General features: G+C 55.5%; 41 protein-coding genes and 4 tRNA genes. 30 read left to right on the top strand and 15 right to left on the bottom strand.

Annotated features, from left to right (window positions below; genetic code table 11):
- From JRF57_04210 to JRF57_04195, 4 genes are all read left to right on the top strand, one after another.
- Nucleotides 1-319: ABC transporter permease (locus JRF57_04210; protein ID MBW2302898.1), on the top strand; the 319-nt coding region annotated here is incomplete at its 5' end.
- 1,076 nt (nucleotides 320-1,395) lie between these two features.
- Nucleotides 1,396-1,989, top strand: coding sequence for an undecaprenyl-diphosphatase (locus JRF57_04205; protein ID MBW2302897.1), 594 nt, complete (start codon nucleotides 1,396-1,398; stop codon nucleotides 1,987-1,989).
- A gap of 5 nt (nucleotides 1,990-1,994) precedes the next feature.
- A complete protein-coding gene (locus JRF57_04200) occupies nucleotides 1,995-4,043 on the top strand; it encodes a VTT domain-containing protein (GenBank protein ID MBW2302896.1) in 2,049 nt (682 codons plus the stop codon).
- Nucleotides 4,044-4,493: 450 nt separating this feature from the next.
- Complete coding sequence (locus JRF57_04195; GenBank protein MBW2302895.1) at nucleotides 4,494-6,710, top strand: tetratricopeptide repeat protein; 2,217 nt, start codon at nucleotides 4,494-4,496, stop codon at nucleotides 6,708-6,710.
- A gap of 127 nt (nucleotides 6,711-6,837) precedes the next feature.
- On the opposite strand, the gene JRF57_04190 is transcribed toward JRF57_04195, so the two are convergent.
- Nucleotides 6,838-6,914 (bottom strand) — tRNA-Pro (locus JRF57_04190).
- 188 nt (nucleotides 6,915-7,102) lie between these two features.
- Here JRF57_04190 and JRF57_04185 point away from each other — a divergent pair.
- Both JRF57_04185 and JRF57_04180 read left to right on the top strand, forming a co-directional pair.
- Nucleotides 7,103-7,873, top strand: coding sequence for a GTP cyclohydrolase I FolE2 (locus tag JRF57_04185; protein MBW2302894.1), 771 nt, complete (start codon nucleotides 7,103-7,105; stop codon nucleotides 7,871-7,873).
- Nucleotides 7,874-7,936: 63 nt separating this feature from the next.
- A complete protein-coding gene (locus JRF57_04180) occupies nucleotides 7,937-9,232 on the top strand; it encodes an IMP cyclohydrolase (protein MBW2302893.1) in 1,296 nt (431 codons plus the stop codon).
- A gap of 439 nt (nucleotides 9,233-9,671) precedes the next feature.
- Here JRF57_04180 and JRF57_04175 read toward each other — a convergent pair whose 3' ends face one another.
- The 4 genes from JRF57_04175 to JRF57_04160 form a co-directional block, all read right to left on the bottom strand.
- Complete coding sequence (locus tag JRF57_04175; protein ID MBW2302892.1) at nucleotides 9,672-10,097, bottom strand: DUF2335 domain-containing protein; 426 nt, start codon at nucleotides 10,095-10,097, stop codon at nucleotides 9,672-9,674.
- 467 nt (nucleotides 10,098-10,564) lie between these two features.
- Nucleotides 10,565-10,640, bottom strand: a tRNA-Glu gene (locus JRF57_04170).
- 281 nt (nucleotides 10,641-10,921) lie between these two features.
- A tRNA-Gln gene (locus JRF57_04165) sits at nucleotides 10,922-10,995 on the bottom strand.
- Between the two features lie 230 nt (nucleotides 10,996-11,225).
- Nucleotides 11,226-11,301, bottom strand: a tRNA-His gene (locus JRF57_04160).
- An 83-nt stretch (nucleotides 11,302-11,384) separates the two neighbouring features.
- Between JRF57_04160 and JRF57_04155 the strand changes: the two genes are divergently transcribed.
- The 7 genes from JRF57_04155 (at nucleotide 11,385) to uvrB (ending at nucleotide 19,169) form a co-directional block, all read left to right on the top strand.
- Nucleotides 11,385-12,803: an L-seryl-tRNA(Sec) selenium transferase gene (locus JRF57_04155; GenBank protein MBW2302891.1), complete on the top strand. Its 1,419-nt coding sequence runs from the start codon at nucleotides 11,385-11,387 to the stop codon at nucleotides 12,801-12,803.
- A 175-nt stretch (nucleotides 12,804-12,978) separates the two neighbouring features.
- A complete protein-coding gene (locus tag JRF57_04150; GenBank protein ID MBW2302890.1) occupies nucleotides 12,979-13,566 on the top strand; it encodes a D-sedoheptulose 7-phosphate isomerase in 588 nt (195 codons plus the stop codon).
- Between the two features lie 87 nt (nucleotides 13,567-13,653).
- A complete protein-coding gene (locus JRF57_04145; protein MBW2302889.1) occupies nucleotides 13,654-14,616 on the top strand; it encodes a hypothetical protein in 963 nt (320 codons plus the stop codon).
- 77 nt (nucleotides 14,617-14,693) lie between these two features.
- Nucleotides 14,694-14,912 (top strand): zinc ribbon domain-containing protein, encoded by a 219-nt coding sequence (locus tag JRF57_04140; protein MBW2302888.1) that lies wholly within the window; start codon nucleotides 14,694-14,696, stop codon nucleotides 14,910-14,912.
- Nucleotides 14,913-14,988: 76 nt separating this feature from the next.
- Complete coding sequence (locus JRF57_04135) at nucleotides 14,989-15,495, top strand: 2-C-methyl-D-erythritol 2,4-cyclodiphosphate synthase (protein ID MBW2302887.1); 507 nt, start codon at nucleotides 14,989-14,991, stop codon at nucleotides 15,493-15,495.
- A gap of 153 nt (nucleotides 15,496-15,648) precedes the next feature.
- Nucleotides 15,649-17,109, top strand: a complete 1,461-nt coding sequence (locus JRF57_04130) for a cysteine--tRNA ligase (protein MBW2302886.1) — start codon at nucleotides 15,649-15,651, stop codon at nucleotides 17,107-17,109.
- Nucleotides 17,110-17,165: 56 nt separating this feature from the next.
- A complete protein-coding gene (gene uvrB / locus JRF57_04125) occupies nucleotides 17,166-19,169 on the top strand; it encodes an excinuclease ABC subunit UvrB (protein MBW2302885.1) in 2,004 nt (667 codons plus the stop codon).
- 81 nt (nucleotides 19,170-19,250) lie between these two features.
- Here the strand turns inward: uvrB and JRF57_04120 are convergent, their stop codons facing one another.
- Complete coding sequence (locus tag JRF57_04120; protein ID MBW2302884.1) at nucleotides 19,251-19,403, bottom strand: hypothetical protein; 153 nt, start codon at nucleotides 19,401-19,403, stop codon at nucleotides 19,251-19,253.
- Between the two features lie 18 nt (nucleotides 19,404-19,421).
- Nucleotides 19,422-19,724, bottom strand: a complete 303-nt coding sequence (locus JRF57_04115; protein MBW2302883.1) for a VanZ family protein — start codon at nucleotides 19,722-19,724, stop codon at nucleotides 19,422-19,424.
- A 282-nt stretch (nucleotides 19,725-20,006) separates the two neighbouring features.
- On the opposite strand from JRF57_04115, the gene JRF57_04110 reads away from it, so the two are divergent.
- Complete coding sequence (locus JRF57_04110; GenBank protein MBW2302882.1) at nucleotides 20,007-20,678, top strand: DUF4412 domain-containing protein; 672 nt, start codon at nucleotides 20,007-20,009, stop codon at nucleotides 20,676-20,678.
- Nucleotides 20,679-20,840: 162 nt separating this feature from the next.
- A complete protein-coding gene (locus JRF57_04105; GenBank protein ID MBW2302881.1) occupies nucleotides 20,841-22,922 on the top strand; it encodes a molybdopterin-dependent oxidoreductase in 2,082 nt (693 codons plus the stop codon).
- A gap of 33 nt (nucleotides 22,923-22,955) precedes the next feature.
- Here JRF57_04105 and JRF57_04100 read toward each other — a convergent pair whose 3' ends face one another.
- Complete coding sequence (locus JRF57_04100) at nucleotides 22,956-24,044, bottom strand: hypothetical protein (protein MBW2302880.1); 1,089 nt, start codon at nucleotides 24,042-24,044, stop codon at nucleotides 22,956-22,958.
- Between the two features lie 544 nt (nucleotides 24,045-24,588).
- Between JRF57_04100 and lysS the strand changes: the two genes are divergently transcribed.
- From lysS to JRF57_04040, 12 genes are all read left to right on the top strand, one after another.
- Nucleotides 24,589-26,067 carry a lysine--tRNA ligase gene (lysS, locus tag JRF57_04095; GenBank protein ID MBW2302879.1) on the top strand — a complete coding sequence of 493 codons (1,479 nt, stop codon included), beginning with the start codon at nucleotides 24,589-24,591 and terminating at the stop codon, nucleotides 26,065-26,067.
- A gap of 104 nt (nucleotides 26,068-26,171) precedes the next feature.
- On the top strand, nucleotides 26,172-27,398 hold the full coding sequence (locus JRF57_04090; protein MBW2302878.1) for a lipoprotein-releasing ABC transporter permease subunit: 1,227 nt from the start codon (nucleotides 26,172-26,174) through the stop codon (nucleotides 27,396-27,398).
- Nucleotides 27,355-28,095: an ABC transporter ATP-binding protein gene (locus JRF57_04085; protein MBW2302877.1), complete on the top strand. Its 741-nt coding sequence runs from the start codon at nucleotides 27,355-27,357 to the stop codon at nucleotides 28,093-28,095. Before JRF57_04090 ends, JRF57_04085 begins: the two co-directional genes overlap by 44 nt.
- Nucleotides 28,079-30,859: an outer membrane protein assembly factor BamA gene (gene bamA / locus JRF57_04080; GenBank protein ID MBW2302876.1), complete on the top strand. Its 2,781-nt coding sequence runs from the start codon at nucleotides 28,079-28,081 to the stop codon at nucleotides 30,857-30,859. Before JRF57_04085 ends, bamA begins: the two co-directional genes overlap by 17 nt.
- Nucleotides 30,860-30,927: 68 nt before the next feature.
- On the top strand, nucleotides 30,928-31,449 hold the full coding sequence (locus tag JRF57_04075; GenBank protein MBW2302875.1) for an OmpH family outer membrane protein: 522 nt from the start codon (nucleotides 30,928-30,930) through the stop codon (nucleotides 31,447-31,449).
- Between the two features lie 83 nt (nucleotides 31,450-31,532).
- Nucleotides 31,533-32,567, top strand: coding sequence for a UDP-3-O-(3-hydroxymyristoyl)glucosamine N-acyltransferase (gene lpxD / locus JRF57_04070; GenBank protein ID MBW2302874.1), 1,035 nt, complete (start codon nucleotides 31,533-31,535; stop codon nucleotides 32,565-32,567).
- 278 nt (nucleotides 32,568-32,845) lie between these two features.
- Nucleotides 32,846-33,292: a 3-hydroxyacyl-ACP dehydratase FabZ gene (fabZ, locus tag JRF57_04065; GenBank protein ID MBW2302873.1), complete on the top strand. Its 447-nt coding sequence runs from the start codon at nucleotides 32,846-32,848 to the stop codon at nucleotides 33,290-33,292.
- A gap of 23 nt (nucleotides 33,293-33,315) precedes the next feature.
- Nucleotides 33,316-34,089 (top strand): acyl-ACP--UDP-N-acetylglucosamine O-acyltransferase, encoded by a 774-nt coding sequence (gene lpxA, locus JRF57_04060; protein ID MBW2302872.1) that lies wholly within the window; start codon nucleotides 33,316-33,318, stop codon nucleotides 34,087-34,089.
- Between the two features lie 83 nt (nucleotides 34,090-34,172).
- Nucleotides 34,173-34,985, top strand: a complete 813-nt coding sequence (lpxI, locus tag JRF57_04055) for a UDP-2,3-diacylglucosamine diphosphatase LpxI (GenBank protein MBW2302871.1) — start codon at nucleotides 34,173-34,175, stop codon at nucleotides 34,983-34,985.
- A 103-nt stretch (nucleotides 34,986-35,088) separates the two neighbouring features.
- Complete coding sequence (locus JRF57_04050; GenBank protein MBW2302870.1) at nucleotides 35,089-36,087, top strand: Gfo/Idh/MocA family oxidoreductase; 999 nt, start codon at nucleotides 35,089-35,091, stop codon at nucleotides 36,085-36,087.
- Nucleotides 36,041-37,228 carry a lipid-A-disaccharide synthase gene (lpxB, locus tag JRF57_04045; protein ID MBW2302869.1) on the top strand — a complete coding sequence of 396 codons (1,188 nt, stop codon included), beginning with the start codon at nucleotides 36,041-36,043 and terminating at the stop codon, nucleotides 37,226-37,228. The genes JRF57_04050 and lpxB overlap by 47 nt, the downstream gene beginning before the upstream one ends.
- Nucleotides 37,229-37,250: 22 nt before the next feature.
- Nucleotides 37,251-38,621 (top strand): sigma-54-dependent Fis family transcriptional regulator, encoded by a 1,371-nt coding sequence (locus tag JRF57_04040; GenBank protein ID MBW2302868.1) that lies wholly within the window; start codon nucleotides 37,251-37,253, stop codon nucleotides 38,619-38,621.
- Here JRF57_04040 and JRF57_04035 read toward each other — a convergent pair.
- From JRF57_04035 to JRF57_04005, 7 genes are all read right to left on the bottom strand, one after another.
- On the bottom strand, nucleotides 38,584-39,186 hold the full coding sequence (locus JRF57_04035) for a YihA family ribosome biogenesis GTP-binding protein (protein ID MBW2302867.1): 603 nt from the start codon (nucleotides 39,184-39,186) through the stop codon (nucleotides 38,584-38,586). The two genes, JRF57_04040 and JRF57_04035, sit on opposite strands and share 38 nt — an antisense overlap.
- Nucleotides 39,187-40,332, bottom strand: a complete 1,146-nt coding sequence (locus tag JRF57_04030) for a pyridoxal phosphate-dependent aminotransferase (protein ID MBW2302866.1) — start codon at nucleotides 40,330-40,332, stop codon at nucleotides 39,187-39,189.
- Between the two features lie 25 nt (nucleotides 40,333-40,357).
- Nucleotides 40,358-41,161, bottom strand: a complete 804-nt coding sequence (locus JRF57_04025; protein MBW2302865.1) for a tetratricopeptide repeat protein — start codon at nucleotides 41,159-41,161, stop codon at nucleotides 40,358-40,360.
- A 4-nt stretch (nucleotides 41,162-41,165) separates the two neighbouring features.
- On the bottom strand, nucleotides 41,166-42,038 hold the full coding sequence (locus JRF57_04020; protein ID MBW2302864.1) for an ATP phosphoribosyltransferase: 873 nt from the start codon (nucleotides 42,036-42,038) through the stop codon (nucleotides 41,166-41,168).
- A complete protein-coding gene (gene hisI, locus JRF57_04015; GenBank protein MBW2302863.1) occupies nucleotides 42,035-42,415 on the bottom strand; it encodes a phosphoribosyl-AMP cyclohydrolase in 381 nt (126 codons plus the stop codon). Before hisI ends, JRF57_04020 begins: the two co-directional genes overlap by 4 nt.
- A gap of 152 nt (nucleotides 42,416-42,567) precedes the next feature.
- A complete protein-coding gene (rlmN, locus tag JRF57_04010) occupies nucleotides 42,568-43,617 on the bottom strand; it encodes a 23S rRNA (adenine(2503)-C(2))-methyltransferase RlmN (GenBank protein MBW2302862.1) in 1,050 nt (349 codons plus the stop codon).
- 64 nt (nucleotides 43,618-43,681) lie between these two features.
- A complete protein-coding gene (locus tag JRF57_04005) occupies nucleotides 43,682-44,374 on the bottom strand; it encodes a thymidylate synthase (protein MBW2302861.1) in 693 nt (230 codons plus the stop codon).
- Nucleotides 44,375-44,944: 570 nt separating this feature from the next.
- Here JRF57_04005 and JRF57_04000 point away from each other — a divergent pair.
- The 3 genes from JRF57_04000 (at nucleotide 44,945) to JRF57_03990 (ending at nucleotide 48,685) form a co-directional block, all read left to right on the top strand.
- On the top strand, nucleotides 44,945-45,874 hold the full coding sequence (locus JRF57_04000) for a DUF169 domain-containing protein (protein ID MBW2302860.1): 930 nt from the start codon (nucleotides 44,945-44,947) through the stop codon (nucleotides 45,872-45,874).
- Nucleotides 45,875-46,127: 253 nt separating this feature from the next.
- Nucleotides 46,128-47,417: a glycosyltransferase family 4 protein gene (locus tag JRF57_03995; GenBank protein MBW2302859.1), complete on the top strand. Its 1,290-nt coding sequence runs from the start codon at nucleotides 46,128-46,130 to the stop codon at nucleotides 47,415-47,417.
- Nucleotides 47,414-48,685 carry a glycosyltransferase family 4 protein gene (locus JRF57_03990; protein MBW2302858.1) on the top strand — a complete coding sequence of 424 codons (1,272 nt, stop codon included), beginning with the start codon at nucleotides 47,414-47,416 and terminating at the stop codon, nucleotides 48,683-48,685. The genes JRF57_03995 and JRF57_03990 overlap by 4 nt, the downstream gene beginning before the upstream one ends.
- The last annotated feature ends 52 nt before the right edge of the window (nucleotides 48,686-48,737 follow it).

Raw genomic sequence — 48,737 nt, 5'->3', positions numbered from 1 at the left:
CTTATTGAACAGCTTTGTTTTTGCCTCATTGGCAGTATGTCTTGCCATGCTGGTCAAATCCCATGCCGATCAGGCCATGCTCAACAGCTTCGTCATTACGCCCATGGCGTTCCTAGGGGGCACGTTCTTTCCCATCGAGCACCTTCCGGCGTGGGCCCAAAAGATACTTTGTCTGCTGCCTTTAACCCATGCCGCAGAAGCAATCCGGACTTCAGCGTTCGGTGCTACGCCGAAACTTCTAGGCTATTTAATTCTTGTCAGCATTGGCAGTTGTACTTTTCTTTTTGCTGGTTTGACTGTTAGCCGTGCCCGGGATTAATCTCATCCATATTAAGGGCGGTAAAATCCGGCGAAAAAGCAATCGTGGCAATGATCCATTCCCGCCCAAGGAAGGGATGAACCACGGCCGGAGACGTAGGGTACGGTATCGTCCTTTGATATGGCGGTGGGACTATGGCGGGACAACTCGAACCCACGCTGATTAATATACAGCTGGGGCCTGCCACGCCGTAGCCGCTTGTGAGGGCATAGCCGAAGGCGGGCCCATTCTCTGTTTGGGAAAATGTGGAGAAAAAGGGACTTCACGCATCGGGATGGGGAAAACGGCACGTTCATCCTTATATAAGGCATCGGCGTTGAAGAGACCGGATTTCCGGAAAGCGGTCCTCCCTTTGATCATCCGTTGAGCTAACATAACCGGGTCCTAATCCAAAAATCCTGGAAATTGGGGTACGCACTTAATTCCGATTTCCTCAAATCCTGCTCAATCGGAGAATACAGAAATCTTTGAAATATTGAATTTTCAACAGGTCGCATGGTTGAACCTTTCGAACTTTTCAGAAAAAGGCCCAAAAAGGATACAGATTTTCTTTAGATTTTCCCTCCTGGAGAAAACGCTATTTTCGAAGAATCTATACAGGACCCGGAGAAAAGGAGGTTATGGCACGCTTCATATCAGACGTGGTTTTAGAAGCCGAAACATGGTAAACCCGGATGTCATCTTGAACGCTCGTCAGGGGAAATGTATGGGAACCGGGATTTACCTGTTTCCCTATGTAACCTATTTTAGCAAAACGGGTAAACGTAAAACGTGATGGATCGCTAACTAAAGTACGTCTCCGCGCAATCCCTTGATTTGTCCGCGCTTTGCTTGGACCCCCCGCCATTCGGGCGGGTCCCCGGTTTCCTTGATCTTGTATCTCTGAAGCTGGGAACCCGCTGCGGTGCAGTGGGACTGAGCACCCGACGGGTGCGAAGAACTGGAAACTCGCCAGTGCCCAAAATACATTTGTGGATGGGCACCAACTGGATGCGGTATCCTGATAACCTTCTACTGGCGCAGACGAAAAGACGGTTCATCTCATACGAAATGGGGCATAAGAGATAGTGCCGGGATTGGATATAGAAATCTTTCAGTGGCTGCATTCCGGGGCCGGGCATCGGCCGATCGTGGACGGGCTTGCCGTTTTTTTTGCCGAGACCGGGCCATATCTGATGCTTGCTCTGTTTGTTGCGCTGTGGTTCTTTGTGAGTAAGGAGAAAAAGAACGCCCTCCTGGAAGCGACTGAGGCCGCCGTCGTCGGCCTGATCATGAACCAGTTGGTCGGCCTGTTCTATTTTCACCCCCGGCCTTACATGATCGGCCTTTGCACACCTCTTCTTCCCCACGGCCCGGAGACGTCCTTTCCTAGTGATCATGCGACGTTGCTGTTTGCCGCGACTTTTTATCTGCTCATGGGCCGACGCTGGGTCAATTGCGGCGTTACGGTTTTGGTCATTGCATGCCTAACCGCCTGGGGACGGGTGGACAGCGGCATCCATTTTCCTTTTGACATGGCTGGCAGCCTGGTTGTCGGGCTGATTAGCACCGGGTTGATTCGCTGGTTTGCGGAACGCCTTGCCCCTTTAAACATAAAACTGATCCGGGTCAGCGATCAATTGATGGACCATGTAGTTCGGCCGCGGCACCGCGGCACGAGGAGACATTAACCCTTATGCTTTACATAAAGGCATTGCTGGCCTTTATCACCCATCACTCCGCACTGGCCTACGGGGCGATTTTCCTGATTTCCCTTTCTGAATCCCTGGCGCTGGTCGGTCTGATTGTTCCCGGCACGGTGATTATGTTCGGCGTCGGCGCTGTCGTGGCCACGGGCAGCCTGGAGCTGAAACCTGTGTTGATGCTGGCCGCTGCAGGGGCTATAGCCGGAGACGGCATCAGCTACTGGCTGGGACATTACTACCACGAAAGATTGAAGCGGATCTGGCCGTTTTCCCGCTATCCCGGCATGTTAAAGAATGGGGAGATCTTTTTTCACAGGCACGGCGGAAAAAGCGTCTTGTTCGGCCGTTTTGTCGGTCCGGTACGTCCGATCATCCCGGTTGTGGCCGGTATACTCGGAATGCGTCCGTTACACTTTGGCGTCGTCAATGTGCTTTCGGCTATAGGTTGGGCCTTCGTTTATATTCTACCGGGCGTCTTTTTCGGGACCTCACTGGCTTTAGCCGAATCTGTCAGTACACGACTGGCCGTGCTCATCTTCGTTATCATCACCGCCATTTGGGTTTTCGTCTGGCTTAGCCGCAAACTGGTTTTCCTGATCGGACATCGGGGGCCTCTGTGGCTTGCCTCCCTGGAGGATTGGACTGCCACTGATACCCCTGCCCATGGGGTGATTATTCCCTTAAAGCGATTCCTCTCTTTTTTCCTCTTACGTCAAAAGGGGGAGGAATTGTTCCTGGTCTTTCTCGTCCTGGTGCTCTTATCCGCAGGATGGGGATTTCTTGGTGTCCTGCAGGACGTTCTTGTCGGAGACCCGCTGGTGATTGCGGATCAGGCCGTTTATCACTTTTTTCAATCCCTGCGAACCCCCTGGGCGGACCACATCCTGGTGGCGGTCACGGAACTTGGGGATTCACTACTGAACCTTTGTATCGCCGGCGCGGTTTTGCTCGTGCTTCTTCTTAGACGGTGTCACCGCACCGCGGGATATTGGGTATTGACCATACTCGGTGGTTTATCGGGCGTTCAACTGCTGAAATGGATGCTCCATCTGCCAAGGCCGGTGGCGTTATATCATGGTGCATCGGCATATGGATTCCCCAGCGGCCACACATCCATGAGTGTTATTCTCTATGGTTTTCTCGCCATTTTGCTTGCCAAGGGCCTTTCCATCACTCTGCGCTGGGGATTTTTTGTTTCCGTCTTTCTGATCTCCTTTATCATCGCGATTTCGCGTCTGTACCTTGGTGCCCATTGGCTTTCCGATGTCCTGGGGGGTTTTCTGATAGGCACGAGCTGGACGGCCCTGGTCGGAATCGTCTACCTGAAGGGTTCTGCTGAAGTGGTTCCTCGACGATTACTGGGGCTCGTCACCGTGCTCGTGATCTTTATTGCGGGGGCCTGGCATGTGGCCCAACGCCACGAAAAGGATCTTGCCTTTTACGCCCCCCAACATGTCGTGAAATCGATGCCGCTGCAAAAATGGATAGCGGTCGACTGGCGGAAACTCCCCGCCTGGCGGATTGATCTTGCAGGGGAGCGGGAACAACCCCTCACCGTCCAGTGGGCAGAGACTTCCGAAGACATGGCTAAATATCTTTTAGCAATGGGCTGGTGCCGCCCTCCGTTGTTGAATCTGAAAAACCTCCTGGGGATGTTTTCCTCTGAAACGCCGATTGAGCAATTTCCTCTCTTGCCGCGTCTTCACGATGGGCGAGTTGACAGTTTGCGTCTTGTTCGCCAAGTCGACCGTCAACGCTGGGTGCTGCGGCTTTGGCCCACAGATGTGAGGATCCAGGGAAATGACACCCCCCTTTTCGTGGGAACGATAGAGGTCCAAAATCGCCGCCACATGGCCGGACTGATCATCGCGGCGAGAGACACGTATAACGGTCCTTTGGAAGCGTTGGCACGTACCTTCAAAAGGCGCTTTGCCCTAAAATCAGTTTTTAGGACAAGTGATTGCCTGCCAGGCAGCCGCGAGCATAGCTGGTTGCACTGGAGGGGCAAGGTACTGCTGGTATGGCAAAAAGCAGACTGATAATGAAAGTGTTTAGCCCCATATTATATTCGGGCTGGCGGTTCTGCTTGCCCTGTTTTTCTGGCGGCCGGAGTGCGGCTGTATTGCGTGATCCAAGCGATGAAGTTTCACATGCCCCTATAATGTGTAATTAAAAACTATTTTGTTTTTTTAATACAAAGAAGCATAAAGCTAGTGCAGCTTAAACGAATATGTCACCGAATATACTAAGATTGCAATAAGAATTTTACTAATCGATGATGAGTCTTCCTTGGTGGACCAACTTCAGCGGGCCCTAAAAGAGCACTGCTATATAGTTGAAACGGTAATGGAAGGTAGGGAGTTTCAATAGTGATGGTTTTGCTATAGAATCGGCCTATTGATCGTGGTCCTGGGGAGACTTTCACTAGGTCCTTTGCATTCTGTTTCGCCATTTGAGCATCTTGTAGCTCTCTCTTTTAAGGTCTTCGTGTGACGGAATCCAAAGAAAAGCAGGGGTGGTTCAAAAAGGGACTGGAGCACCATCTTCAGGGTCGGCTGGAGGAGGCCCTGTCCGCTTACTCCAGGGTGCCCGAGGGGGACCCTTTTTATGTCGATGCCCTCAGGAACATGGGCGCCCTGTATCTTGCCCGGGGCGAATTGAACCACGCCTCGGAAACATTGACAAGGGCACTTACCATCGAACCCGACCATCCCGGCACACTCAATAACCTTGCCACGACATTGAAGGCTCAAGGCCGACTCCCGGATGCCCTCGCCCTCTTTAAAAAACTTCTGGACCTCACCCCTGACTTTCTGGAGGCCTGGCACAACCTGGGTCAACTCTACCTGGAACTGGGACGCTACCCGGAAGGGGTGGAGGCCTTCAGCAAGGTCCTTGCCAAGAATCCATTTGACCATGAAACTTGGAACAGCCTCGGGACCGCTTACTCCCGTCAAGGACGCTCCTGGGAAGCGAGGGAGGCCTACGAAAGATCTTTGTCCATCAAGCCGGACCAAGCCCGCCCCCACTACAACCTGGGGCTCCTCTTCCTCAATCAGGGGGAACTGGAATTGGCTGCGTCCCACTTCGAGACGACACTCCGAATTGCCCCCTATTTCCCGGAAGCCCGCCTGAACCTCGGAATAGCCCTGTTCAGTCTGGGCAGAAAAAAGGAGGCAATCCTGCATTTCCGCAAAGCCCTCGATGAAGCCCCCCATTTGGCGGACGGGTATTACAATCTTGGGCTGGCACTGGAGCGGGAAGGAGACTTTGATAGCGCCCTCCACGTGCAGGAACAGGCTTTGGCCCGTTGCCCCGAGTCCATCCAGTCATGGGTGGGGGCCGCCCGGTTGTTGATGAAGATTGCCGACTGGGGACGAGTCGATGCCCTGACATCAAAAATTATGGACTATTCGTTTTCAGAGGCTGATGCACCCCTTCTCTCCAGCTCCCTCTTTCTTTTCCAGCACCTCCCCATGAAGGAAGAGACCCTCTCCGGGAAACACCTCGAGTGGGGTGACCTCGTCGAGAAAAGACTTGCCAAGCATTCTTCTCATTCCGCCCCGCCAAAGGTCCGGAAATCCCTCTCGGTGTCCAAGTTGCGGGTAGGCTACGTCTCTCCTGATTTCCGGAGGCATTCCGTCGGGTGGTTTTTCAGACACATCATCGCTCACCATGACAGGGACCGCTTTTCCATTTACTGTTACGCCACCACCCCGGGAAAAGATGACCTGACCAGAGAGATTGCCGGAGCGGCATCATTTTTCAGGGAAGTCCATACCCTGAACACCTTTCAGTTCGCTGAACTCATCCAGCGTGACGGGATCCATGTCCTCGTGGACCTGGCCGGGCACACCCAGGGAAACAGGCTGGACGTCTTCGCCCTTCGTCCTGCACCGATCCAGGTAACCTTCCTAGGGTATCCTTACGGCACCGGGCTCCGCACCATGGATTACAGAATCACCGACCGCCATTCAGAATCCCCCTATTCGGCCTCCCTTTACCGGGAAAGGCTCGTTTTCATGTCCCAGGGTTTCCTTCCCATGGGTCCCATCGAGGCGGCCGATATTCCATTGGAACGCCGATCCTTCGGGCTCCCCGAAGACGGGCCCGTGTGTGTCTCCTTCAACAGCGCTGAGAAGCTCCGCCCCGAAGTCCTCTCCCTTTGGGACCGACTACTCTCCCTCTCCAGGGACGCCCTCCTGGTTATCTCGTGCCCTCACGTAGGAAGGACGGATCTGAGAGCCAACATTCTTGCCCACTTCTCCCAAGAAAACCAAAAGCGGGTCTTTTTCCTGGGCAGAGCCGGTTCCGAGGAGCTTCACAGGGCCAGATACGGCCTGGCTGATATCGCCCTGGATCCCTTTCCGTACGCAGGAACCACCACGAGTTACGAGGCCCTCTCCATGGGGGTTCCCGTGGTTACTCTGGTAGGGGATCGCCATGCCCAGAGGACGACTTTCAGCCTACTCAAGGCCATTGGGGTGGAAGATACCATTGCCCGATCGGAGAAGGAATATCTCGACATCGCGAGGGGACTCCTCGCGGACCCCGCAAGGCTTGAAGATACAAAGTCCAGGATTTCCTTCCTCATTAGAGAGAAACAAAGGAAACATCCTAGGGCTTACACGAAGGAATTGGAAGAGAGGTTCCTGTCCATGTGGGACCGCTATTTCGCCGGGAAAGCCCCCCGGAGCATGGGTTGAGGAGAGGTGAGCCGAAAAATGGACGGGAAGGTCCTTCATTTGAATAAGAGAAAATGTTAGCCCTAAACATTATCCTCTCAAAACAAAAAGGCCGGTTTCTTGCAATCGGCCTTTTTATTAAGATTTCTGGTCGGGGCGAGAGGATTTGAACCTCCGACACCCTGCTCCCAAAGCAGGTGCGCTACCAGACTGCGCCACGCCCCGATTTTGAGGATGCCGGAAAAATATCTCTTTCATCCATCAAAATCAAGCCGGAAATGCGCCGGACACGTTCAAAAACGGGAAAGATCAACAGGCTTCCTGACACTTTCAGGGGGTGAGATTTTCCATTGACTTTGATTTTGATGATGACACATAATGCCTCGCAAAAAATCAACCTTTCCGAGGAAACCATGGAAGACGTCCAAAATCATAAGGATCACAGGAACATAGATATCGATCAAGTCGGGGTCAAAGGGATACGATATCCAATCACGGTCCTGGATAAGAACATGGGCGAACAACAGACCGTGGCCAAGATCAACATGTATGTCAACCTTCCCCGTTATTACAAGGGCACTCATATGAGCCGCTTCGTGGAGATCCTGAACAGACACAGCCGCAGGATTTCCCTCCAGAACTTTACCGAGATCCTGGAGGAGATGAAAGAGAAGCTGAATGCCGAAAGTGCCCACATGGAAATCACATTCCCTTACTTCATTAACAAGATGGCCCCGGTCTCGGGGAGCCAGGGACTCCTTGAATACAAGTGTACCTTTAAAGGGTCTCTGAACGTACGGAGCGACATGGTGATCATCATTCAGGTCCCAATCTCCACCCTGTGTCCCTGCTCCAAGGAAATCAGCGATTTCGGGGCCCACAACCAGAGGGGAAAAGTCCGGCTTCACCTGCGTTTCAAGAAGTTCGTATGGATAGAAGACCTGATCCAGATGGTGGAAGAATCGGCCAGCAGCGAGGTGTACTCGGTCCTCAAACGGGAGGACGAGAAGTACGTTACGGAACGGGCTTACAACAATCCCAAGTTCGTCGAGGATATAGTTCGGGATATCGCATTGAAACTTAACGAGGATCCCAATATCACCTGGTTTGCCGTGGAATCGGAGAACTACGAGTCCATTCACAACCACAACGCCTATGCATATATCGAAAAACACAAGCTTTGAGGGTCCCATGGAAAAACCGGCACAGGGGATCACCCAACCAATTGCGAATACCGGAGGATCAAAATGAGCAATAACCTGAAAGAGATGTACCGCACGGTAATGGACGATCACTTCCCACCCAGTATGACCATTTCCTTCGGGGAACAGACCCTGGTTTACAGGAAGCGCACCTGGAAAATCCGTGACGAGAAGACCGGGGAACTCATCGAGAAAGGACTTCGTTATGGGGAGAACCCCGGGCAGGAAGCAGCCCTTTACGAACTGGTCAACGGGAACCTCGTGCTGGGGGACTGCCGCTTCATAGATCCGGGCAAGGGCCTGGTCTCTTCCATCGGAGACGACGACCTGATTCAGAGCGGAAAGCACCCGGGAAAGACCAATCTGACCGACCTGGACAACGCCCTCAATATCCTGAGATACCTGACGGAAAGGCCTACTGCGGTCATTGTCAAGCACAACAACCCCTGCGGCGTGGCCTGTGGGGAGAACCTATCCACGGCCTACGACAAGGCCAACATGGCGGACCGGATTGCCGCCTTTGGCGGGTGCGCCGTATTCAACCGGCCCGTGGACAAGGCCACCGCGGAAATGATCTCGGAAAATTACCTCGAGGTAGTGGGCGCCCCGGACTACGAGGAAGGGACTCTCCCGATCCTCGGCCGCCGGGCCAACCTGAGAATCGTGCGAATCAACCGGATCGACCGATTGGGGAAATATGCAGGAGAACGGTTTGTGGACTTCAAGAGCCTGATCGACGGCGGGATCATCGTGCAGCAGTCCCCCCTGAATCGCATTCGAAGCGTGGAGGACTTTACCCTGGCCTCCTGCGAGTACAAGGGGAAACGGTATACTATCGAACGGAAACCGACAGAGGCTGAATACCAGGACATGCTCTTCGGATGGCAGGTTGAGCAGGGAATCACCTCCAATTCCGTGATCTATGTGAAGGACGGCGTGACCGTGGGTATAGGGACAGGGGAACAGGACCGGGTCGGTGTAGCCGAAATCGCCATCTTCAAGGCCTATACCAAGTTTGCGGACGCCCTTTGCTTTAAAAGGTACGGTCTCCCTTACAAGGAACTGGAGTTGAAAATCAAGGAAGGTGAAAAGGAAAAGGCCCTTCTTGACGAAATCGACAAGGAAACCAGGGAGGCGAAGGGTGGCCTCATAGGGGCCACTATGGTCTCCGACGCCTTCTTTCCGTTCAGGGACGGGGTGGATGTCGCCATCAAGGAGGGAATTCGGGCCATCGTCCATCCCGGCGGTTCCATGCGGGACTTCGAGTCCATCCAAGCTTGCAACGAGGCCGACCCCCAGGTGACCATGGTGTTCACCGGGCAGAGGGCCTTCAAGCACTAGCAGGCTGTTGAAAACCTACTGCGCTTGCTGGTACTGCGTTAAAATGAGGCTCAAAATGCTCATTTACTAGATGTAAACTCCGCTTTCTCGCCTCATTTTGCCTTGTCTCATCTGCGCTCGTTACGTTTTTCAACAGCCTCTGCAAGTGGTCGGGAACCCGGTCAAGCGTTGATTGAGGCAGTAGACGACAAAGCGAGAAAAACCGGAGAAGAAGAACGCAAAACCCCCTGACTCCATTAAGGAAATCAGGGGGTTATCTATTTCCTGGCAGTCCCAACGGGAATCGAACCCGTGTCTCCGGCGTGAGAGGCCTATCGAATATTTAGTTCAATAAGTTAAGCTAGTTAGCTTATTAACTTGTGCCGAAATTGAGCGTTTTAGAAGGCGATTTTGCACCCCATACGCACCCTGTTTTAGCACTGTGACAAGGGTAAAATCTTTACTCTTTTTTAGGCTTCTCAGCTCCATACTTTCGCCCGGTAACGAAGACAGTAACCAGGCCCACTATTGTTGTTCCGCCTATGGTCATTGCGGCTTTTTCTAAGCCCAAAAAAAGGGCAACAGTAGCCACAATAAAAGCCGCAATTGCAACCCCAAAACCAGATACCTGTCCCCGCTTTACCTCTTTAGCCGAAAGTTCCAATGTTAACTGATTCATCCGGTGTGCATGGGCTGCCTCTTCTTCTGCCATTCTCAAAATGCGTTCAGCAGCCCCAGGGATGATATCGTCGTATCCCTTTAATAGGTCTGGTGGGGGAATAGGACCCGCAAAGCGAGTTCCAGATATTTGTGCTATCTGTGCGCCTTGAGTGTTGGGGGTTGGAACAGGGGTATTAACGGCGTCCCGTTTTTTCTTTTTGCTCATGGGCGAACGTATCAATTGCGTGCCTTATGTGCCGCCCCACATTGTTCCAATGGCTGGCCATGCACGCCGCTGGGTCTTTTGAGATAATTATCGCCCGGCGATCTGTTCGGGGGGATAGGTCCAAGATACTGCCCATGCCCCTCAGGACCCGGACAGTTTTAGGTTTCATTTCTAGTTCCCTCCTTTCGTAACTTACTAACTATAGCTTATATTCGGACAGAAAGTCAAAGGACTTAACAATGCTTGAATTGGGTAGATGAAATACACACCTTAGCCGGTGTAATAATGGCATCGGAATACCGGGGCGCAATAAGTGTGAAGTGGATGGCCTGGATGATATGGTGCCGGGTGCTGGTGAGATGAGGGATAAGCTGTGAACCCAAAAAATTTTTTCGCCAAAACGCACCCTATACACACTCTGGGACAAAAAAGGATTAGCCGATATTAGCTAACCCCTTGATTTTACCTGGTAGTCCCAACGGGAATCGAACCCGTGTCTCCGGCGTGAGAGGCCGGTATCCTAGACCGCTAGACGATGGGACCCTTTTCTGAGACCTTTGCAAAACGCCTGACTTTCAAACACAAACGGGAAACCCGCCCAAAGGGTGAGGAGTCGTCGCCACGCGCGGACAAATTCAATCCTCGAAATATTTTACTGTATAAATGCCTGTACCGCGTGGCATCCCTCACGAGGTGGCGGAAATCTTCGTCTTCCCCTCCGGGGCGTAGGCCTTACGGGCCGGAGGCTTGACCTTGAACAAAATCGAACGTTTTTCAAAGATCTCTCTATATCTTTACCGTGTTCACTGAACCCGGAATTTTTCTGGCTGGGGGACAAGGATTCGAACCTTGGTTAACGGGGCCAGAACCCGTCGTCCTGCCGCTGAACGATCCCCCAAAACCGATATTTAAGATTTACGAATTTAGCAATTTCCCCTAAAAAGTCAAGGAGAAAACGATACGGTGTGCTTGGGGTCTCTGAATATCAAGGAACGAAACAGGATCGGCAACCAGATCGACCCGGAAAACACTTTCCGGGCTATTGACTGCAACGAAGCCCGGATGATACTAAGGAATTTTAAAAAAAGAGGGAGCCTTTGAACGCTCCCTCCATCAAGGTTGCTTTCATGGGGTGAGTGATGGGATTCGAACCCACGGCCGCTGGGGCCACAACCCAGTGCTCTACCAGTTGAGCTACACCCACCATCGAGAGTGATTATACTTACCACATTTTCCCGGTTTTGCAATAAAAAGTTTTCCGGTCGTTTATGAACGAGGAACTGAAAAGTGGGAACACAAGATAAAGGCGCGCTCTTAAGGCGGATCCCCTCCGTGGACCGGATCCTGAACGACCCTGATTTCGTCCTACTATTGGAGCGATATCCGCGGGCTCTGATCCTTGAGGCTATTCACCAGGTCCTGGACGACATCCGAGAGCGGATCCTTATAAATGGGAAAAGGCCGCTGGATCAGGCGGACCTCAACTTCCAAAGGGTCTCTGAAAGGATCAAGGAGCACTTCGAGAGGATCCTCCGCCCCAGTCTGAGACCGGTCGTCAACGCAACCGGCGTAATCATCCATACCAATCTGGGCCGTTCCCCCCTTGCCCGAAGGATCATTGATCGTTTCAGGCCCATTGCCGGAGGTTACAGTAATCTCGAATACGACCTGGAGGCCGGAAGGAGGGGCAGTCGATATGTTCACGTGGAAGGGATCCTCCGTGAACTCACCGGGGCAGAGGGGGCCATGGTGGTCAACAACAACGCGGCCGCCGTGCTCATCGCCCTGGAGACCCTGGCAAAGGGTCGGGAAGTTGTCATTTCTCGGGGTCAACTCGTGGAAATCGGAGGTTCCTTCCGAATCCCCGACGTCATGAAAAAGAGCGGCGCCCGAATGGTGGAAGTGGGGACCACCAACAAGACCCACCTCAGGGATTACGAAGAGGTCATCGGCCCGGACACCGCCCTCCTCCTGAAGGTCCACCAGAGTAACTTCCAGATTGTGGGATTCACCGAGCAGGTGGCCACCGATCGACTGGTCAGCCTGGCCCGCAAGTACGGGGTCCCCGTCATGGAGGACCTGGGGAGCGGCTGTCTGGTCGATTTCTCTGCTTACGGCCTCCTCAAGGAACCGACAGTGCAGGAAGTCCTGTCCGCCGGGGTGGATCTCGTAACTTTCAGCGGCGACAAGCTCCTGGGGGGACCCCAGGCCGGGATCATCCTTGGAAGACGAGACCTCGTGGAGGCCATCAAGAGGAATCCTCTGAACCGGGCTGTGCGAATCGACAAGCTCACCCTCATGGCCCTTGAAGAGACCCTGAGGCTTTATCGTGATGAAAAGAAGGCTATCGAGGAAATCCCCACCCTGAAGATGATCTGCCTGGGCCAAGATACCCTGAAGAGCAGGATGCGAAGGCTCAGGAGGATGATCGGGAGATTGGATTCACCGAACTTTACCCTTGAATCCGCTGGAGGGGAATCCAAGGTGGGAGGAGGGGCCTTGCCCCTTTTTGTTCTCCCCACTTTGTTGCTGTCTCTCGTGCCCGGAAGACTTCCGGCCCACGAGATGGAGGAACGGTTGCGGGCCCATGATCCCCCTATCATCGTCCGGGTGGAAAGGAATCGTGTCCTCATGGATGTCCGGACCATCCACGATGGGGAACTCGCTGTCGTGGCCCAGGCCGTCCGCAACCTGGCCGCCCTGTAAGCCTTCGGTACAGGAAGGGCCGCAGGAAAAGAGAAAACGGAGAAACGGTACCCCTGGGAAAGAGCCTGACGGAAGGTTTGTTGACATACTGGTCATCAGATCCTATTTTGAATGATACTTGGGAGGTACTCCCGGCCAGGGGCGGACTGAATGCTCCCGGGGCACGAAAAGCGTGATGGAAAAGCTCATTGAAAAGGCACTCACCGACAGCGTCCAAACCAAGGAGGCATTCACCAGGGCGAACGCCCGGGGCCTTGTAAGCCTCGCGGAGAAGATCGCCGATGCCTTCACGTCTGATCGCAAACTCATGATCTGCGGCAATGGGGGAAGTGCCGCCGACGCCCAGCACATCGCGGCCGAGTTCGTGAACCGCTTTATCCTTGAACGCCCTCCCCTCCCCGCCATAGCCCTCAGCACGGATACCTCGATCCTGACGAGCATCGGGAACGATTACTCCTTCGAGGAGATTTTTTCCAAGCAGATCAAGGCGATCGGCATGGAAGGCGACATACTCCTGGCCCTGAGCACAAGCGGGAATTCCCCCAATATTCTATCCGCTGTCAAGACCGCCAGGAAACGGGGCATCTTCACCGCGGCACTTACGGGTGGTGATGGCAGAAAACTCGGGAGCCTGGCCGACATGGCGCTTGTGGTCAAAAGCAAGGAGACCCCCAGAATTCAGGAAACCCATATATTTGCCGGTCACATGATCTGCCAACTAGTGGACTATTTGCTGTTCCAGCAAAGCATCCAAGAGGCTTAGGGCAAGGGATCAATCCATTTTCCGGTCTCGGTGACAAGAAGCCCGATGGGCGGAACTGACCGGGCGAACATCTGAGGAATTTTGTCGTTGGATAAGTGGAAACCCATAGACCTTGGCGACGTCACCTGTTATCCCCTTGCGGAAAGGACCAGCAAGGTCCGCACCGAGGACCAGGCAAGACCCTGGATGCCGGGGGGGAGCCTGGGCCAATGGCTCCAGCGCCTGCCCCGAATCCTGGCCGCCGCGGATTTCATCCGAATCGTCGAGAACACCGTTCAAGCCGTCCGGTCCGGGAAAATGGTCCTCCTGGCCATGGGCGCCCATGCCATCAAGGTGGGCCTCAACCCTGTGATCCTGGACCTCATGGATCGGGGCATCATCAAAGGCGTGGCCATGAACGGGGCGGGTGTTATCCATGATTTTGAACTCGCCATGGCCGGGCACACTTCCGAGGACGTGGCGGCTCATCTCGGTGAGGGCCGATTCGGCATGGCAGAGGAGACCGGGCGATGGATCAACAGCGCCATAAGGGAAGGCGCCGAAAAGGGAGTTGGCCTGGGGAAGGCCGTGGGTGCCATGATTTTCAGGGAAAAACTCCCTTACGCCCGGCACAGTCTCCTGGCCGGCGCCTATGAGCGGGACATCCCCGTCACGGTCCACGTGGCCATCGGGACCGACATCATCCACTTTCACCCGAGCGTGAATGGGGCCGACATCGGCAAGACGTCCCATTTGGACTTTCGGTTGTTTTCGACCCTGGTCTCCCGGCTCGAAGGGGGAGTATATATCAACCTGGGATCGGCCGTCATCCTGCCTGAGGTCTTTTTAAAGGCCCTGTCCCTGGTCAGGAACCTCGGGCACGAGGTCAAGAAGTTTACGGCCGTCAACATGGACTTCATACGCCATTACCGGCCCATGACCAACGTGGTCGAACGGCCCACCCTGGAAGGAGGAGAAGGTTACTCCCTGGTGGGCCATCATGAAATCATGTTTCCCCTCCTGGCCGCTGCGGTCATCGAGGGCTTGGAGTCCGCCCCGCCCCCTCCATAGTAAGGTAATTGTCTGCAGATCCGTCAAGAGCAACGGGTAACCCGGGGGAACGGGGCTTATCTGGAGGAATTTCAAACATGCCAATCTATGAATTCAAGTGCATGAAATGCGACAAGGAATTCGAATGCATTGTGTTCGGAGACGAGAGCGACGTCACCTGTCCCGACTGTGAAGCGCGGGATGTGCGCCGCCTCATGTCCGCCTGCAGTTTCAAGAGCGACGGGAACTTCTCTTCCTCGAGCGGATCCTCGGGATGCTCGGGTTGCTCGAGCACGAACTGCAGTTCCTGTCATTAGGAGTACGATAGGGAACCGGTCTCTTCTCGGGCCGGCGGGAAAAGCGATTCAGAAAAAAGAAGAAAAGGAGAAGATCTTGATCCTTGTGGGCTTCGGGTATGACGTTCATCGTCTGGTCGAAGGCAGGCCTCTCATCCTGGGAGGCTGTCGGATTCCACATACCCGTGGCCTCCATGGACACTCCGATGCCGATGTGCTTACCCATGCGGTTATGGACGCCATCTTGGGAGCCCTGGGTAAGGGAGATATCGGACGTCACTTTCCCGACAAGGACCCATCCTACGAGGGGGCCGACAGCCTGCACCTCTTGGCCCGCGTTATGGAATGGGTAGGGGCGGATCGATACCGGATCAACAACTTGGACACCACCATCGTTGCCCAAGCGCCAAGGCTCATGTCCTATATTCCCGCCATGGAGGAAAATCTCGCGCGGGTTCTCCGCATTCCGGCCGAGCGGATCAATGTCAAGGCCACGACTACCGAAGGTCTCGGTTTCGCGGGCCGTGGAGAAGGAATTGCGGCTTACGCAATGGTCACCCTCACAGCTGAATCGCCGAAGGCTGATCAGGGGCCGGGGAATTGATGAACGGCATCTCCTTTCCCGGTCGAATGAGACCAAAATATCACCCGGGTCGACCCTCTTCAATAGACGGCGACCCCCCGGTCCTGTTCCTCCGTGGTTCCCATTGTTTCCCGGAAAACAACAGAGGACAAAACCTTACCAGGAGAAGAATCCATGGCCTTGACCCTTTATGATTCCGCCACCCGCAGGAAACGGGAATTCATACCCCTTCAGGACAAGAAAGTGGGCATGTACGTGTGTGGGGTCACGGTGTATGATCTCTGCCACATCGGGCACGCCCGTTCCGCCATCGTATTCGATGTTCTGTCCAGGTACCTGCGGGCCAGGGGATTCCAAGTCATCTATGTCCGAAATTTCACAGACGTGGACGACAAGATCATCGACCGGGCCAACCAACTCGGGAAGGACACCCGGGAACTTGCCCGGGAATACATCGACGCCTTTCACGAGGACATGGAAAGGCTCAAGGTTCTCCCCGCGGACAAGGAACCCCGGGCCACGGAGCATATTGACGGCATGATCGAAATGATCAACACCCTTATCCAAAAGGGCCATGCTTATGTGGAGGGCCGGGACGTCTTCTTTTCCGTGGAATCTTTCAGGGGATACGGGGCCCTTTCCGGGAGGCGGCTGGAAGATATGCAGGCGGGAAGTCGGGTCGCAGTGGATGAACGTAAGCACCACCCCATGGATTTCGTGCTGTGGAAAGGGGCGAAGCCCGGTGAGCCCCAGTGGGAAAGTCCCTGGGGACCCGGGAGACCGGGTTGGCACATGGAATGTTCGGTCATGAGCCACCATTTCCTCGGGAAGACTTTCGACATCCACGGGGGAGGCAAGGACTTGATCTTTCCCCACCATGAAAACGAGAGGGCCCAGTCCATTGCAGCTTGCGGAGGCGAATTCGCCCGCTACTGGGTCCACAACGGTTTCGTGACGGTGGAATCCGAAAAAATGTCCAAGTCCTTGGGCAACTTCCTCACTATCCGGGATGCCTTAAAGGAATACCACCCCGAGGTCCTCCGCTTCTTTCTCCTGTCCAAGCACTACAGGAGCCCCCTCGATTTTTCCCGAAGCGCTGTGAACCACGTCCAATCGGGGGTGGTCCGGATCTACCGGACCTTCCAGAGACTGAATGAAATGCTCGGCCCCATCGAGCCACCGAAGGGAGTGCAAGGGATCATTCCTGCCGGGGAAGAAATAGAGGAAGGGTTTCTAAAACAATTCGTCGCAGTCATGGATGATGACCTGAACACGGCGGGCGCCATCGGGCTGATTTTCGAAAAGATCCGGGATCTCAACCGTCGCCTGGACTCCGGTTCCCTCTCCACAGATCCCGCCTTGAGAGACGATTTAGAGAGGGACCGACGCAATCTCCTCCTTGCCGGCAGTATCCTGGGAATCCTCGACGAGGACCCGGAAGCCTTTTTCAAGGACCTCTCCGGCGGGCCGAAACAAATCGACCCGGTGGAAATCGAGCGGATGATCGAAGAGAGGGCCAGGGCGAGGGCCAGAAAGGACTGGACAGCAGCGGACGCCATCCGCGACAGGCTCCGGGAGAAGGGTGTCATCCTGGAGGACGGGCCAAAAGGCACCACCTGGCGTATCGATTTGTAAGGGGCTGGTGGGATTTTCGAGCACCCGGTTTCTGAAGAGGTAGATGGTGAGGCGAGATGTTCCGTCTTGAAACTGACCTGGAACCTTGCGGCGACCAGCCCAGGGCCATTGAGTCACTGGCGGACGGGGTCATGAAAGGCCTCAGGCACCAGGTCCTCCTGGGAGTCACCGGGTCCGGAAAGACCTTCACCATGGCCCACCTGATCGCCAGGGTGCAGCGGCCGACCCTGATCATCGCGCCCAACAAGACCCTCGCGGCCCAACTCTACGGGGAGTTCAAGAAGCTTTTCCCCCACAACGCGGTCGAGTACTTCGTAAGCTATTACGACTACTACCAGCCGGAAGCCTACATTCCCCAGTCCGACACTTACATCCAAAAAGATGCCCATATCAACGAGCAAATAGACAAGATGCGCCACTCCGCCACCCGGTCTCTCCTGGACCGGGACGACGTGATCATCGTGGCGAGCGTTTCCTGCATATACGGGCTGGGCTCTCCCGAGGCCTATCACGGCATGCTCCTTTACGTTGAACGAGACATGAACCTGGCCAGGGAAGAGGCCATCCGGAAGCTCGTTGAGATCCACTTCGAGCGGGGAGACTACGATTTCACCCGGGGGAGTTTCCGAGTCCGTGGAGACGTACTTGACATCTATCCGGCCCACGAGGAGGACCGCGCCGTCCGGATCCACTTCTTCGGGGACCTTGTGGAGGCCATCCAGGAGATCGACCCTCTGAGTGGGAAGGTTATCGGTGAGTTGAACCGGGTCACCATCTACCCTGCCTCCCATTATGTCACCACGGTCGAAATCCGTGAGAGGGCCATCGTCGGGATCAAGGCAGAACTCAAGGAAAGGATCGAATACTTCCGGTCCCGGAACAAGTTGCTGGAGGCCCAAAGAATCGAGGAACGGACCCTCTTCGACCTGGAGATGATGATGGAGATGGGTTACTGCCACGGGATCGAGAATTACTCCCGGCACCTGACCGGCCGCGCGCCGGGAGAGCCGCCTCCCACCCTCCTTGATTATTTTCCCAGGGACTTCCTTGTCATCATCGACGAAAGTCACATCACTGTGCCTCAGCTCAACGGCATGTATAACGGGGACCGGTCCCGGAAGACGACCCTCGTGGAATACGGTTTCCGCCTCCCATCTGCTTTGGACAACCGCCCTCTCAAGTTCGAGGAGTTCGAAGAGAGGGTTCCCCAGGCCATCTATGTCTCCGCCACACCGGGTCCTTACGAACTGGAACGGGCGGAGCGCATTGCGGAGCAGATCATTCGTCCAACGGGCCTCATAGACCCGGAAATCATCGTGCGCCCCGCCCGCAACCAGGTGGACGATCTCCTGGCCCGGATCCGGGAGCGGGTTCAAGTGAACGAACGGGTGCTCGTCACTACCCTCACCAAAAACATGGCGGAGGACCTGACCGAGTATTACACTGAACTGGGTGTGAAGGTGCGGTACCTCCACTCGGACATCAAGACGATCGAACGGATGGAAATCGTCAGGGAACTGCGCAGGGGAGACTTTGATGTCCTGGTGGGGATCAATCTTCTCAGGGAGGGACTGGACCTGCCGGAGGTCTCGCTGGTGGCGGTGCTCGATGCGGACAAGGAAGGTTTCCTCCGCTCGGAACGTTCCCTGATCCAGACCGCCGGCAGGGCGGCGAGGAACCTTCATGGGACGGTGATCCTCTATGCCGACCGGGTAACCGATTCCATGGCCCGGGCCATCGAGGAAAGCAACCGCCGCCGCCGGCTCCAGCTTGCTTACAACAAGGCCAATAATATCACCCCGGCGACCATCGAAAAATCCATTGAAGATATCCTCGGATCCCCTTACGAGGCCGATTATTTTCCGGTTCCCGGGATCGGAGAAGAAAAGGGACCCTACCCCGTCACCCCCGAAGAAATACAGGCCAGGATCGAAGATTTACGGAAAAAGATGCTGGAGGCCGCCGGGAACCTGGAGTTCGAAGAAGCAGCACGCCTCCGGGACGAGATCAAGGCCCTGCAAGAAAGAGAGCTTGAAACCAGGGAAGCGGCTGGCATCTGATCGGGTCGATCAAATCCCCTTTACCTGGATCTTACAAGCGTCAAGGTTTGTCGAAGATGCAAGACATCGGCCACACTGCCTTTACGAGTCCACCATGCCCATGATCCGCCAAAAAACCACCATACCAATGATCGTTCTCGGGGCGGGAATGTTTTTCGCGCTCTTTTTCTCCGCCATTCCCCGGGCCCCTGCAAAGGCCAGCCCCGACGAGGCGTCGGCCACGGGAGACCTCAATCCGAATCATGGTCCTCCCTAGGATCCCGAGTGTCCTCCCCGGAACTTCATTAATCCCCATTTCCCTGCAAACTGGGAGAGGAGCACCCCGAAGGAATCGGCGGCGAGGTCGCTCAGAGCACAGGTCCTGTTGGGGACAAAGGCCTGGTGGATCTCGTCTGAAACCCCATAGAGGATACCGATGACAACGAGCAAAATATGGATTCTGCGGGGAAATCCGCCCTCCGGGTACCAGGGATAGGCGGCGATGATCAGGGTGATCCCGAACAGGAAATAGGCGGCGGCGTGAAAAAGGAGGTCATTGAAGGAGATCCCGCTCAAAGGAAGATCAACCTTTTCAAGGGAGGAAACATAGAAAATGCCCCCCGCCATGAGCAAGGAGGGCAGCAGGAAAAAAATCTTTCTTGCAGCGTCTTTTCCCCTTTCCAGGATGAAGCCTCCTTTCAGATCACCCTTAAGTCGGGACGATCGATTTTTCAGGGAATATAACCCTGGAGCGGGCGAAAAGACAATTCCATTGACATCTTCCGCGCCTTTCCGATATGTATTTTCGGTAGCTCGTCGTTAATCCTGAAACAAAAGGGCGAGCCTTGGAGGTTAAAAATGGAAAAAAGGATTTCCTGCAAGACGGTCAAGATAGTCCTGTTCACATTGCTCTGTACGTGCTTCGTGCCGGTCTTGGCCTGGGCCGGGAGCGATTTTACGGCCGATTTCATTTCGAAATCCAAGGACCCGGCCGACATGCCCGGAAAAGGCAAAATATACGTGAAGGACCGCATGATGCGTTTTGTATTGGAAGGAAACGTGATGATCTTCCGACCTGATAAAGGAGTGATGTGGGTCCTCATAGAGGAAGAAAAAATGTACATGGAGCGTCCCATCCAGATCCAGGGAAGGATGGCGAGCTGGACACCTGCAATTGCCCGGAAGGCCAGGAAGGTGGGTAAGGAGACCGTCTCGGGCCTTTCATGCACTAAATATGAGATTCTGTCAGAGGGAAAAAAGACCTACTACTGGATATCTAAGAAGATTGACTTTCCGATCAAGATTCAAGATGTTAACGGTTCCATGATGCTGAAAGACATCCAGATCGGGAATCTCCCCAAACGCCTCTTCGAACTACCCACAGGGTACCAAAAATTCAACATGCCGACCATGCCCGGGATGATGCAGGGCGGCGGAATGCCGGGAGGGACGGGAGGCATGCCTGGCGGAATGCCTGGAATGCCCCAGATACCCGGGATGCCCGGCGGGGGGAATAACACCGGAGAGTAAGGGCAATTCGTTGAAAAGAATGGAATTTTGCAGTCTCCTTCAGGCCGGGCGGGGATATCCCATCCGGCCTTTCTGGTTCGGGCATGCCCCAGGCAGTGATCTTTCAGGGGTGACTTTCAAAAAATGAACGGCCGCGGCAAGGAATCGCGGCGGGGGGAAGAAATGAGTGATGACATTCGCTGGGTTAAAACCCATTGCTCCAGAATGGACCACGGGGGATGCGCTCTCCGGGTCGGGGTGAAAAACAACGCCATCGTCAAGATCAAGGGAGACCTTGAGGGATTTCTTAACAAGGGTTATGTGTGCTCCAAGGGTCTTGCGGCGGCCAAACGGCTGGACCACCCCGCCCGCCTCAAACATCCTTTGAAGAGGGCCGGCCGAAGGGGTGAAGGCAAGTGGCGGGAGATCTCCTGGCCTGAGGCCATCGAAGAAATAACCAATAACCTCTCTCGGATCAGGGAGGAACACGGGGCACGGTCCGTTATCTTCGGCCAGGGCATGCCCAAAGGCCTGGAACTCTTCGTCCTGAACCGTTTGGCCACCCTGTTCGGCTCCCCGAACATGTTCGGGATGGCGGACCTCTGTCACTTACCCCGGGAGCTTTCAGGGATTTACACCTGCGGATTTTACCCCGTGGCCGATCTTCACCGTCCCACCAAGCTGGTGGTCCTCTGGGGAAGCAACATCACCAGCACCAATGAGGAAGGTCAGGTATGCAGACTCCTCCTGGAGCGGCTCAGGGGGGGCGCCGAACTGATCATCGTGGATCCCCGCAGGACCGAGCTTGCCTCCAGGGCTCGGCTCTGCCTCCAATTGCGACCGGGATCGGATGCGGCCCTGGCCCTGGCCTTCCTGCACGTCATCATCCGTGAAGGGATCCATGACCGGGAATTCGTCTCGAAATGGACCCACGGCTTCGATGAGCTGGCCCGAGAGATTGAGAAATACCCACCGGAAAGAATGGCCGAAGTCACCTGGGTTCCGGCTGACACTATCCGGGAGGCCGCCCGGCTTTATGCCGGGGCCCGGCCCGCGGCGATCCAGTGGGGAAACGCCATCGAGCAAAACATCCATACCTTTGATTCCGTAAGGGCACTCCTCTGCCTCATGGCCATCTCCGGAAACCTGGACGTGCCCGGGGGCAACATCCAGGCCAATGAGCCCAAGACCCTTCGTCTTGGAAAATTCGTCCACTCCGAACAACTCCCTAATAAGCGCTCCGAGATGCTGCATGCCCGGCAGGGCACCCTTCCCAGGCTTATAACCGTCCCTCCCACCCTTTTCAGGCGAGCGGTCATCGAAGGAAGGCCCTATCCGGTCAAGGGGGCCTATATGCAGTGCACCAACCCCCTCCTGGCCTTCGCCGACAGCCCCATGACTTACGAGGCCTTGATGAAACTGGACTTCTTCGCGGTTTCCGATATCGTCATGACCCCCACGGCGAACCTGGCCGACGTGGTCCTTCCAGCCGCCACCACCTTTGAATTCAACGACATCGGCCATTACGGCCTCGGACACGGTCTCCTGTTTGCCCGTCCCAAGGTGGTCGACCCGCCTGAGGACTGCTGGCCTGATTGCAAGATCCTCAATGAGCTGGGGAAGACCCTGACGCCCCCCGAATTCTGGTACGATGACTGGGAGAAACTGCTGGAGGAAGTCCTGGAGCCCGCGGGCATGAGCTACCGGGAATTCGTGGAGAAGGGGGTTTTGAAGGGACCGGAGCGGTTCAGGAAATACGAGGAGACCGGGTTCCGGACCCCGACAGGCAAGGTTGAACTGGCCCTGTCCAAGGCCGGGGAACTCGGCGTCTCCCCTCTTCCACGGTTCTCAGGCCTGCCCGAGGAGGAGGACCCGGAGTATCCCCTGGTGCTCACAAGCTGCAAGAGCCGTTACTATCTCCACTCCTCCTACCGATGGCTCGAACCGCTCCGGCGAAAACGGCCCCGCCCCAAGGTGGAAATTCATCCGCGGACGGCGGAAACCTTAGGCATCCGCCACGGGGATCCCGTGATCATCGAGACACGATGGGGCGCCATCACCCAGTTCGCCCATCTGACGGACAGGATTCATCCCAGGGTGGTGAATGCAGCTTACGGGTGGTGGTTCGGTGAGGAGGATACCGGCGGTGGTTTTGACTGGAAAAGCGCCAACTACAATATGCTGACTTCGGCGGGGAAGATCGGGAAGGAACTTGGGACCCCCAATCTGAAGGGAATCGGCTGCAGGCTCAAGAAAAAATCGTGAAGGGCTGCCTTTGGTGGATCTTCCCCCATTCGTTCACTGTTTCCTCTCCACCAAAGCGATGAACCTTCCATCAAGAGGTCTCAAGGCCCCTCCGCCCGGGGACTCTTTGTCAAAGAGATTAATGGCCGCCACCCGGCACTCCAGGACTCCCCGCGCAGAGGGAACGTATTGATCCCTTTCTATCTCTGCAGCCAGCCTCCTGAGACCTTCCATCCTTTCCTGGGTTGTGAGTTTCGGTCCCATGAACAAGGATCGCAGATTCCGACGGATTGACGGGAGTGGGCCTTCCTCTGCGATAGGGGCATTCCCGGGTTCCTCCCCCAGCGGGGAAGCGGGAAGCCTGAAACATACAGGCTCCTCCGGCAGGGCGATCTCCTTCGATGCTCCCTCCTCCATCAAAGCAAAGATGTGATCCCATGCCCGGCGATCAAAAGTTACCAGGACCTCTCGATCCTGGAGCTGCCCTCTGAAAAGGCCGAGCCACGCCTCGATCAGCCTGGCCCAATGGGATGGCCCAAGGGAAGGCTCGCTTCGAAATTCCGGGAGGTCATCAAAGACACTCGCCGCATCTTCACCTTCAAGCTCCAGGACATCCTGGAGTGGGGAGCGTCTTTCCTTGAGCTCCTTGAGTACCCGGTCGGCTTCAAGGCTCTCGGCCTCCATTTCCCGGGCCATGTGAAGCAACAGGTGCCATAGGAGGCCGGGGTCACCGGCCTCTTGAGGCCCTTCCTCCCCGCCCATCCGGCGAAGAATATCCCGTATCCCCCAGATCGTATCCTCGGAACGGTCCCGACCCTGCTGGACCTGCAGGAACACCGTATAACCCCTGTCCGGGTTTTCCCGGCACCAGGTTTTGTAAGCCTCGAACAGCCTGTGGAAGTCATCCCGGGGTTTCATTTCTTCAGGAGGATGGAGGATTCGGAGAATCCCCGCCTCCCTGTATTTTTCAAGCGCTTTCGGCTCGTCCATGTACCAGGGAAGAAAAAGGGTAAGGGGACGAAAAAGGGTAAGGATGGCCCCCACGGTCTCTTCCGGCAAGAAAACATGGGGGAACAGGACGGCAGGCAGGTCTGAGCGATTATTAGATTCGATGGCGACGTTCCTCCTTTTAACACGAGACATTTTTTTCGAGACCTTTCAACTACCCTTTTTCAACCTGAATCTTATAAGCGTCGAGTTTGCCGAAGATGCAAGGCATATAGACTGCACAGCTGTAATCGCCTACCGCAAGCGTTCGATAACGAAGCAGATTCGGTAAAATCGACACTCCCTAAGGGTAAACAATCTTGAAATATTACTCTTCATTTTGTTCTCACCCATAGGGCTGAACTTCCACCTTGCCCGGTTATAACCTAAGAGAGGGAATTTCAATGAATTTTTTAACGGATTCAAGATTGTTTATGCAAGATTCAGGTTCAAAGGTTTCTTCTTTACCGTGAAATCAGCCGGCGATACCTCCATTGGGAAACCGGGCGATCTTTCGTCAAGATTTTTTATAACACTGATTCCCCTCGTGATCAAAGGAATTGAAGGACTTTCTCCGGGGATCTTTTGCCTTGACTATCGGAGGCGTTTGGATTACAAGCAAGCGTTCAACCTATAAAAATAATTAAACAAGTCCGATTTCAAGCCACGGACCTCACTTATTGTTCATGTTATTCATCCCATGGGAAAAACAAGCTCAGTAATCGAGGACAGAAAGAAAAAGGCCGACACCCTGAAGGCTATGGGTGTGCATCTTTACCCCGCAGGGTACACCTGCGACCTGACCGTGTCGGAGTTCATCGACCGTTTCGGGGAAAAAGACGCTGAAACCCTGGAGAAACAGGAGGAAGCTTTCTCCCTGGCGGGACGAATTATGTCCATCCGTAATTTCGGCAAAGCCGCCTTCATTCATTTCAAGGACCGGACGGGGCGCCTCCAGGCTTATATACGGAAGGACAAGGTGGGTGAAGAAGCCTACAAGATTTTTAAGCTCATGGACGTCGGAGATTTCATCGGGATCAGGGGAAGGCCCTTTCGGACCCGCACCGGCGAACTGAGCATCCTCGCGGAAAAGATCCGCCTCCTCTCGAAATCCATGAGGCCTCTTCCCGAAAAATGGCACGGGCTGGCCGACGTGGAGACCAGATACCGGCAGCGGTACCTGGACCTCATCGTGAACGACTCGGTCAAGGAGGTGTTCGTCACCCGCAGCAAAATCATCCAGGCCATCCGGAAATTCTTCCTCGAAAGGGGGTTTCTGGAGGTGGAAACGCCCATGATGCATCCTATAGCCGGGGGGGCCACGGCCCGGCCCTTCAAGACTTACCATAACGCCTTGGGCATGAATCTTTACCTGCGGGTGGCACCGGAACTTTACCTGAAGAGGCTGGTGGTGGGAGGCCTGGAGAGGGTCTTCGAGATCAACCGCAATTTCCGGAACGAAGGGATCTCGATAAAACACAACCCCGAGTTCACGATGCTGGAATTCTACATGGCCTATGCTACTTACGAAGACCTCATGCGTTTGACCGAGGAATTGTTCCTCCAGGTGGTTCAGGAAGTTCTCGGGGAAACCACCGTGCAGTACCAGGGCGAAACCATTGATTTCTCTCCTCCCTGGCCCAGGATACCCATGTTCCAGGCCCTGAAGGAAATCGGCGGAGTGGACGAGGAAGTCCTCACCAACATGGACGCCGCCCTTGCCTTTGCCGAATCCAGGGACATCCTGATCTCGAAACTCGACAGCCTGGGCAACGTCCTGGCCAAGATCTTCGACCAGGTGGTGGAGCCCAGACTGGTTCAGCCGACCTTCATATACGGATATCCCACGGAAATATCGCCCCTTTCGCGGCGGAACGACGATAATCCGGACATCACGGACCGCTTCGAACTCTTCATCGCAGGCAAGGAAATCGCCAACGCCTTCACGGAGCTCAACGATCCGGTGGACCAGAGGGAAAGATTCGAGCGCCAGGCCGCCATGCGGGAGGCGGGGGACGACGAGGCGCAGTTCATGGATGAGGACTACCTCACAGCCATGGAATACGGGCTTCCTCCCACCGCAGGAGAAGGCGTAGGAATCGATCGGGTCGTCATGCTCCTCACGGATTCTCCTTCCATCAGAGACGTCATCTTCTTCCCCCACATGAGGTCCAAATGATCGTCCGCCGCACCGCTAACCGGATCCGCCGCCTGACGACGACCGGTCGGCGGGCCGCACCTTTCCGGGAACCTGAACCATCGAACCACGAGAATTAGGATCACATGCTTTTCGAATTCTTTTTGGGACTCAGATACCTGAAGGCCAAGCGCCGGCAGACCTTCATATCGGTGATCACGGTGATCTCGATCGCCGGAGTGATGGTGGGGGTGATGGCCTTGATCGTGGTCCTCTCGGTCATGAACGGATTCACGGCCGATCTCATGTCCAAGATCCTGGGGGTGAATTCCCATCTCCTGGTCCGCAGTTACGGCGGTGCCTTCGGCGGTTATCAAGCCGTCTCGAAAAAGGTCTCGGGGGTCAAGGGGGTTTTGGCGACGACCCCTTTCATCTACAGCCAGGTTATGATAAACAGTATGGGATACGCCTCAGGCGCTGTGCTCAGGGGCCTGGATACCCGAACAGCGGGAGATGTCATCGCCATCGGCTCCATGATCAGGGAAGGGAGCCTTTCCTCGCTGGACATGGTCCATGGTGGACTTCCGGGGATCATCCTGGGGAAAGAGTTGGCCAAGCAATTGGGTGTCGGTCCGGGGGATACGGTCACCATGCTCGCCCCCCAGGGCAAATTGACACCCCTTGGGAGAGTGCCAAACAGCCGAAAATACATGGTCACCGCCCTCTTCGATTCAGGCATGTATGAATACGATGCCACCATGGCCTACACTTCCCTGAGAGAGGCCCAGGATTTCCTTGGGCTGGACAACCGGGTCACGGGTATCGAGGTCAAGGTGGTCGATGTGGAGAGAGCGGATCGGATCGGGGCCTCCATCGCCGCGAAACTCGGATATCCTTACTGGACCCAGGACTGGAAACAAATGAACAAGGCCCTGGTTTCCGCACTCAAGCTGGAAAAGATCGTCATGTTCGTGATCCTGATCATGATCGTTCTGGTGGGGGCCCTCAATATCATCAGCACACTGGTAATGGTGGTGATGGAAAAGACCCGTGACGTGGCGATCCTCAGGGCCATGGGAGCTTCCCCCCGGAGCATCATGACCATCTTCGTGTTTCAGGGACTCTTGGTGGGCATCGTTGGAACCGTGGTGGGATTGCTGGCAGGATTGGGGCTCTGCCGCCTCCTGGCCAAGTATAAATTTATCCACCTGCCGGCGGACGTCTATTACATCTCCACCCTTCCCGTGAAAGTGGAAACCTGGGATGTCCTTTTCGTGACCTTGTCCGCGCTGATTATTTCATTCCTGGCCACCCTCTACCCTGCGTGGCATGCCTCACGGCTCAATCCGGCCGAGGCGCTGCGCTACGAGTAGGCCCGAAAGAAGAAAGCGCCGGGAGGACACCCTATTGCTTGAGCTTAAAAACATCTTTAAGTCCTTCAGGCACGATGGAAACGTGATCGAGGTACTTAAGGGCATTGACCTGGTGGTCGGAGAGGGGGAAAGCCTGGCCATCACAGGGGCATCCGGCGTGGGGAAATCCACCCTGCTCAACGTCATGGGCACGCTGGAACCGCCGACCCGTGGGGAAATCCTGTTTCGGGGTCGAAACGTAAGCGAACTGGACAACGTTGAGCTTTGCCGCTTAAGGAACCGGGACATCGGTTTCGTGTTCCAGTTCCATCATCTGCTGCCCGAACTCAATGCCCTGGAAAACACCGCCATGCCGGCCATGATCGCCCGGATCAGCCGGAAAGAGGCCAGAGAAATGGCCGAGAGAATCCTAAAAAGGGTGGGCCTGGGCCACCGCCTGAGCCACCGTGTGGGTGAGCTTTCCGGCGGCGAACAGCAACGGGTGGCCATTGCCCGGGCCCTGGTTATGAGACCGAAAATCCTTTTGGCGGACGAACCCACGGGAAACCTGGACAAGGCAACTGGAGAAGGAATCATTGACCTCTTGCTTCAGCTGAACAGGGATGAGAACCTGGCCCTCATCGTGGCCACCCATAACACCCTGTTTGCGGCGAAATTGTCACGACACATGGAGATGACGGATGGTCGAATTCAATGATGCGGTGTGTTATCACGGCACAGGCCCAGGAAATCGCAATGGCAGGGCCCGGCACTTTTTTAACAGGCGGTTGAAAAACGTAGCAAGCGCAGCAGTTTTTCAACCGCCTGTGAGAACTGTAGTGCTTCTTCTCCTCCTGCTGACCTTAATTTTTTTGGCTCCGGGCACGATCCAGGCCAAGGCCAAGGAGAAGATTGCGGTTCTTCCGTTCAAGATCCATTCCCTCGAACCTCTCGATCATCTCAAAAAGGGGCTCCAGGAAATGTTGTCTTCCCGGCTGGCGGAGAAGGGGTACGAACTCGTGGACCCCGGCCAAATCAATAGACACCCTATGGTCTTTCTTGAAACCCTCAAGAAGGCGGACCTCATAAGGATCGGCCGGGACCTGGGGGCCGAACTCGTTGTTTCGGGGAGTCTCACCCAGATCGGGAGAAAGATCAGCCTGGACTTGAAGGCGGTGGATGTGACCGGCCGTCGTGCCCCATTCACGGTCTTCGTGGTCGAAGATGACGTAGAGAAGCTGGCAGACGCTGCGGATAAGGCCACAAAGAGCCTCTATACCCAGATCGCAGGACTTGAACCCATCGATTCCCTGGAAGTTACGGGAAACCGCCGGGTGGAAAGCGAGGCCATCCTCTCCGTGGTTGAGAGCAAGAAGGGGGAGGCCCTGGACTATGATCAGCTCGACAAGGACCTTCGGGCCATTTACGCCATGGGATATTTCAAGGACGTCAAGATCGAAACCAAAGACGGTCCCAAGGGAAAAATCGTTATCTTCGTGGTGAGCGAAAAACCCTCCATCGGGAGCATTTCCTTCAAGGGTAACCGTAAAGTCAAGGACAAGGTCCTAAAACAGGAAATCGGCATCAAACGCTATTCCATCCTGAACCTCAGCGACATCAAGCAGAGCATCAACCGCCTCCGGGAGTTCTACCGCAAGAAAGGATATTATAATGTTCGCATCAAGGAGAAGATTGAGGACCTTCCCCAGAACGAGGTTGCCCTGACTTACGAAATCGACGAGGGAGAAAAGGTATTCATCCGTCACATCGAATTCGTGGGCAACAAGGCCTTTGATGACGGCGACCTGAAGGATCTAATGGAGACGAGTGAAAAGGGATGGTTTTCCTGGTTCACCAAGTCGGGTCTCCTTGACAGGAAAAAGTTGGAGTTCGATCTCCAGAAAATCACCGCCTTTTATCACAACCATGGATACATTAAGGCCAAGACGGGAGATCCGGAGATCACCGTGGAAAAAGGCGACGGCCTTACCATCACTATTCAGGTCATTGAGGGTCCCCAGTATAAGGTCGACCGTGTATCGGTCACAGGCGACATGATCAAGCCCGAGGAGGAATTGCTGAAGCAGGTTCACATCACCAAAGAGAAATATTTCAAGCGGGAGACCGTGCGAAGAGACGTAATGTCCTTGAGAGAAATCTATGCGGACGAGGGATACGCTTACGTTGAGGTGGTGCCCTATACCAAGGAAAACGACGAAAAACACCTCGTGGACATCACTTACAAGGTCTCAAAGGGCCCCAAGGTCCGTATAGAAAGAATCAACATCACGGGCAACACCTATACCCGCGACAAGGTCATCCGAAGGGAACTGGAGCTCATAGAAGGAGATTATTTCAGCGGTAGAGGGTTGAAAAAGAGCACAGCCAACATCAACCGGCTGGGTTATTTTGAAAACGTGGAAGTCCAGCCCAAAAAGGGTTCGGCCGAGGATCTGATGATCGTCGACATCAATGTAAAGGAACGGGCCACGGGCTCTTTCAGTCTCGGGGCGGGATACAGTTCCTTTGAGAAGACCGTCGGTTCATTCAATATTTCCGAGAGGAACCTCTTTGGGAAAGGGCTGAAGCTGTCGGGATCGGCCCGGCTGGGGTCCCGAACCACCGAGTTCGATATCAAGTTCGTGGAACCCTGGCTCTTCGACAGGCGCCTCAGCATGGGTATAGATGCATTCAACTGGAAACGGGAGTACCGCGACTACACCAAGGACAGCACCGGTGGGGCACTGCAATTCAAGTTTCCTCTGGGGCTTGACGAGTACACGACAGGGCTTGTCAGGTACTCTTACGACAATGCGGATATTTCAGACGTAGCCGACACGGCCGCCCTTGCCATCCGTGAGATGGTGGGCAACCATGTCACGAGTTCCATTCGGCTTGGGATCATACGGGACTCTACAGACAGGCCCTGGAACACGACATCCGGGTCCAAAAACTCCCTTTACTTCGAGTATGCCGGCGGGATCCTGGGAGGAGATGTCTACTTTAACCGTTACGAATTCAAGACCGAATGGTACTTCCCCCTCCCCTGGGAGACCGTTTTCATGGCCCGGGGGCGGTGGGGCTATATTCAGAGCAGATCCGGGGGGATACTTCCCATCTACCAGAAGTACTTTATCGGGGGGATCAACACTGTCAGGGGGTTCGATTATCAAAACATCTCTCCCAAGGACCCGGCCACCGGGGATCGCATCGGGGGAGAGAAGATGATGGTTTACAACTTTGAGTACCGCTTTCCCGTGGCCAAGAAGCAGGGGGTCGTTGGACTTGTCTTTGTGGATGCAGGAAACGTCTTCGGTTCAGGGGAAGGATTCTCCTTCGGCGGTCTAAAAAAATCCTTCGGGACCGGGATCCGCTGGTATTCGCCTGTTGGGCCGATCCGCATCGAATACGGATGGGTCATCGGGCCTAAGAAGGACGAGCCCACGGGCAACCTGGAGTTCATGATCGGGGGGCTCTTCTGATGATTTTCCCGCAATCAGCACCGATCGGGAAAAGCTCTGAAAAAGATTCAGCATGAAAAGGAGGGCATATGAAACTCAGCGGCAGGTGGATTTTGATTTTCGCCATTTTTTTGTTCTTCTCAACGAACGCCTTGGCGGCCGGCACCAAGATAGCCGTCATTGACATGGACGTCTTCAAGCGAAAATCCGTTTCTTTCCAGAAGATACGCTCGGCAATGCAAAAAAAGCACAATGCAATGCAGGCCAAGCTGGACCAGGAACAAAAGGCCCTAAAGAAGCTTGAACAGGAATTTGAGAAGCAGAAACTCATGCTGAGCTTGGACGCCCAGGAAGACAAGAGGCTTGAACTGGACAAGAAGAGGCGTTACGTGAAATACCTTTATGAGGATTTCACCATGGAGATGAAGGTCCTGGATAGGGAGGCCACAAAAAAGGTCATGCGAAACCTCGAAAAAATCGTAAAAAGAATCGGGAAAAACGGAGGATACTCCCTGATCATCGAAAAGCGGACTCCAGGACTGATGTATTTCGACCAGGCCCTTGACATAACGGACCAAGTCGTGAAGATCTACGATAGGGAAAATCCCTGAAGGTGTCTCAAAGCAGAAGACGAGAAACTGAGTTCCCGGATCTTCCGTCCCATTGAGTAGTCCCGGGGCCTGGAGGAAACGTTTTGGGTTACACACTCGAAAACATCGCCGCCCTCATTGGAGGGCGGCTTATCGGTGAAGGGCGTATCGTCATTGAGGGCGTAAATTCCCTTGAGCGGGCGACCGGGAAAGACATCGCCTTTTTCGTCGATCCCAGGTACAGGTCGGCCCTTGAAAAAACCTCGGCCGGGGCCCTGCTGGTAAACCAGGAAAACGAACAATTCAAGGGTCCCCAAATCCTGGTTCCCAATCCCGTCCTGGCCTTTGCAAGGGTGGCGGCACTCTTCGCCCCTTCTCCTTTCTCACGGCAGGCCGGCATCAGCAGGGAAGCCTTTGTCCATAAAAGCTGCCGGATTGGGAAAGACGTCCGCATCTACCCCCAGGTTTACGTGGGGAAGGAGAGCGAAATCGGCGATGAGGCCGTTCTTTTTCCCGGAGTATTTGTGGGTGATCGCGTCCGGATCGGAGACAGGAGTTTACTTTACCCCAATGTATCGGTTTTGAACGATTGCAGGATCGGGAAAAACGTGATCATCCATGCCGGGACGGTGATCGGCAGTGATGGTTTCGGTTACGTGCGTGACGAATCCGTCCACGTCAAAATTCCCCAACTCGGCATCGTGCAGATCGATGACGATGTGGAAATCGGGGCCAACAACACCATCGACCGGGCGGCCCTGGGAAAAACCTGGATCCAACGGGGAGTCAAGACGGACAATCTCGTTCATATCGCCCACAATGTGGTCATAGGTGAAGATACGATCATTGTGGCCCAAACGGGCGTATCCGGCAGTGTCCGAATCGGCAGACAGGTGATCATAGCTGGCCAGGTTGGAATCGGTGATCACCTTGAAATAGGCGACCGGGCTGTTATCGGGCCCCAATCCGGGGTCGCCAAGTCCGTTCCAGAGGGGAAAATCGTCACGGGCACTCCCACCATGCCCCACAAATTGTGGTTGAAAACCAGGGGCCTGATTACCCGCCTACCTGAACTCCAGGAGCGGGTCAGGGCCATGGAAAAAAAGATCCAGGACCTAGAAAGGCGTTTAGCTGGATAATTGTATCAAGGTCCCTTCACAACCCGAACCGGGGGAACAATCCCGCCCCCCTCAGGATGGGAAGCGGGACAGGCATCCATACATTGCAGTATTTCGAGGACTGGAATTTGCCCGCGCGAGGCGACTACTCCCATCTTTCGGGCGGGTCTTTGGTTTGAGTCTGACCAGTTTGCGCCTGCCTGCACATAGAATGCAGACCGATTCATCGCACAGGCAGGCCCTGGAGTTAGGCAAAGTTTGGTGTTTTGTAAAGATTTCGGTAAGAGACGGAGAACCCGATGGAACTTCCATTGCAATATGAAGACATCGTGAAAATTCTGCCCCACCGCTACCCCTTTCTTCTGGTGGACCGGATCACCGAATTGGAACCGGGGAAGAGAGTCGTGGGGATCAAGAACGTCACAGCCAACGAACCATTTTTCCAGGGACATTTTCCCGGCAAACCCATCATGCCCGGCGTGCTTATCATCGAGGCCATGGCCCAGGTAGGAGGAGTACTTGCCCGCCTCACCGTACGGGACACTGTTGAGATGGACGGATGGGATGCCATCTACTTCATGTCCCTTGACAAAGTCAAATTCCGAAGGCCCGTGGTCCCGGGCGATCAGATCGTTTTCGAGCTGATCGCCCTCAGGACCGGATCCCGGGTCTGGAAGATGAGCGGTAAGGCCTTGGTGGACGGCAAACTGGCCGCGGAGGCCCAACTCGTAGCCACCATCGGATAACTATCCTTCAGGAGATCAACATCATGAATATTCACCCTTCGGCCGTGGTCAGTCCGCGGGCCGAACTATCAGAAGGGGTCGAAGTCGGCCCTTACAGTATTATAGGTGACAACGTGACCATCGGCCGGGACACGGTGATCGGTCCCCATGTTTCCATTGAGGGTCACACTACCATAGGGGAACGAAACCGAATCTACCCCTTTGTCTCCATCGGGTCTCCCCCCCAGGACATAGGGTACAAGGGGGAGGCGACCCGGCTGATCATCGGAAACGATAACATCATCCGTGAATACACGACCATCAACAGGGCCACCACGAAGCAGAACTGGGAAACGGTGATCGGGAACCAAAACTACATCATGGCCTATGCCCACATCGCCCATGACTGTGTCCTTGGGAACCGTATAATCATGTCCAATGTGGCCACCCTAGGGGGGCACATCACGGTGGGGGATCATGCAATCCTGGGAGGACTCGTGGCGGTTCACCAGTTCGTCAGGATCGGGGAATACGCCTTCCTGGGGGCCAAATCGGGCGTGGACCGGGACGTGCCGCCCTTCATGATGACTGCCGGTCCCAGGGCCAAGCTCTATGGTATCAATCGAAGAGGTCTGGCCCGCCAAGGCTTTCCTGAGGAGGTCATTGACGGACTTAAAAAGGCTTACAGGATCATCTGGCGGGACAACAGGCGGTTCAGCGAGGGAATCAACCAGGTCAAACGGGAAATCGAACCCTTCCCTGAACTCGAAACCCTGCTGGCCTTCTTCAACGGATCCAAACGGGGCATACTCAGGTAGTTGGTCCCTCCCGGACCCCGACTATGCCAATGATGCCAACCGGCGCCCTGACAACGGGGCAAGGAGGCCCCTGACATCGCCGTATGGATGAAGGAAAAGAAAGCATCGGACTCATTGCCGGGGGCGGCAAGTTCCCCCGGATGATCGCAGAGGCCGCCAAGGCCCAAGGGTACCGGGTCGTTGCCGTGGCGCACCTTGATGAGACCGATCCCGCCCTTGAAGAGAAGGTGGACGCCATCTCCTGGATTCAACTGGGGCAACTGGGCCGCCTGATCAAGGAGTTGAAAAAGCAGGGGGTCCGGAAGGTTCTTATGGCCGGCACCATCACCAAGCGACGGATGTTCAGCGGCATCCGACCAGACCTGAAGGGTCTGGCCCTCATGTCCCGGTTGGCCGTCTTTCACGATGACGGCATCCTTCGGGCAGTGGCGGATGAACTCGCCTCCCAGGGAATCGAGGTCCTCCCTTCCACCTTTTGTCTCCCTGACCTCCTGGCCCCCCAGGGCTGCCTTACCAGGAGGAAACCCTCCAGGAAGGAAAAGGAAGACGTCGAATTCGGATGGCGGATCGCCAAGGAACTCGGACGGCTGGACATCGGCCAGTGTGTTGTGGTGAAAGACAGGACCGTCCTGGCCCTGGAGGCCCTGGAAGGAACGAATGAAACCATCCGCCGGGGTGGAAGAATAGCACGGGAAGGCGCGGTGGTGGTAAAGGCCAGCAAGCCGAATCAGGACCTGAGATTCGACGTGCCCAGCGTGGGATTGGAGACCCTGAAAACCATGGCGGAAGTACGGGCATCTGTCCTCGCCGTGGAGGCAGGAAAGACCCTGCTCTTCGACAAGCAGGAGGCCGTGGCATTTGCGGAGGAGAATGGGATTTCAATCATCTCCCGGTGATTTCTCCCCATCTCCTCTCCGGGCCTGGGTATTCCCTGTGCCGGATATTTCATCCTATCCCCGGTTACTTTCCGGGGGCTTTTAGAAGCAATCTTTCTCGAGCATGAAACAGGATACCGATTCATTGAATTCCAAGCAAAAAATACGGGCCGGCGTGATCGGTGTGGGTCACCTGGGGCAGTATCATGTCCAGAAATACGAAGCCATGCCCGAGGTGGATCTGGTGGGCGTGATGGACATCGACCGGGAACGGGCGGAGAGCATCGCACGCCGTTACGGAACCCGAACCTTCGAAAGGCACGATGATCTACTGGAAATGGTCGATTGCGTGAGTCTTGCCGTGCCCACGGAGGACCACTATGCTCTTTCAATGGACATCCTTTCCCGGGGCGTCCACCTTCTCGTGGAAAAACCCATCACCTGCCTTTCCGACCAGGCGCGGCGTCTTATCGCCTTGGCCTCGGAAAAAGGCCTTGTCCTCCAGGTGGGGCATGTGGAGAGATTCAACCCGGCCGTCCGAAGGATGGAAACCCTGCTCAACCGGCCTGTTTTCATCGAATCTCACCGGCTGAGCCCTTTCACGAGCAGGGGAACCGACGTCGACGTGGTCCTCGATCTCATGATCCACGACCTGGACATCATCTTCCACTCCGTGGGCTCCGAGATCAGGGAGCTCCATGCCGTAGGGATGACGGTCTTGACCGAAAAGACTGACATCGCCAATGTACGGATTATCTTTGAAAACGGAACTGCCGCCAACCTTACCGCCAGCAGGGTTTCCAACAAGGCATTGAGAAAGATACGGATCTTTCAGCCCGACACCTATCTGTCTGTGGATTGCCTGAAGCGGGAACTCAGCATGACTCGGCTGGACGGGAACACCGTGGGGGAGGACCCGTGCCCTCCACGGATCTCCACGGAAAAATGGCGGTACCCCGAAAGCGACCCCCTTGCCGACCAGATCCGTGCCTTTGTGGATGCCGTGGCCCGAGGGACACCCCCCGTGGTTTCCGGCAGAGACGGTCTCAGGGCCCTGGACGCCGCGCTTGCCATCAATGAACAGATCGAAAGAGGATCCAAAAACTTCCAGGCCCTGGGCTGAGCCCGGGGATTCGAGACTCGTCTTGATCGTAGCGGGGGAGGCCTCGGCGGATCTTCACGGGGCCAACTTGGTGCGGGCCATGAGTTCCGCCGATCCCAGCCTCTGTTTCTGGGGGATCGGCGGCAGGGAAATGGCCCGGGCAGGGGTTCGAATTCTCTTTTCATCCTCTGAGATGGCCGTCGTGGGGATCACGGAGGTCTTCAGCCGGGCCCGGCTCATCTACAAGGCCTCCAGGGTCTTGAAGTCTATTCTGAAGCGCCGCAAACCCAACCTCCTTATCCTCATAGATTACCCGGACTTCAACATCAACCTGGCCCGCACGGCGAAGCGGGTGGGGGTCCCGGTCCTTTACTATATCAGCCCCCAGATCTGGGCCTGGAGAAGCGGCCGCGTTCGAAAAATAGCCCGAAGGGTGGATCGGATGGCGGTGATTCTTCCCTTCGAGGAAGACTTTTACCGGAAAAGAGGTGTCCGGGTGGAATACGTCGGGCATCCCCTCCTGGACGCTGTGCCGGAAAAAATGGAAAAGGAATCGGTGCGACGGGAGTTGGGCCTGGAAGGGGCCGATCCTGTGCTGGGGCTCCTGCCCGGAAGCAGGAGCGAAGAGGTCATGAACCTCTTTCCCCCCATGGCAGGGGCGGCCCGGATCCTCTCCGGCCTCTATCCCCGCCTGAAATGCCTTCTCCCCGTGGCCTCAACGGTCTCCTTCGACCGGCTCCGGGACATGGCCCAGACGGCTTCCCTGGACATCCGTCTCCTCCGGGGCCAGGCCTATCGTGTGCTGGCGGCCAGCGATCTGGCCCTGGTGGCCTCAGGGACGGCCACCCTGGAGGCAGGCCTTCTCGGGGTTCCCATGATCATTGTCTACCGAGTTTCCCCCTTGAGTTTCCGGCTTGCCAAGCGGGTGGTCCGGGTGTCCCACGTGGGTCTGGTGAACCTCGTGGCCGACGCCCCCTTTGTCCCGGAACTCCTCCAAGGTGAAGTCACGCCCCACAACCTCGCCCGCGCAGCATTACCCCTCCTCGAACATGGCGAGGCCAGGAAAAATATGATAAAAGAATTACAGGCCCTCCGCCAGAAACTCGGCAGAGGCTCTCCTTCCCGGAGAACCGCTGAAATCGCCTTTGAAATGATGGGATGAAAGACAATCGCGGGTATCTCTTATGGCGCGAACCATCCTGATCGTTGATGATGAAGAGAGTATCCTCCAGTCCCTCGAGGGCATCCTGGTAGACGAAGGTTTCGATGTGATCCGGGCCTCGAGCGGAGAGGAGGCCCTGGAAAGGATCGAAGAAGTCCTCCCGGACCTGGTCCTTCTGGATATCTGGATGCCGGACATGGACGGGATCCAGACCCTGGTCAGGATCAAGAAACTGCACCCCCATCTCCAGGTGGTCATGATGTCCGGTCACGGCAACATCGAAACCGCGGTCAAGGCCACAAAGCTGGGGGCTTACGACTTCATCGAAAAGCCCCTCTCCCTGGACAAGGTCCTCCTGTCAATCAACAATGCTCTGGACTACTATCGTCTGGAGGAGGAGATTTCCCTTCTCAAAGAAAGAGACAAGAACAGGTACCGGATCACCGGGGAAAGCGAGGCTATCCGCAAACTCAAGGAGCAGATCCAAATCGTGGCTCCTACGGATGCGTGGGTCCTGATCTCGGGGGAAAACGGTACGGGGAAAGAATTGGTGGCCCACACCATCCACAGGCTCAGCAAGCGCAGCCGGAAGCCCATGGTGGAGGTCAACTGTGCCGCCATCCCGGAAGAACTGATCGAAAGCGAACTCTTCGGCCATGAAAAGGGGGCCTTCACGGGGGCGGGTGCCATGAAAAAGGGCAAGTTTGACCTTGCCCACGAGGGAACCCTGTTCCTGGATGAAATCGGGGACATGAGCCTCAAGGCCCAGTCCAAGACCCTCCGGATCCTCCAGGAGCAGAAATTCGAAAGGGTGGGAGGTTCCAGAACCATCCACGTGGACGTCCGGGTGATCGCGGCGACCAACAAGGATCTCGAAGCGGAAATCGAGAAAGGAAATTTCCGGGAGGACCTTTACTTCCGCCTCAACGTAATCCCCATCAAGGTGCCGCCCCTCAGGGAGAGGGTTGAAGACATCCCCCAACTGGTGGAGGAATTCCTGGCGGAGATCGCCAGGAATACCAACCTGAAGGGAAAAGTCTTCTCCGGGGAGGCCCTCGAAATCCTCAAAAAATATCATTGGCCTGGAAACGTCAGGGAACTCCGGAACCTGGTGGAAAGGCTCGTGATCATGACCCCGGATCGGGTCATCCAGGCCAAGGACATTCCTCCACCCTTCAATCGGCAATCCGAGGGCGAAGACGGGTTTGAACGGGGGCTGGATGCGGCTACTTTCAAAGAGGCCAAGATGCGCTTCGAAAAGGCCTTCCTTGAAAAGAAACTCAGGGAGTTCAATGGAAACATCTCCCAGACCGCGGAGGCCATCGGTGTGGAAAGAAGCAATCTCCACAGAAAGATCAAAGCTTATGGTCTCGAAAAAGGTCGAGATTCGTGAGCCGGTTGATCCTCTCACCCAGATCCCCCCTCCCCTCCTTCGTCCTTGCGGAAAAGATAACCGGATGGGACGATATAAGCCCCTTCAAGGCCGATCCAACCTTTGACGCCCGCCCCGCCGCTTGGTTCCGGGAGATCTTGTCCGCCTTTGTGAGCACCAGGATAGAGGGAATCCTGTAGTGATCCAACCATTGAAGGAGCTGGATCTCCTCCTGTCCGGGATCCCTACGGATATCCAGGATGAGAACCACGGCCCTCAGATTTTCCCTCCCTCTCAGATAGGTCTCTACCATCTCGCGCCATGAGGCCTTGACCCTCAAGGGCACCCGGGCATACCCATAACCGGGGAGGTCCACCAAGTAGAGGCGGTTTTCCACGTTGAAAAAATTAAGGGCCCGGGTCCGCCCGGGCGTGGAGCTGGTACGGGCCAACTTCCTGCGATTGACCAGAACGTTAAGAAGGGAAGACTTCCCCACATTGGAGCGCCCGGCGAAGGCCACTTCCGGGCGGTCCGGCGGAGGGTAATGTTCTTCACGAAAGGCGCTCTTTAAAAATTCAACCCTCATCTAGCGGGATTCAAGGTAGGCCTCGATGCGGTCCAGGCCCTCCTTGATATTGTCCAAGGAATTGGCGTAGGAGAAACGGAGGTATCCCTCTCCGTTATGCCCGAAATCGATTCCCGGGCTCACCCCCACACCGGCCCTTTCCAAGATCTCGAAGGCCAGCTCGTAGGAGTTCTCAGACAGGTGTTTGGCATTTGCCAGTACGTAAAAGGCGCCGGCGGGCTCCACTTTCAGGCCGAAACCAAGCTCCCTTAATCTCTTGATCATATACCGCCTGCGCTTATCATACAGGGCTCTCATCTTCTCTACGTCCGGGCCGGCGTCCCGCAGGGCCGCCACACCTGCCCATTGGGATACACTCCCCGCGGAGATAAAGAAATTCTGCTGGATCTTCTGGAGAGGACGCACGAATTCTCCCGGGGCGATGACGTACCCAAGCCGCCACCCGGTCATGGCGAAGGTCTTGGAGAAGCCGTTCAGAACAAAGGCCCTGTCCGTGAATTCGAGGATGGAGTGCTCGCGCTCTCCGTAAACCAGGCCGTGATAAATCTCGTCCGACACGATGAAGGGACCGAGGTCTGCAATCTTTTCCATGCGCTCGGCTGAAAGCAGGTTTCCGGTGGGATTGGAGGGGGAATTGACGAGGATGGCCCGGGTCCTGGGTCCGAGCTTTTTCCGGATTTCCTCCGGGCGGTACTGGAAGCCCTCTTCTTCGTGGACATTTACGGAAACCGGGTTAGCCCCTATGAACCGGGCGAAGTTCGGGTAGCAGGGATAATGGGGGTTGGAAATGATGATCTCGTCTTCGGACTCCAGGAGAACGGAAAAGATCATGAAGAGGGCCGGGGAAGTTCCAGATGTGACCACCACCTGATCGGGATGGACCTTAACGCCGTATTTTTCCTCGTAGTGCCGTGAGATACCTTCCCGCAGCTCAATGATCCCGAGGCTGTGGGTATAGTGAGTACGGCCCTCCCGGATGGCCTTGGCTGCGGCTTCGCAAATACAGGAAGGGGTGGGGGAATCGGGTTCGCCTATCTCCAGGTGAATGATCCGCCTCCCTTCCCTTTCCAGTTCGTGGGCGCGTTCCAGCACCTCCATCACAATGAAGGGAGGAATCTTCGCCGCCCTCTCCGCAATTCGGCCCATGTTCATGTCCATCCTCCAGGGATTCCTATGACCCCTTCCCTTCCCGAGCCTTCTTGATCTCCCTTAAAAGCCTCCGTGCTTCCTGGGCTACTATTCCTGTCACGTCGTTCCTGATGGCACTTCGTAGGGCCGTTTCCGCGTCCTCGTATCGCTTGAGTTGGAAACAGAGCCTGCCGAGGTAGAGATGAGGCAGGGGGTTTCGGGGTTCCAATCTGACGGCCTGTCGGTAGGCGAAAAGGGCATGATCCCACTCCTTCAACCTTTCGTAGGCCAGGCCCATCTTTTCATAGGCAGGGCTGTAATCGGGCTCCAGTCTCAAGGCTTTTTGGTAATTGACCACGGCCTGGCGGTAATCCCCTCTGTAAAAGTACACCGTCCCCAGGTTTTCAAAGGCGGTATGTCTCCGTTCATACTTGTAATTACTGATGGCCTTCTCGAACAGGTCGATGGCCTTCTCCCATCTCCCCATGAGGGCGTAAACCATCCCCAGGTTATTATGGGCGTCCGGGAAATCGGGCTTGAGGGCGAGGGCACGCTGAAAATAGGTTACCGCCTTGGCATATTCTCCAAGCTTTCGGTAGGCGATACCGATGCCGAGGTGGATATCAGGGTTCCCTGGGTCCAGATCGCGGGCCTCCAGCAACTCCTTGAGCCCCATCTGGAGATTTCCTTCCTCGATCATGGACAGCCCAAGTTTCTCCTTGGCCTCGGCCCGGCTTTTGGGCGTGACCTTGGGTTTCCCCGGCACGGTTTTGCCTGTGGGGGCACACCCTATGAGCACCGCCGCCAGCAACAGGCACACCGGCCAGATCGTCCTGAATCCTTTCATGGCCTCATATCACCTTGTTGAGAGGATATTCGATAATTCCTTCCGCGCCCGCCTTGAGGAGCTGGGGGATCAGATCCCTGACCAGGGCCGAATTGATGATTGCCTCCACGGAAAACCAGGGCATGTTGTAGAGGCTGGCAACAGTGGGCGAATTGAGGCTCGGAAGGAGCCTGATGACGTCCTCCAGTTTATCCTTGGGAACGTTCATCTTGACGCCCACCATGTTTTCCGCCCTTAAGGCCCCCTTGAGCAGAAGGATGATCTGCTCCATCTTCTCCCGCTTCCAGGGAACCCGGTAGGCCTCCCGGTTTGCGATCATCTGGGTGTGGGACTCCATCAGCTCATGGATGATCTTGAGGCCGTGGGCCTTGATGGTGCTCCCCGTCTCCGTCACTTCCACGATGGCGTCCGCCAATCCGGATACCGCCTTACCCTCCGTGGCCCCCCAGGAAAAGCTGACCCGGACGTCGATGTTTCTCTCCTTGAAATAACGCTTTGTGAAATTGACCAGTTCTGTTGAGATCTTCTTGCCCTGGAGGTCCTCAAGTTTCTCTATGGGAGAGTCGGCGGGAACCGCCAGAACCCACCGTGCCGGCCGCTGGCTGACCTTGGAATAGATCAGGTTGTCCAGCACCTTGACGTCCGACTGGTTCTCTTCGATCCAGTCCCTCCCGGTCAGACCCGCGTCCAGGGTCCCGTTTTCAACGTAGAGGGACATCTCCTGGGCCCTGCATATGGTGATATCCAGGGCATGATCGTTGATCTCCGGAAAATAACTCCTTCCATTGACATTGATTTTCCAGCCCGACTTCTCAAAGAGGCTGATGGTCGCGGACTGGAGGCTCCCTTTGGGTATTCCGAACTTGAGTTTCTTCATTCCTTGTAAACCTTCCCTGGATCAAAAATTTTTTTCCCCACCACGGTGACCTCTCCCCGGGGACCGATCTTCTTGTGAAAACAGGTCTCATACCCTGTATGGCAAGCTGCTCCGCCCACCTGATCGACGACAAAGAGGACTGTGTCGTCATCACAGTCCACGTAGATCTCCCGCACCTTCTGGACATGGCCGGATGTGCCCCCCTTGTGCCATAACTCTTGCCGGGACCGACTCCAGAAATGGGTCTCCCCTGTCTCCAGGGTCTTCCTCCAGGACTCGTCGTTGATGTAAGCCATCATCAAGACCTTTCCTGTTGCCCGGTCCTGGACGATGGCGGGCAGAAGCCCGTTCCCCTTTGCAAAATCCAACCGGATCATATTTTACCGCTCCAAGCACCGGGGACCAAATGTCCCGGGCGGGTGTCCTCCCTTCCCCCCGTTTTGACAGGGATTTTACATAACATATTGAAATCGGATCGCAAGTGAAAAATTTCCCATCCTTTCCCGTTCCGGCTTCCGTTCATTTTTCATCAGGCCGCGTAGCCCTTGGAACGGGCACCGCTCAGTTGCCCGCAGGCCGCGGAAATGTCCTGACCCTTGCTCTTCCGGATGATGGCGGTGAAATGGTTCTCGATCAGGATCTTCTGGAACCCGAGGATCCTTTCCATCGGGGAAGGCTGAAGGTCCAGGGCGGGATGGGGATTGAGGGGAATCAGGTTCACCTTGGCCCGGATCCCATTGAGCAGCCGGACGAGCCGAAGGGCGTCCCGGTCGCGATCATTCACTCCCTGGATAAGAATGTATTCAAAGGTGATCATTCTCCGGTTCGGCAGGGGGAATTCCCTGCAGGCCCGAATCAGATCACTCAGTGGGTAGGTGCGGTTTACGGGCATCAAGTAGCTGCGGGTCTCCTCGTCCGCGGCGTTGAGAGAAACGGCCAGGTTGACGGCGGCATCCCGACCCAGATCCGCCATGCGGGGAACAAGTCCACAGGTGGAAAGGGTGACCTTCCTATGGGAAAAATTCATCCCGTCCTCCGCCACGATGTTTCCGAGGGCACGGATCACGGCCCGGTAATTAGCGAGTGGCTCTCCCATACCCATAAGGACGATATTGCGCAATCGCCCCGGATCCTCCATCGTCCGTCTCACCTGAATCACCTGGTCCACGATCTCCGCCGGGGTCATATTCCGCTTGAACCCCTGCTTTGCGGTCACGCAGAAGCGGCATCCCATGGCGCACCCCACCTGGGAGGAAATGCACAGGGTGGCATGGTCCCGTTCCGGGATCAGGACGGATTCGATGAACCGTCCGTCCTCCAGCCGGAAAAGAAACTTTCTGGTACCGTCCCGGGAGACCTGAACCTCCTCCTGCTCCAAATGGTGGATACGGGCCTTTTCCTCCAGGAGTTCCCTTACTGCCTTGCTGAGGTTGGTCATTTCCTTGAAAGAGGAGACCTGTTTCTGGAAAAGCCACTGCCGGATCTGACGCGCGCGATAGGTCTCCAGACCCAACTCCCGGACCCAGGTCTCCATCTCCCGGGAGTCCATGCCCTTGAGATCCGCCTTCTCAAGGGTCATCCCGCCCCCTGATTCAAGGCCCGCTTTCTCTTCTCCAGGAATGCCCACTGCCACGCCCTCCATTTCACTTCTCCCTGGAAAGGGCCGAAGGGTTGTCGCGCATGGTCCTCAGCCTGGCCAGTTCCCATACGTAATCGTAGAGATGAAGCCCTTTGCTCGCCGCGATGATCTCACCGTCCTCCACACCGATACTCGCTGCCATGTACTCCTTGAGGAGCTGAAGGGCACCCAGGTTGGCGGGAAAGCCGTTCCAAAGGTCCCAGGATCGGAAGTATACGAAGAAATGAAGTTTCCCCTCCATCACCCGGGTATCGATCCCCCGGAGGCAGGGAGGATCCTTCAGAAAAAGAGCGTCCGGCTCCCCCACGGTCATATAGGCCTGGTTAGTGCCGTGGCCGTCCTCCCGGTACATACGAATGACTTCCTCGATCTGCTTCTCCAGGTACTGTCCGTAAGTATAGTCCTCGCCCGGCCGCTTGGCTGAGGTCATGAGGTAGGGCAAGTACTCCTCCAGGTATCCCTCCGCCACCGGATTTGGAATACCCAGGGAGGGTGGGATGTCGGGCAGAAGGGGCCTTACACCCGGGAACTTAATATGAACGGTCACGTAATCAAACTCCAGGCGCTTCTGCCCCTGATAACTCCCCCTGTCGATCCGGTACTCCCGTCCGGTATCGAGCAACCTGTACACACACTGAAACCAGGCATCTGGAAGGTCTCGCGCTTCGATGAATTCAAGCCTCTCCTCTGAATTCAGCTCCGAATTAAACCCAAATTATGCGTGAACGCTCGCCCAAGGAAGGGGAAAGGGATTTTCCCGGAAGCGGCCTATTTTGGCTCTGGAGCAGGAGAGTGGAAGAGCCAAAATCGGCAGTGAGCGGAGCCATGGACGGCGTAGCGAACGTAGCGGAGGGAACATCCCTTCCCCCTTCACCCATTAGATGCTGTCAGAATGCTTCAACATATTGCAATAAAAATCAATTTCATTGTTGACGCATAATTTGGGTTAAAAACATAACACACCTCCACCCGGGGCCAAACCATCTTGCAAGGCTCCCGTTACTTTGTCAATCCCTAAGATTTTCGTGCGCTCCGAGGTTCCGCCTCACGACTCTTCCCCCTCGATCCCCCGGATCCAGGCTTAAAGGTTGTCCAAGTTCCTGCCGATTCATTCACTGGAGCTGGAGGGGTCGGCCCTTTAACATTGATGCCGACTCTACTCCCATTAAACACCGCCTGCGGTCTTCCCCCGGTTGACAACAAGGGCAAGAGCCGCCTCGCGGACTTGTGTGAGGATTTCCACAACCAAATGATCCCAGGAGGTAATATGACCCGATTTTACCGATTGACCCGGCGGCTCATAGAGGCCATGGAAGTACCTGATCTCGAGATCCCCATGGCCGGCATCACCCTTTTCAGGAAGGAAGACTCAATCCCCGGTGATCTCCTTCAGTTCAGCCCATTGAATGAAACAGTCACCTCGTGCCATGCCGCCAGGTGCGCCACCCTTGGAGACGCCGTATATCTCACAGAAGAAAATATCGGATGTATCGCGGCCGCAATCAGCCTCGGCCTCGTCGATCGGGACCAGTCCGTACCCCTTGAAGGGCCGAGAGTATACACCGAGATCATGCGCGAGAACAGCGGAAGGAAGGAAGATTTCACACCGCCTTCCCCTGCGGAGTTCACGAACGGCACGGTCTATGCCTGCAAGGATGCCGAACGTGAGGAATACGCCCTTTTCGGCAGGGACGATTCCGGGAGATACCGAAAGCGGGAGACGGCCCGCCGGGCCACCTCAGAGATGATGGCCATTCAGCCACCGACGGTCCAGGGCGTGTTCTATTTCTCACCCGATTTCGACGAGGTGGAGGTCCTCCCCGACATCGTTTTCATGTCCCTTAGACCCGTGGAACTCTGCCGGGTGATTCAGGGCTACCAGTTCCTCACGGGGCGAAGGACCCAGGCCGACATCGCCGGGCTGCGTGCTGGCTGCTCCGATCTGATCGCAAGGCCCTATCTTACCGGAAAGATCAACTTTTCCCCCTATTGTCTGGGGGCGAGGCTCATTGCGCGTTTTGAAGCTGACAGAATGGGTCTTGGCATCCCTTTTTCCGAGTTCGAGATCATGGTCCGCGGCACCGAAGAGTCGAAAACTGGCTTCCCTTTTTCCCGCTACCCGGGGGCTGTTCCGGAAAAAGGACCTGGGATCAATGATGTGTGTTTAGACCCTGTCTCGGACAGGAAAAAAGGGTGAGGCCGATCTCATGGGTTTCCGGGCGGATGGATGAACCCGGATTCGTTAAGGGACTAAAGGATTTGACAGGGACCACTGTGACTGATAATGAAACGCCGGATAAGGGTCTGGCACAGCGGCGAGTGCCGCCTTTCCGAATCGAAAGCCCGTCCCTTTCACACCCTGATCCGGTGGAAAACCACCCCAGGGCCGGGGGAAGCTCCCTTACTCGGGGTCCGTCCCCTTGAAGCCATGAAACGAAGGAGGTGATCTTTTGGTCCGCGGCAAGCATTTCAAAAGGATTGGATTCATTTCCACCAGGATCGCAGGAACGGACGGGGTCTCCCTGGAGATCGAAAAGTGGGGAGCCGTGCTTGAGAGGAACGGTTTCCAGTGCTTCTACTTTTCAGGTGAAAACGATCGTCCACCTGAAAGGTGTATGCTCGTGGAAGAGGCCCATTTCCTGCACCCCGACATCCTTGAAATCCATGATAATTGCTACGGGGTGCACGTCAGGTCGGAAGAGACCACCAAAAAAATCCACCAGCTTCGAGAATACCTCAAGGACAAGATCCATGCCTTTGTCCGGGACTTCGAAATAGACTTGCTTATCCCAGAGAATGCCCTGGCTATCCCCCTGAATATCCCGCTGGGCCTTGCGTTGGTGGAATTCATCGCAGAGACCGGCTTTCCCGCCATCGCCCACCACCACGACTTCGCCTGGGAAAGGGAGCGGTTCCTGGTCAACGCCGTTGGTGATTACCTGGCATGGGCCTTTCCTCCCAATCTTCCATCCATACAACACGTTGTCATCAACTCCATTGCGAGCCAGCAACTAAGCTACCGCAAGGGGATTTCGAACACCGTGATCCCGAATGTTTACGACTTCGCAAATCCACCCCCCCCGCCCTCCCCGTCCTCCTGTGAGGAAATACGGCGGAAGATCGGCCTGGAAGAAGGAGAAACCTTTATTTTGCAACCCACCCGGGTCGTTCCCAGGAAATGGATCGAGCGGAGCCTGGAGATCGTCAACCTCATGGACCTCACCCGTCCCGTCCTCGTGGTCACCCATTCCGAAGAGGATGAGGGAGATGTTTACAATGAGCGCATCCGCGAGTATGCTCGAAACCTCGGGGTTCAACTGGTATCCATCGAACACCTCGTAGGGCCGGATGAGGAGTACAACAACCATTCAGGAAAACGATACACCATAGGGGACGTATACCAGTGCGCCGACCTGGTCTGCTATCCGTCAGGTTACGAAGGGTTCGGGAACGCCTTCCTGGAGACCATTTACTACCGCAAACCGATCGTGGTCAACCGGTACTCCACTTACATCGCGGACATCGAACCTAAAGGGTTTGACACCATAACCATCGAGGGGTTCGTGACCGGTCATACGATCGAAAGGATACGGGAGATCTTGGAAGATTCGGATAAAAGGGAAGAGATGGTGAAGAAAAATTACCGGTTGGGGGCCCATTATTTTTCCTATGAAATCCTCGAACGCTATCTCCGCCATCTGATCGATGTCCTTGAAATGCAAAACGGGAGACCGGGATGAAATACAACGTGGCGCTCCTGCATTATTCCTGCCCCCCTGTGGTCGGGGGTGTCGAGGAAATCATCCGGCAACAGGCCTCACTTCTCGGGCGCTATTATCACAACGTCAAGGTATTCGCCGGAGACGGGGGGATTTTCTCCGATAATATCGAAATCGAAATCAACCCTTTACTAGGATCCAGGAATCGCCAGGTCCAAAGCGCCCATCAATCGGGTTTCGAGGGGAACGATGAAAGGCTGGAGACCCTTACAAAAAAAATATACGAGTATTTTCTCCGTACGCTGAAGGGATTCGACGTCCTGGTCGCCCATAACGTACTCACCATGCCCTATAACCTGCCCCTCAGCTCCGCCCTTCACCGGATCGGCAGGGAGGGTCTCATCCCCATTATCAGCTGGAATCACGATTCCCCCTATTTTTACCCTGACTATCCCGGGCATCTCGATCTCTTCCCCTGGAATATCCTGAAGCGGGCCTATGCCGGGATCCATTACGTGGTCATCTCGGAGAGCCGCAGAGAGATGTTCGCTGACCTTTACGGCTCCATGAAGGAACTACATGTCATCCCCAACGGGATCGATCCCTTTGATTTTTTCCTGTTGGAGTCCAACACTGTGCGAATCATCAAGGAACAACGCCTTTTCGAGGCGGAGTTCATCATGGTTCAGCCCTCCCGCCTCCACCGTCGAAAAAACATGGAGTTGTCGATCCGGGTAACCCGGGCCCTGCACGACCTGGGCCTCAAGGCCCGGTTGCTGATCACCGGCGCCCACGATCCCCACGAGCCGAAAAGCCTGAAATATTACCGTGAATTGAAAAACCTCGCCATGGAACTGGGAGTCGAAAAGGACGTCCTGATCATTGCGGAGTACGTATTTAAAAGCGGGGAAAAGATGTCCGCGGACCGTATCACCATCCGCGACTTCTATCTCATCTCCGACATCCTTTTACTGCCGAGCCTCCAGGAGGGTTTCGGCATTCCCCTCCTGGAATCAGGCATGATCAAACTTCCCATCGTCTGCTCAAGCATCCCCCCTTTCCTGGAAATCGGGGGGGAGGATGTGTGTCTTTTCGATCCGGAGGATCCCCCCGAAGATATAGCCCGGAAGATACTGGAGTTTGTCGGAGGGCTGAAACCCCATCGGATGTTCAGGAAGGTCATAAGGAATTACGCATGGGACAATATCTACCACGAAAAACTCCTGCCCCTGCTTGAATACGTCGTGGGCCGTTACAGGGATTCCTCCCGCTGGGCATTCAGGCCGTGAAAAGGCTTCTTCACGTTTCCACCCTTTAACCCGGATCCTATTCTCCAAAAAC

It is taken from the genome of Deltaproteobacteria bacterium, from assembly GCA_019310525.1.
Classification (GTDB): Bacteria; Desulfobacterota; DSM-4660; order Desulfatiglandales; family HGW-15; genus JAFDEE01.
Note: the sequence above shows the minus strand (reverse complement) of the source record. Positions and strands in the feature narration are given on the sequence as shown.

Coding starts and splice junctions, on each gene's coding strand:
- JRF57_04200 (MBW2302896.1), top strand. CDS start 1,995: ATGCTTTACATAAAGGCATTGCTGGCCTTTATCACCCATCACTCCGCA.
- JRF57_04185 (MBW2302894.1), top strand. CDS start 7,103: ATGGAAGACGTCCAAAATCATAAGGATCACAGGAACATAGATATCGAT.
- JRF57_04180 (MBW2302893.1), top strand. CDS start 7,937: ATGAGCAATAACCTGAAAGAGATGTACCGCACGGTAATGGACGATCAC.
- JRF57_04175 (MBW2302892.1), bottom strand. CDS start 10,097: ATGAGCAAAAAGAAAAAACGGGACGCCGTTAATACCCCTGTTCCAACC.
- JRF57_04150 (MBW2302890.1), top strand. CDS start 12,979: ATGGAAAAGCTCATTGAAAAGGCACTCACCGACAGCGTCCAAACCAAG.
- JRF57_04140 (MBW2302888.1), top strand. CDS start 14,694: ATGCCAATCTATGAATTCAAGTGCATGAAATGCGACAAGGAATTCGAA.
- JRF57_04130 (MBW2302886.1), top strand. CDS start 15,649: ATGGCCTTGACCCTTTATGATTCCGCCACCCGCAGGAAACGGGAATTC.
- uvrB (MBW2302885.1), top strand. CDS start 17,166: ATGTTCCGTCTTGAAACTGACCTGGAACCTTGCGGCGACCAGCCCAGG.
- JRF57_04110 (MBW2302882.1), top strand. CDS start 20,007: ATGGAAAAAAGGATTTCCTGCAAGACGGTCAAGATAGTCCTGTTCACA.
- JRF57_04105 (MBW2302881.1), top strand. CDS start 20,841: ATGAGTGATGACATTCGCTGGGTTAAAACCCATTGCTCCAGAATGGAC.
- JRF57_04100 (MBW2302880.1), bottom strand. CDS start 24,044: ATGTCTCGTGTTAAAAGGAGGAACGTCGCCATCGAATCTAATAATCGC.
- lysS (MBW2302879.1), top strand. CDS start 24,589: ATGGGAAAAACAAGCTCAGTAATCGAGGACAGAAAGAAAAAGGCCGAC.
- JRF57_04090 (MBW2302878.1), top strand. CDS start 26,172: ATGCTTTTCGAATTCTTTTTGGGACTCAGATACCTGAAGGCCAAGCGC.
- JRF57_04085 (MBW2302877.1), top strand. CDS start 27,355: ATGCCTCACGGCTCAATCCGGCCGAGGCGCTGCGCTACGAGTAGGCCC.
- bamA (MBW2302876.1), top strand. CDS start 28,079: ATGGTCGAATTCAATGATGCGGTGTGTTATCACGGCACAGGCCCAGGA.
- JRF57_04075 (MBW2302875.1), top strand. CDS start 30,928: ATGAAACTCAGCGGCAGGTGGATTTTGATTTTCGCCATTTTTTTGTTC.
- fabZ (MBW2302873.1), top strand. CDS start 32,846: ATGGAACTTCCATTGCAATATGAAGACATCGTGAAAATTCTGCCCCAC.
- lpxA (MBW2302872.1), top strand. CDS start 33,316: ATGAATATTCACCCTTCGGCCGTGGTCAGTCCGCGGGCCGAACTATCA.
- lpxI (MBW2302871.1), top strand. CDS start 34,173: ATGGATGAAGGAAAAGAAAGCATCGGACTCATTGCCGGGGGCGGCAAG.
- JRF57_04050 (MBW2302870.1), top strand. CDS start 35,089: ATGAAACAGGATACCGATTCATTGAATTCCAAGCAAAAAATACGGGCC.
- lpxB (MBW2302869.1), top strand. CDS start 36,041: ATGAACAGATCGAAAGAGGATCCAAAAACTTCCAGGCCCTGGGCTGAG.
- JRF57_04040 (MBW2302868.1), top strand. CDS start 37,251: ATGGCGCGAACCATCCTGATCGTTGATGATGAAGAGAGTATCCTCCAG.
- JRF57_04035 (MBW2302867.1), bottom strand. CDS start 39,186: ATGAGGGTTGAATTTTTAAAGAGCGCCTTTCGTGAAGAACATTACCCT.
- JRF57_04030 (MBW2302866.1), bottom strand. CDS start 40,332: ATGGGCCGAATTGCGGAGAGGGCGGCGAAGATTCCTCCCTTCATTGTG.
- JRF57_04025 (MBW2302865.1), bottom strand. CDS start 41,161: ATGAAAGGATTCAGGACGATCTGGCCGGTGTGCCTGTTGCTGGCGGCG.
- JRF57_04020 (MBW2302864.1), bottom strand. CDS start 42,038: ATGAAGAAACTCAAGTTCGGAATACCCAAAGGGAGCCTCCAGTCCGCG.
- hisI (MBW2302863.1), bottom strand. CDS start 42,415: ATGATCCGGTTGGATTTTGCAAAGGGGAACGGGCTTCTGCCCGCCATC.
- rlmN (MBW2302862.1), bottom strand. CDS start 43,617: ATGACCCTTGAGAAGGCGGATCTCAAGGGCATGGACTCCCGGGAGATG.
- JRF57_04000 (MBW2302860.1), top strand. CDS start 44,945: ATGACCCGATTTTACCGATTGACCCGGCGGCTCATAGAGGCCATGGAA.
- JRF57_03990 (MBW2302858.1), top strand. CDS start 47,414: ATGAAATACAACGTGGCGCTCCTGCATTATTCCTGCCCCCCTGTGGTC.